Annotated in this window: 50 protein-coding genes (1 of these 50 running past the window's edge); 40 read left to right on the top strand and 10 right to left on the bottom strand. The window is 39.4% G+C overall.

The features are described from left to right. Both EKM98_RS05045 and EKM98_RS05040 read right to left on the bottom strand, forming a co-directional pair. A protein-coding gene (locus EKM98_RS05045) for a helix-turn-helix domain-containing protein (RefSeq protein ID WP_164512660.1) crosses the window boundary here: on the bottom strand, window positions 1-1306 show its 5' portion. Its footprint begins 254 nt before the window's first position; 1306 of the gene's 1560 nt are visible here — the first part of the coding sequence; its start codon is at window positions 1304-1306; the stop codon falls past the left edge of the window. A gap of 143 nt (window positions 1307-1449) precedes the next feature. Then, window positions 1450-3369, bottom strand: a complete 1920-nt coding sequence (locus tag EKM98_RS05040) for a fructose-1,6-bisphosphatase (RefSeq protein WP_100071592.1) — start codon at window positions 3367-3369, stop codon at window positions 1450-1452. A gap of 1031 nt (window positions 3370-4400) precedes the next feature. Between EKM98_RS05040 and EKM98_RS05035 the strand changes: the two genes are divergently transcribed. From EKM98_RS05035 to trpA, 7 genes are all read left to right on the top strand, one after another. Beyond that, window positions 4401-5873 (top strand): anthranilate synthase component I family protein, encoded by a 1473-nt coding sequence (locus EKM98_RS05035; RefSeq protein WP_125980995.1) that lies wholly within the window; start codon window positions 4401-4403, stop codon window positions 5871-5873. Beyond that, window positions 5857-6441, top strand: coding sequence for an anthranilate synthase component II (locus tag EKM98_RS05030; RefSeq protein ID WP_068222142.1), 585 nt, complete (start codon window positions 5857-5859; stop codon window positions 6439-6441). The genes EKM98_RS05035 and EKM98_RS05030 overlap by 17 nt, the downstream gene beginning before the upstream one ends. 1085 nt (window positions 6442-7526) lie before the next feature. Then, the gene (gene trpD / locus EKM98_RS05025) at window positions 7527-8546 is read left to right on the top strand and encodes an anthranilate phosphoribosyltransferase (protein ID WP_068222145.1); all 1020 of its coding nucleotides are present in this window, start codon (window positions 7527-7529) and stop codon (window positions 8544-8546) included. Then, on the top strand, window positions 8543-9331 hold the full coding sequence (trpC, locus tag EKM98_RS05020) for an indole-3-glycerol phosphate synthase TrpC (protein ID WP_068222148.1): 789 nt from the start codon (window positions 8543-8545) through the stop codon (window positions 9329-9331). Before trpD ends, trpC begins: the two co-directional genes overlap by 4 nt. Continuing rightward, the gene (locus EKM98_RS05015) at window positions 9328-9915 is read left to right on the top strand and encodes a phosphoribosylanthranilate isomerase (RefSeq protein WP_125980993.1); all 588 of its coding nucleotides are present in this window, start codon (window positions 9328-9330) and stop codon (window positions 9913-9915) included. The genes trpC and EKM98_RS05015 overlap by 4 nt, the downstream gene beginning before the upstream one ends. Before the next feature lie 17 nt (window positions 9916-9932). After that, a complete protein-coding gene (trpB, locus tag EKM98_RS05010; RefSeq protein ID WP_125980991.1) occupies window positions 9933-11129 on the top strand; it encodes a tryptophan synthase subunit beta in 1197 nt (398 codons plus the stop codon). Beyond that, window positions 11122-11907, top strand: a complete 786-nt coding sequence (trpA, locus tag EKM98_RS05005; RefSeq protein ID WP_125980989.1) for a tryptophan synthase subunit alpha — start codon at window positions 11122-11124, stop codon at window positions 11905-11907. Before trpB ends, trpA begins: the two co-directional genes overlap by 8 nt. Window positions 11908-12040: 133 nt before the next feature. Here the strand turns inward: trpA and EKM98_RS05000 are convergent, their stop codons facing one another. Both EKM98_RS05000 and EKM98_RS04995 read right to left on the bottom strand, forming a co-directional pair. Next, window positions 12041-12634, bottom strand: a complete 594-nt coding sequence (locus EKM98_RS05000) for a TVP38/TMEM64 family protein (protein WP_068279743.1) — start codon at window positions 12632-12634, stop codon at window positions 12041-12043. 583 nt (window positions 12635-13217) lie between these two features. Next, a complete protein-coding gene (locus EKM98_RS04995) occupies window positions 13218-13742 on the bottom strand; it encodes a hypothetical protein (protein ID WP_125980987.1) in 525 nt (174 codons plus the stop codon). A 446-nt stretch (window positions 13743-14188) separates the two neighbouring features. On the opposite strand from EKM98_RS04995, the gene EKM98_RS04990 reads away from it, so the two are divergent. Then, a complete protein-coding gene (locus EKM98_RS04990) occupies window positions 14189-15310 on the top strand; it encodes an aminotransferase class I/II-fold pyridoxal phosphate-dependent enzyme (RefSeq protein ID WP_125980985.1) in 1122 nt (373 codons plus the stop codon). A gap of 78 nt (window positions 15311-15388) precedes the next feature. Further along, window positions 15389-15715 carry a hypothetical protein gene (locus EKM98_RS04985; RefSeq protein WP_125980983.1) on the top strand — a complete coding sequence of 109 codons (327 nt, stop codon included), beginning with the start codon at window positions 15389-15391 and terminating at the stop codon, window positions 15713-15715. Window positions 15716-15935: 220 nt separating this feature from the next. On the opposite strand, the gene EKM98_RS04980 is transcribed toward EKM98_RS04985, so the two are convergent. Then, window positions 15936-16400 carry a hypothetical protein gene (locus EKM98_RS04980; protein ID WP_125980981.1) on the bottom strand — a complete coding sequence of 155 codons (465 nt, stop codon included), beginning with the start codon at window positions 16398-16400 and terminating at the stop codon, window positions 15936-15938. A gap of 491 nt (window positions 16401-16891) precedes the next feature. Here EKM98_RS04980 and EKM98_RS04975 point away from each other — a divergent pair, with 491 nt between their 5' ends. The 13 genes from EKM98_RS04975 (at window position 16892) to EKM98_RS04915 (ending at window position 28992) form a co-directional block, all read left to right on the top strand. Next, window positions 16892-17545 (top strand): histidine phosphatase family protein, encoded by a 654-nt coding sequence (locus EKM98_RS04975; RefSeq protein ID WP_164512659.1) that lies wholly within the window; start codon window positions 16892-16894, stop codon window positions 17543-17545. 16 nt (window positions 17546-17561) lie between these two features. After that, a complete protein-coding gene (locus EKM98_RS04970) occupies window positions 17562-17906 on the top strand; it encodes a thioredoxin family protein (RefSeq protein WP_125980977.1) in 345 nt (114 codons plus the stop codon). Window positions 17907-18065: 159 nt separating this feature from the next. After that, window positions 18066-18659 carry a GNAT family N-acetyltransferase gene (locus tag EKM98_RS04965; protein WP_068222189.1) on the top strand — a complete coding sequence of 198 codons (594 nt, stop codon included), beginning with the start codon at window positions 18066-18068 and terminating at the stop codon, window positions 18657-18659. A 315-nt stretch (window positions 18660-18974) separates the two neighbouring features. Further along, complete coding sequence (locus tag EKM98_RS04960; RefSeq protein WP_068222192.1) at window positions 18975-19685, top strand: response regulator transcription factor; 711 nt, start codon at window positions 18975-18977, stop codon at window positions 19683-19685. Next, the gene (locus tag EKM98_RS04955; protein WP_225359786.1) at window positions 19666-21066 is read left to right on the top strand and encodes a sensor histidine kinase; all 1401 of its coding nucleotides are present in this window, start codon (window positions 19666-19668) and stop codon (window positions 21064-21066) included. The genes EKM98_RS04960 and EKM98_RS04955 overlap by 20 nt, the downstream gene beginning before the upstream one ends. Window positions 21067-21227: 161 nt before the next feature. Next, window positions 21228-21374 carry a teichoic acid D-Ala incorporation-associated protein DltX gene (locus tag EKM98_RS04950; protein WP_068222200.1) on the top strand — a complete coding sequence of 49 codons (147 nt, stop codon included), beginning with the start codon at window positions 21228-21230 and terminating at the stop codon, window positions 21372-21374. Between the two features lie 30 nt (window positions 21375-21404). Continuing rightward, entirely contained in the window at window positions 21405-22916 is a 1512-nt protein-coding gene (dltA, locus tag EKM98_RS04945) for a D-alanine--poly(phosphoribitol) ligase subunit DltA (RefSeq protein WP_068222202.1), read from the top strand. Continuing rightward, the gene (gene dltB / locus EKM98_RS04940) at window positions 22909-24126 is read left to right on the top strand and encodes a D-alanyl-lipoteichoic acid biosynthesis protein DltB (RefSeq protein WP_068222205.1); all 1218 of its coding nucleotides are present in this window, start codon (window positions 22909-22911) and stop codon (window positions 24124-24126) included. Before dltA ends, dltB begins: the two co-directional genes overlap by 8 nt. A gap of 26 nt (window positions 24127-24152) precedes the next feature. Beyond that, complete coding sequence (dltC, locus tag EKM98_RS04935; RefSeq protein WP_125980975.1) at window positions 24153-24386, top strand: D-alanine--poly(phosphoribitol) ligase subunit DltC; 234 nt, start codon at window positions 24153-24155, stop codon at window positions 24384-24386. Continuing rightward, on the top strand, window positions 24383-25639 hold the full coding sequence (gene dltD, locus EKM98_RS04930) for a D-alanyl-lipoteichoic acid biosynthesis protein DltD (RefSeq protein ID WP_068279748.1): 1257 nt from the start codon (window positions 24383-24385) through the stop codon (window positions 25637-25639). Before dltC ends, dltD begins: the two co-directional genes overlap by 4 nt. A 15-nt stretch (window positions 25640-25654) precedes the next feature. Beyond that, window positions 25655-26836 carry a serine hydrolase domain-containing protein gene (locus EKM98_RS04925; protein ID WP_068222215.1) on the top strand — a complete coding sequence of 394 codons (1182 nt, stop codon included), beginning with the start codon at window positions 25655-25657 and terminating at the stop codon, window positions 26834-26836. A gap of 117 nt (window positions 26837-26953) precedes the next feature. Continuing rightward, the gene (locus tag EKM98_RS04920) at window positions 26954-28126 is read left to right on the top strand and encodes a PTS transporter subunit EIIC (protein ID WP_100071685.1); all 1173 of its coding nucleotides are present in this window, start codon (window positions 26954-26956) and stop codon (window positions 28124-28126) included. Window positions 28127-28128: 2 nt separating this feature from the next. Beyond that, window positions 28129-28992 carry an alpha/beta hydrolase gene (locus EKM98_RS04915; RefSeq protein ID WP_125980973.1) on the top strand — a complete coding sequence of 288 codons (864 nt, stop codon included), beginning with the start codon at window positions 28129-28131 and terminating at the stop codon, window positions 28990-28992. Window positions 28993-29341: 349 nt separating this feature from the next. Here EKM98_RS04915 and EKM98_RS04910 read toward each other — a convergent pair whose 3' ends face one another. Further along, window positions 29342-29995, bottom strand: a complete 654-nt coding sequence (locus tag EKM98_RS04910; protein WP_068222224.1) for a VTT domain-containing protein — start codon at window positions 29993-29995, stop codon at window positions 29342-29344. Between the two features lie 682 nt (window positions 29996-30677). Between EKM98_RS04910 and EKM98_RS04905 the strand changes: the two genes are divergently transcribed. The 7 genes from EKM98_RS04905 (at window position 30678) to EKM98_RS04875 (ending at window position 35856) form a co-directional block, all read left to right on the top strand. Further along, the gene (locus EKM98_RS04905) at window positions 30678-31115 is read left to right on the top strand and encodes a hypothetical protein (RefSeq protein ID WP_125980971.1); all 438 of its coding nucleotides are present in this window, start codon (window positions 30678-30680) and stop codon (window positions 31113-31115) included. Window positions 31116-31329: 214 nt separating this feature from the next. Continuing rightward, the gene (locus tag EKM98_RS04900; RefSeq protein ID WP_125980968.1) at window positions 31330-32277 is read left to right on the top strand and encodes an SAP domain-containing protein; all 948 of its coding nucleotides are present in this window, start codon (window positions 31330-31332) and stop codon (window positions 32275-32277) included. A gap of 160 nt (window positions 32278-32437) precedes the next feature. Beyond that, a complete protein-coding gene (locus EKM98_RS04895) occupies window positions 32438-32770 on the top strand; it encodes a hypothetical protein (RefSeq protein WP_068222231.1) in 333 nt (110 codons plus the stop codon). A 258-nt stretch (window positions 32771-33028) separates the two neighbouring features. Beyond that, window positions 33029-34456, top strand: a complete 1428-nt coding sequence (locus EKM98_RS04890; RefSeq protein WP_068222234.1) for a C69 family dipeptidase — start codon at window positions 33029-33031, stop codon at window positions 34454-34456. Window positions 34457-34689: 233 nt separating this feature from the next. Then, window positions 34690-34908 (top strand): hypothetical protein, encoded by a 219-nt coding sequence (locus EKM98_RS04885; RefSeq protein ID WP_068222237.1) that lies wholly within the window; start codon window positions 34690-34692, stop codon window positions 34906-34908. Then, window positions 34892-35419 carry a hypothetical protein gene (locus EKM98_RS04880; RefSeq protein WP_068222241.1) on the top strand — a complete coding sequence of 176 codons (528 nt, stop codon included), beginning with the start codon at window positions 34892-34894 and terminating at the stop codon, window positions 35417-35419. Before EKM98_RS04885 ends, EKM98_RS04880 begins: the two co-directional genes overlap by 17 nt. Window positions 35420-35622: 203 nt before the next feature. Then, entirely contained in the window at window positions 35623-35856 is a 234-nt protein-coding gene (locus EKM98_RS04875; protein ID WP_068222244.1) for a hypothetical protein, read from the top strand. An 82-nt stretch (window positions 35857-35938) separates the two neighbouring features. On the opposite strand, the gene EKM98_RS04870 is transcribed toward EKM98_RS04875, so the two are convergent. Continuing rightward, complete coding sequence (locus tag EKM98_RS04870; protein WP_068222245.1) at window positions 35939-36214, bottom strand: hypothetical protein; 276 nt, start codon at window positions 36212-36214, stop codon at window positions 35939-35941. A gap of 312 nt (window positions 36215-36526) precedes the next feature. Here EKM98_RS04870 and EKM98_RS04865 point away from each other — a divergent pair, with 312 nt between their 5' ends. From EKM98_RS04865 to addA, 5 genes are all read left to right on the top strand, one after another. Then, on the top strand, window positions 36527-37282 hold the full coding sequence (locus EKM98_RS04865; RefSeq protein WP_125980967.1) for a C40 family peptidase: 756 nt from the start codon (window positions 36527-36529) through the stop codon (window positions 37280-37282). Between the two features lie 251 nt (window positions 37283-37533). After that, window positions 37534-38028, top strand: a complete 495-nt coding sequence (locus EKM98_RS04860) for a hypothetical protein (RefSeq protein WP_068222274.1) — start codon at window positions 37534-37536, stop codon at window positions 38026-38028. A 184-nt stretch (window positions 38029-38212) separates the two neighbouring features. Next, window positions 38213-39634 carry a C69 family dipeptidase gene (locus EKM98_RS04855; RefSeq protein WP_068222277.1) on the top strand — a complete coding sequence of 474 codons (1422 nt, stop codon included), beginning with the start codon at window positions 38213-38215 and terminating at the stop codon, window positions 39632-39634. A 398-nt stretch (window positions 39635-40032) separates the two neighbouring features. Next, complete coding sequence (locus EKM98_RS04850; RefSeq protein ID WP_125980965.1) at window positions 40033-43587, top strand: PD-(D/E)XK nuclease family protein; 3555 nt, start codon at window positions 40033-40035, stop codon at window positions 43585-43587. A 1-nt stretch (window position 43588) separates the two neighbouring features. Then, a complete protein-coding gene (gene addA, locus EKM98_RS04845) occupies window positions 43589-47323 on the top strand; it encodes a helicase-exonuclease AddAB subunit AddA (RefSeq protein WP_125980963.1) in 3735 nt (1244 codons plus the stop codon). 103 nt (window positions 47324-47426) lie between these two features. On the opposite strand, the gene EKM98_RS04840 is transcribed toward addA, so the two are convergent. After that, window positions 47427-48335: a DUF5067 domain-containing protein gene (locus tag EKM98_RS04840; protein WP_158234211.1), complete on the bottom strand. Its 909-nt coding sequence runs from the start codon at window positions 48333-48335 to the stop codon at window positions 47427-47429. Window positions 48336-48459: 124 nt separating this feature from the next. Between EKM98_RS04840 and EKM98_RS04835 the strand changes: the two genes are divergently transcribed. Both EKM98_RS04835 and EKM98_RS04830 read left to right on the top strand, forming a co-directional pair. Continuing rightward, window positions 48460-48900, top strand: a complete 441-nt coding sequence (locus EKM98_RS04835) for a hypothetical protein (RefSeq protein WP_125980959.1) — start codon at window positions 48460-48462, stop codon at window positions 48898-48900. 18 nt (window positions 48901-48918) lie between these two features. Beyond that, window positions 48919-49512 (top strand): YdcF family protein, encoded by a 594-nt coding sequence (locus EKM98_RS04830; RefSeq protein ID WP_125980957.1) that lies wholly within the window; start codon window positions 48919-48921, stop codon window positions 49510-49512. 53 nt (window positions 49513-49565) lie between these two features. Here EKM98_RS04830 and EKM98_RS04825 read toward each other — a convergent pair whose 3' ends face one another. Continuing rightward, entirely contained in the window at window positions 49566-49751 is a 186-nt protein-coding gene (locus tag EKM98_RS04825; RefSeq protein ID WP_068222297.1) for a hypothetical protein, read from the bottom strand. A 354-nt stretch (window positions 49752-50105) separates the two neighbouring features. On the opposite strand from EKM98_RS04825, the gene queG reads away from it, so the two are divergent. Then, window positions 50106-51239, top strand: a complete 1134-nt coding sequence (gene queG / locus EKM98_RS04820) for a tRNA epoxyqueuosine(34) reductase QueG (protein ID WP_125981001.1) — start codon at window positions 50106-50108, stop codon at window positions 51237-51239. A 210-nt stretch (window positions 51240-51449) separates the two neighbouring features. Here the strand turns inward: queG and EKM98_RS04815 are convergent, their stop codons facing one another. After that, entirely contained in the window at window positions 51450-52457 is a 1008-nt protein-coding gene (locus EKM98_RS04815) for a PocR ligand-binding domain-containing protein (protein WP_068222300.1), read from the bottom strand. A gap of 407 nt (window positions 52458-52864) precedes the next feature. Here EKM98_RS04815 and EKM98_RS04810 point away from each other — a divergent pair, with 407 nt between their 5' ends. From EKM98_RS04810 to EKM98_RS04800, 3 genes are all read left to right on the top strand, one after another. Next, window positions 52865-53329 (top strand): hypothetical protein, encoded by a 465-nt coding sequence (locus EKM98_RS04810; RefSeq protein WP_068222305.1) that lies wholly within the window; start codon window positions 52865-52867, stop codon window positions 53327-53329. Between the two features lie 72 nt (window positions 53330-53401). Further along, complete coding sequence (locus tag EKM98_RS04805) at window positions 53402-53623, top strand: hypothetical protein (protein WP_068222307.1); 222 nt, start codon at window positions 53402-53404, stop codon at window positions 53621-53623. Window positions 53624-53947: 324 nt separating this feature from the next. Further along, window positions 53948-57577: a MucBP domain-containing protein gene (locus tag EKM98_RS04800; protein WP_125980955.1), complete on the top strand. Its 3630-nt coding sequence runs from the start codon at window positions 53948-53950 to the stop codon at window positions 57575-57577. Window positions 57578-57671 lie beyond the last annotated feature (94 nt).

Raw genomic sequence — 57671 nt, 5'->3', positions numbered from 1 at the left:
CTTTAAAGTAAGGAATACCGTTTAACAGGTCGCGATAGTCCTGGTACGTCAGATTACTTTCTTCCATGTAAAGGCCAATTTTCAGCTGGTAATTCTTATCGTAACTAACATAATTACGCATAATGAATTGGTAGAAAGCATTAATTAACTGATCTTTAACGGAAGAAAAAGCGCGAAAATTCTGCGGTAGATGATTAAAATAATAATCAATATCTAGGTACAATTTGTTTTTTCCGAAACGAAGAACTGAATCATTAATTGGCACATAAGTAAATGCAGGAAAAGGTCCCCGTAAAATGTATGAACCCAAAGTTGTATTTAATAAATTACCTAGAAGAAGTCGATCTTGAGTTAAGTCAACTTCGTCGTTAAAATCGTTATGTTGAATCACTTTAAGGCAGTCGGTAACTAGTGACCAAATAATATTTTCTGTACGCGAATAAAATCTCAAAGTTCGTTGTAAAAAGTTGCTGTTAGCATCACGGAAAATTGGCGGATAATTCAGTAAGAAGAAAGCAAAATTAAGTTCACCAGCCAGTCGATTTTCGGGAACATCTAGCATCGGAGCCAAGACATCGATATTATAATTAGGATTTTCGGCCGTTAGTGCTTGGTAGCGAGAATCATTATTAACGTAAAAGCCGTGGTGCTCACGAAGTAAAAAGATTGCGACAACAAAGTCAATATCCTCAGTGTCATGTAATTCTTCAAACACATCAATATTTTGAAAGATAAGGTTGTGGACTTGTTGAACTTCTTCGCGCAGCTCTGGTGGAAAAATGTTAATGGACTGTTCCCGTGCAGTAATACGCATAACTTGATAAAGCACCAACCGAGTATAGCGTTCGTCACCGACAATTGCTAAATTTTTATAGCGCATGTGTAGTTTAAAACGTTTTAGAAAATCATTGAATAACTTGAGTTTGCGAAAAACAGTTGATTTACTAACATCATTATCCTTACAAAAGATTTCAATGGTGGGGTTCTCCGTGGTCAGCATGTACCAAAGTAATTTGAATGGTAGGTTGGCCTGAATGATTTCAAAACGATAACGATCTAATGATACAAATAGTTTGCGTGTATCCACGCCACCATGTTCAGTCAAAAATGATTTTTGTTCTGGCAAATAGGCTTGTACTTGCTGATTGATGTCTTGCACCATGTTATAAGTCTTCTGATAAGACATCTCGGTACGTTCCGCCAATTCATTGACGGTATAGACTGCCGGCCGAATTTTATCTAATAATTCATAAAACTGATAGAATGAATAATCAGTCTTTGTCAGCATTAATTGTTCATAGTCCAAAACTAGACCTCCTGTTGTTGGAAACATGTTCATTTATTTTTAGTTTATCTTATAGTAATTGTGTAAACAATTAACGAAGACACCTAGAAAGAATACCATAAGTTCCAATAGATAAACAGAATAAACAAAATAATAATTAATTCTTATTTTGTGAGCATTAGTTCCTTTAACAGGCGAACTTGTTTAATGAGCTTTTTTCCAATATCGGTTTGGGCCACCATTTTACGGTGACTGACTTGATCTACAACTCGTTTAGTGGAAATAATATCGGTTAGATTTGCAATTGCATCTGCTCGTGAAGTGAATGGCTGGTGGGTCACCAATTGCATTCCGTAAGAATTATATAGCAGTGTGTAGCCACCAATGCCGGTTGTTTTGTGGTAAGGCTTAGAAAAGCCACCATCAATAACTAGCATTTTTCGATCCGCCATAATTGGACTCTGGCCCTTTTTGACAGGTGTGTGACCGTTAATAATGTGGCCAGTGTTTGGATCAAGTCCAAAGGCTTCTAATAGTTGGTCCACAAACCAAGTTTCGTGGCGTAATCGATAGTAAGCGTTCGGCGCTTCAAAGTGCGTTTCTTTGTCCGCAATAAAATAGCGCTCAAACGTGGTCATGTCATGTTTGCCAAATAGTGGTGATAAAGGTCCAGTCCATAAATACCAAAGGAGATCAGTTGCCTGGTCGTTTGTCGTATGTGGGTGCGCAAAGCTTTCGCGCAAATTTTTTTCGAAAACGGTTAGTAGTTCTGGACCTGCGTAATCTTTTCCGTTTAGGCGGAAAGTTTGAAACTTGCCTTTATCGTCCACGGGAATACAGCCGTGAAAAATCAAATTATCGTTGTAAGTGAGGTACATACTACCTTTTTTTACCAAGAATGCCATGTGCCGGCGTAATTTATCGGACTGCATGAACGCAGTTGTAAGCTGATCAATTAAATCTTGTTCTTCTGGGGTTAATTGATAGGGTGCTTTAGGATCAATGGTTTGAAAACAGGTATTCTCTAACTGGTAAGTTTTGCCTTTTAGCTCAATTGTTTGCTTGGCGTAGTCGATTTTATCTAACATCGCGCGGTGGGCCATGTTGAATTCAGGTCGCCGGGCAATGGCCGGGCCTTCTAGCTTAAATTGAATTACGGCAATTGCTTGGTGAATTTGTGTTATCTGCAATTTTTCGGCGGCCGATAATGGGCGCTCATTGTGCATTAGCTTTGGTTGAAATGCTGGATTATCTTGGTAATGTTTTTCGGCAAACAACGCTAAGTGGCGTAAATTGATGCCGTAAGCGTCCTCGATAATACTTAAATTATTGTAACGTGCACAGATTCGCAGTAAATTTGCTAAACAAAGCTGCGAGCCAGAGACGGCACCCAGCCAAAGAATATCATGATTACCCCACTGAATATCTAAGGAATGATGCTGCATTAGTCGTTCCATGATCTTGTCCGGGTAAGGCCCACGATCATAAATGTCACCAACAATGTGTAAATGATCAACGACCAATTGTTGAATGCTATGGCAAGTTGCGATAATAAAGGCGTCGGCCTGACCTAAAGTAATGATATTTTCGGTGATTTTGCTATAGTACTGTAATTTATCAACGCTATCTAAATCGGCGTAGAGTAGCTCCTCAGTGATGTAAACAAACTCTGGTTTTAATGCCTTTCGAACTTTAGAGCGGGTGTACTTTGTTGAGACAAAGTGGAGTAATGAGATTAGACGTGTAAAGGTGTCTAGGTACCACTGGCAAAGCTCTTCGTTACTAGCGTAGCGCTTTTTAATGGCCGTTAACCGTTCTTTCGGGTAATAGATCAAAAATGAAAAGTTGCTAATTTTATTTTTTGTCATTTTTCCAGCAAAAAGGGCCGCAACTTTTTGTTTGACGTTACCAGAGCCACTGCGTAAAACGTGTTGAAATGCATCGTATTCACCGTGGATATCACTTATAAAGGCCTCAGTACTTTTTGGTAAATTCAAAATTGCCTCGAGGTTAATGAGCTCGGTGGCAAGTGCAGTCTTAGTTGGGTACTTAGCTTTTAGTAAAGCAAGATCAGTTTCATTCATAAAGTGAAAACTCCTTAAATTTTTAAATTCATATTTATAAGGCCATTATAGCGCTTTCTTTTTAGGATACCAATTATACGATGATATCCACTCAACGGCTGTTGGTCTTGATAATGGGGTATATACCAATAATAAATGCTGAATTTGTTTTATAAAAAATAGTTGACAAAGAGTTAGTAGTCTTCTATGCTTTGAAACAATAAATAGCATCAAAAACCGATGAGGTGGAGATCAAGATTGTTGTGCACGCAAAGAGAGTTGCCGGTGCTGAGAATGGCAGTCGAACGCAGACAATTAAATGGACCACCGAGGGCAAACTCGAAAAGAGTGAAATGAAAGACGGTTAGCTTCTGAGGATTAGCCTAATAAGGCGGCTTGGTCATGTAATGACCGAGACGACTTATGTAGCTAACCGCAGGAAGCTGTCTTGCATTTCACGTTTCCACAATCCAGGTTAAGACAGTTTCACCGGAATGGAAACGTGAGAAAAAAGTTAACTTCTTCCAGCTAGCTACGAATCATAACAAATTTTCTGCGAAAATTAGTTACAATTCTAGGCTAGCTTCCAGAAGTTGAGCAGCTTTTTTCTCACTCTTACTACAGTTTGACGTCAGGCACGCGTCAGTTGCCGGAGGGATGTTTGTCCCTTGCTAAGCGTAGTGACGAGATTAGTTAGTTTATCTTTTTTTGGAATAGACTAATTTCGTGACTGAATTAAGGTGGCACCGCGGAAAAATCCGTCCTTAACAAGAAATTGTTATGGGCGGATTTTTTTCGCGGTGTTTTTTTTAATTAAGTTTTCAAGAGATTCAGCTTAAACGTGTTTGAAAAGGCAGATTCCTGCGGTTAGCTACGATCACCAAATCATCCGCTACGCGAATAATTCGGCAATCTAGGCTAATCCTCAGAATCTAACCGCCTTTTCAAACACTATCTAACTAAGGAGTGAAAACTATGCAGCAATTACCTGGAAAACGATGGCGTTTACAATTGATGGCAACTTAGAAAAATCAATTGTGAGGCGATTAAAAATGAAAAAAGAAGATTTAGCAATTTATGCTGATTATCCAGCAGTTCCAGTAACGATGCAGTTTAAAGTATTGCAGTTTAACCCACTTAATTTGGTCAGCCACTTGCGCCAACAGGGACATACTAGTTATTTACTAACGGGTGCACCAAAGCCGAAGTTAGATGGTTATACCTTTATTGGCTATCAACCTAAAATGAAAATCCATTACCGCAACGGGCAATTAACGGTAATCAAAAATGGAAAGACAACAACTAAAAAGACAGCAATTAAACCTTACCTAGAAGAATTATTGAACAGGTTTAGAACGCCTAAATTACCAGATTCACCACCTTTTCAAGGGGGACTGGTAGGTTACTTTGCCTACGATTATGCTCAGTACGCTAACCCAACGTTATCGTCCAGTGTCAGTGATCCTTATCAATTGGATGATGTTGATCTGTTATTGGCCGATCAAGTTATTGCTTATAATCAACGGACTAAAATTGTGACGTTAAGCCAGATTGTACCAACAAATGAATTAAATAATCGATTTGAACAGGTACAGGTGCAACTTGGTAAATTAAAACGAACTATTCTACAGTTACAACAGAGTTTTGTCCCGGTAACTTTACAACTAAAGTCAGCCTTACAACTGCAGTTTAATTTGCCAACCTTTACGAATTTAGTTGAACAAACCAAACAACATATTGTCGCGGGAGATATTTTTCAGTTAATTCTATCTAATCCACAGCACGCGGATATGGCCGGTAGTTTATTTGCCGCAGCACCAACCTTATTTCACCAAAGCCCATCGCCGTATCAATTTTATTTTCAGGATGGTGATTTTGAAGCATTAGGGGCCTCACCAGAAACTTTAATTAGTCGACAGGGAACACAATTAGTGACCTATCCGTTGGCTGGCACTCGGCGTCGCGGTAAAACGGAGGCCGAAGATCAGCGTCTGGCCGCGGAGCTGCAACATAATGAAAAGGAATTATCTGAGCACAATATGTTAATCGATTTAGGCCGAAACGATTTAGGCCGGGTTAGTCGTTTTGGTAGTGTTAAGGTTACTAGCTGTCGCCAATTATTACGGTTTAGCCAAGTGATGCACCTTGGTTCAACAATTGAAAGCGAGGTCAGATCAGATCAATCTAGCATTGATATTCTCGATGCCTTGATGCCAGCAGGGACCTTATCCGGAGCGCCTAAAGTTCGTGCCATGCAGTTGATCAATGAACTGGAACAAAATAAGCGTGGCTTGTACGGTGGTTGTCTTGGTTATTTGGATTTTGATGGTGACTTGGACTTATGTATTGGCATTCGTTTGGCTTATCGAAAAGGAACTAATCTAGTTGTCCATTCCGGCGCCGGTATTGTGGCTGATAGCATTGCCAAATACGAATATCAAGAATTTAACAATAAGGCACGGTCAGTTGTGACGGCTTTGCAACAAGTCGCAAAACAGGAGGTGCATTATGCTGTTAATAATTGATAATTACGATAGTTTTACTTATAACTTGTACCAACTTGTTGGTCAAATGACCCAAGAAGAAGTTCGTGTGGTAAAAAATGATCAACTGACGACAACACAGATTGCGGACCTGAACCCAAGCGGTATTATTCTTTCTCCAGGGCCTGGCCGACCAGAGGATGCTGGAGTGACCTTGGCAGTTGTTGAAAAGTTTGCTGGTAAAATACCATTATTTGGTGTTTGCCTCGGACACCAAGCCATTTGTGTCGCGTATGGTGGGCAGGTTGTCGCCGCGGCACAATTGATGCACGGTAAGCCATCAGAAATTATGGTACAACAAGCAAGTACGTTGTTTAATGCTTGTCCTACTAAATTTCAGGCTGCGCGCTATCATTCGTTAATTGCGGCGCAGGCAAATTTTCCAACCAACTTACAGATTACGGCAAAAACGGCCAAGGGTGAGATTATGGCCTTAGCCGATGAAGAACACCAAGTTTATGGTGTTCAGTTCCATCCCGAATCAATCATGACTGATGAAACGGTGGGTCGCCAAATTGTAAGAAACTTTTTAGCCGTTTGTGAAAGTTGAAAGATTAATATTAAATTAGTTTTTAAAAATATGTTGACAAATTGCACAGTTAGTTTTAATGTTAGTGTCAATCAAATATCGTTCAAAAACCGATGAGGTGGAGATCAAGATTGTTGTGCACGTAAAGAGAGTTGCCGGTGCTGAGAATGGCAGTCGAACGCAGACAATTAAATGGACCACCGAGGGCAAACTCGAAAAGAGTGGACCAAAAGACGGTTAGATTACGGAGAATAGCCTAGTTTGCCGAATTATTCGCGAAGCGGATGATTTGGTGAACGTCGCTATTCGGAGTAATCTGTCTTTTGGGCCACGTTTCCACCATCCAGGTAGAGGCAGTTTCACCGGAATGGAAAAGAGTGAAATGAAAGATGGTTAGCTTCTGAGGATTAGCCTAATAAGGCGGCTTGGTCATGTAATGACCGAGACGACTTATGTAGCTAACCGCAGGAAGCTGTCTTGCATTTCACGTTTCCATAATCCAGGTAGAAGCAGTTTCACCGGAATGGAAACGTGAGAAAAAAGCTAGCTTCCAGAAGTTGAGCAGCTTTTTTCTCACTCTTACTACAGTTTGACGTCAGGCACGCGTCAGTTGCCGGAGGGATGTTTGTCCCTTGCTAAGCGTAGTGACGAGATTAGTTAGTTTATCTTTTTTTGGAATAGACTAATTTCGTGACTGAATTAAGGTGGCACCGCGGAAAAATCCGTCCTTAACAAGAGATTGTTATGGGCGGATTTTTTTCGCGGTGTTTTTTTAATGAATTATTAGTTTGAAACTAGTTTAATGATTTTTTTAAGAGATTCGACGTAAACGTGTTTGAAAAAGCAGCTTCCTGCGGTTAGCTACAACAGCCAAATCACCTTTTTCAAAGGTAATTCGTCTGTTTAGGCTGCGATTCGGACTTCGGTTCACCTTAGTCCGATCGACATCGTTAGTAATCCTCAGAATCTAACCGCCTTTTCAAACACTATCTAACTAAGGAGTGAAAACCATGCAACAATTACCCGGAAAACGGTGGCAACGCATTATTGAATCGACTAATGAACAAGACATGACAATGACGTAAAACAAAATTGGAGGAATTAACATGATTAAAGAAGCGATTAAAACAGTAACTGACCAACAGGATTTGACCTTTGAACAGGCAGAACAAGTGATTGATGAAATTATGAGTGGTAAAGCGGTGGATAGCCAAATTGCTAGTCTCTTAACGGCTTTGGCAATGAAACACGAAACGATCGCGGAGATTGCTGGCTCGGCCAGTGCAATGCGTGCCCATGCGTTACAATTTGATGCTCAAGAACCTGTTTTAGAAATTGTCGGAACTGGCGGTGATCATTCTAATTCTTTCAATATTTCAACAACTTCTGCTTTAGTGATTGCGGCTGCTGGAACTCCGGTTGCTAAACACGGTAACCGGGCAGCTTCAAGTCGTAGCGGTGCCGCTGATGTCCTAGAAGCACTGGGTGTTAAAATCGACGTTACCCCAGAAGCGAGTGAAGCCATTTTACACAAAATTGGAATTTGTTTCTTGTTTGCTCAGGAATATCATCAGGCGATGAAATACGTTGCACCAGTACGTAAGAGTTTGGGCATTCATACTTTATTCAACATCCTTGGGCCGCTAGCAAATCCAGCAGGGGCAACAATGCAGCTTTTAGGTGTTTATGATCAATCACTCTTAGAACCAATGGCTCACGTATTACAACAGCTTGGGGTTAAGAACGCAATGGTTGTTCACGGTGCCGATGGATTGGATGAGGTTTCGTTAACTGGGCCAACACAGGTTTGTGAATTGCAACAAGGAGAATTTAGTTCTTACGCTATTACTCCTGAACAATTTGGTTTGAAACGTTGTCAACCGGCCGATTTAGTTGGGGGTACGCCAGCCGATAATGCCCAAATCACGCGGGATATTTTAGCCGGTAAAAAAGGACCACAACGGGATGTTGTTTTAATGAACGCTGGCTGTGCATTGCACATTGCGCATCCTGAGTTAACGCTTCAACAGGCCATTGATTTAGCGGCCAAAACCATTGATTCCGGTAAGGCTGCAGCTAAACTTGCTGCCTTTATTCAACTTAGCCAGGAAGCGGTGGCCGCATGATTTTAGATGATTTAGTTAAAGTCACTAAGGTGCGAGTTACAAGGGATAAACAACATTTACCATTGGCGAAATTACAACAACAGGTTGCAAAAATACCTAAAACAACTAACTTCCCTTTTGAGAAAATGTTGCACCAACCTGGTTTACATTTTATTTGCGAAATCAAAAAGGCTTCCCCTTCAAAGGGCGAAATTGCTGCCGATTTTCCTTATCTGCAAATTGCTCAAGACTATGTAGCCGCCGGAGTTGAAGCAATTTCAGTTTTAACTGAGCCCACTTATTTTAAAGGTCAGTTGAAGTATTTAAAGGAAGTTGCCGCTCAGGTGCCAGTGCCAGTTTTGCGCAAAGATTTTACGATTGATTCTTACATGATCTATCAAGCAAAGGCTAATGGTGCTCAAGTCATCTTGTTGATTTGTGCGATTTTAAGCCCAGAGCAGTTAAAAAACTATTTAGAATTGGCAACGAGTTTAGGGCTTTCAGCGATTGTTGAGGCTCATGATGAACAAGAAGTACAACAAGCCCTAACAGCCGGTGCACGGATCATCGGCGTAAATAATCGTAATTTAAAGGACTTTACGGTAGATTTACAAACGAGTTTACGTTTACGGCGTTTAGTGCCAAGTCAAATTGCCTTTATTTCGGAAAGCGGCGTTAAGACTGCCGCCGATGTTGACCGCCTGCGCCAAGACGGTATTAACGGCGTTTTAATTGGTGAGACCATGATGCGGGCAACGAATAAGGTACAAATGTTGGCCCAATTAAAAGGCCAGGTGCTGGCATGACCAAGGTTAAGTTATGTGGATTATTTCGACCGCAGGATATTAGTGCGGCAAACGCGGTCCAACCAGATTATGCCGGGTTCGTCTTTGCTAAAAGTCACCGGCAAATTAATTTAGCGACTGCGCTGAAGTTCCGGCAACAATTAGCGGCACAGATTAAAAGTGTTGGGGTGTTTGTTAACGCGCCAATTGCAACTATGTTGGCGGCCTACCAAAGTGGAGCAATTACAATTATCCAATTGCACGGGCAAGAAGATGAGACGACCGTTCAAACTTTGCAGCAAGCTGGCGCAAAGGTGATTCAGGTTGTTAATCTACAACAACAAACCTATCAATCAACTAGGGCCGATGCTGTAATGTTTGATGGTGGTAAAGGTGCTGGCAAAACGTTTGCCTGGCAGAAAATACCGGCAAACGTTAAGCAACCAATCTTTTTAGCTGGCGGCATTACACTGGCCAATGTGAAACAAGCAATCACGACAGTTGCGCCAGCTGTGATTGATGTCTCTAGTGGGATTGAAACAGCAAACGTTAAAGATCCGGTTAAAATGCGGCAAATGGTTCAATTAGTCCACGGAAACCATTAATAAAGGGGAACGAAAAAATGATTGAAAAACAAAAAAAAGGACGTTACGGCATTTATGGTGGTCAATATATTCCAGAAACGCTAATGACTGAATTAGAGCGAATTGAAACGACCTACAATGAAGCAAAGAATGATCCTGAATTTCAAAAAGAGCTAACTGACCTACTAAATAACTACGCTAATCGACCATCACTGTTGTACCACGCAAAGCGAATGAGTGATGATTTAGGGGGTGCACAAATCTACTTTAAGCGTGAGGATTTAAATCACACTGGGGCCCATAAAATTAATAATGTTATCGGCCAAGCATTGTTGGCCAAGCGTTTGGGGAAAACACGTTTAATCGCCGAAACTGGCGCCGGTCAACACGGTGTTGCTACGGCTACAATTGCAGCCTTGTTCGGTATGTCCTGTGAAATTTACATGGGTAAAATGGATACTGACCGGCAAAAATTAAACGTTTACCGAATGGAGTTATTAGGTGCTAAAGTTCATTCGGTGACGAGCGGTTCAATGGTCTTAAAGGACGCAATTAACGCGGCGATGCAGGAATGGGCTAGTCGGGTAGATGATACTTTTTACGTCATTGGCTCGGCTGTTGGACCCCATCCGTTTCCCGAGATGGTCCGTGATTTTCAAAGTGTTATCAGTCGTGAGGCACGAGCACAAATTTTAAAGGAAACCGGTAAGCTGCCAGATGCGATTGTTGCTTGTGTTGGTGGCGGTAGTAACGCCATTGGAAGCTTCGCGGAATTTATTAACGATCCTAGCGTGCAGCTCATTGGTTGTGAAGCAGCCGGCCGTGGTGTTGATACCGATCAAACGGCAGCGACGCTAGAGAGAGGTTCCACAGGTATTTTTCACGGTATGAAATCTGTATTCCTACAAGATAAGTTTGGCCAAATTGATAAAGTCTATTCCATTTCTGCTGGGCTTGATTATCCAGGTGTTGGACCAGAACATGCTGCTTTAAATGCAAGTGGTCGGGCCCAGTACGTCGGTATCACTGATGATGAGGCCGTTGATGCGTTTGAATACATTGCTAAAACGGAAGGTATCATTGCGGCGATTGAAAGTTCTCATGCAGTTGCATACGTTGAAAAAATGGCACCAAAAATGCGTAAAGACCAAGTAATCATTTGTACTTTATCTGGACGCGGGGACAAAGATGTTGCCTCAATCGCAAAATACCGGGGAGTTGATATTAATGAGTGAACTAGCGAAAGTTTTTCAAAATAAAAAAGCGTTTATCGGTTTTGTTGTTGCCGATGATCCAGACGCAGACAGCACGGTGAAAAATGTGGTTGCTTTAGCAGAGGGCGGTGCCGATTTAGTTGAATTAGGTATTCCTTTTTCTGATCCAGTAGCAGATGGCCCGGTTATCCAAGAGGCCGATTTGCGTGCTTTTAAAGTTGGCGTAACCCCGGATAAGATTTTCGAAATTGTCGCGGCAATTCGCAAGGAAACAGCTGTGCCGTTAGTCTTTTTAACGTACTTAAATATTGTCTTTAAATACGGCTACGATAAATTTTGCGCTCGTTGTCAAAAATTAGGGGTGTCTGGCCTAATCATTCCCGATATGCCTTACGAAGAAAAGGATGATCTGGCACCAATTGCGGCCAAGTATGCTGTTGACTTAATTCCGCTAGTAACACCAACTTCAGGGCACCGAATTGAAAAAATTGTGAAACACGCTACTGGTTTTATTTACGTCGTTTCATCAATGGGTGTCACTGGAACGCGAAATACAATCAAAACGGATTTACATCAACTGATTCAGCAAATTCGACAATATACTGACACACCAACCGCAATTGGTTTTGGCGTTCATACGCCAGAGCAGGCAAGCGAACTTGGCGCAATTGCCGACGGCGTGATCGTTGGCAGCGCGATCGTAAAACTTGTGGCCCAACACGGTACAAACGCGGCGCCAGCCTTAAAAAAGTACGCTCAGGAAATGAAAGCAGCCCTACCAGTTTTAAGTGCTGAATAGCGTAACCTAAAAAAGATAATTGCTCAGGCCCATTTTGAAGGGCTTAAACAATTATCTTTTTTATTTGGATTAGATTGAATAGAAAGTATTTACCTGACTAAGTTAGTGTAAACGTGTATGAAAATTACTAGTTCTAAATAAAGTGGCTCAATAAGGTGCCACCGTAAACTAACACGTAGCTATAGGCGAGAATGGTGGCCGGTTTACCTAAGATAATAATTAAGCTAAAGGTTTTAAGTGACATTTTTGTCAGGCCGGCTAGTAAACACAAAACGTCATCTGGTGCTACTGGTAAGAAAATGGCAATGGCGAATAGCTTAGTAAAGCGATTTTGATTATCAAGCCAACCAATATATTTGTTGTAAATTTTATCGCTGATTAAATGATGGACAAGTGGTTTGCCAAAACGACGTCCTAAAAGAAAGGCAATGATTGAACCGAGAACAATGCCAATGTAGTTGTAGACAAATCCTTCAACTGGCCCAAAGATCAGGACACCAGCCGCCAAACTGATTCCACCTGGAATGATAGGAATCACAACTTGGACAATTTGGAGAACAATAAAAAGCAGTGGACCAAAAAACTTAGCTTGTTCAACTAGGCCCTGTAAGGCAGAAGTATTCTTGAAAACGCCTAATTGAAAACAATAAATTGTAAACCAAATGGAAATTCCAAGACCGGCAAGTGAAATCAAATTAATTAAACGGCGTGACGTCGCTGTACTCATAGGCTTTCCCCCATCCAATGAAAGTAGCGGCCGGGACAAAAGTCCTAGCTTTTTATTTTTTTCGAATATTACTCTAGAACGTGTGCTAAAAGTCTGGGTTCACGTGCCTAACGGAAGTGTTTGAAAAAGCGGTTAGATTCTACTTCACAATTGGGGATTATTAGCCTAGACCGCTAATAATCTTGATGCTACGAACGATGGCCATTCTTGTGGCAAAGTTCGTGCCGCAAGAAACATGGCTCTGAGGGTTAGCCTAAACAGACGAATTACCTTTGAAAAAGGTGATTTGGCTGTTGTAGCTACTATTCCGCAATTGAGGATTATTAGTCAAGTACGCTAATAATCTTGATACTTCATCCGTTGTCCATTCAACTACGGCGAAAATCGCCAAGTTGAAACATGGCAACCGCAGGAATCTGCTTTTTCAAACACGACTACAGCTAATCTAATAACCACAGTGCGGTTATTAGATTAGCCTACGTTACGCAGTAAACCCAAAACCGACTTTTAGCACACTCCGTTTTAAAATTTATACCATATTTTAGCAGCCTGCGCAGCAAATATGCTCAGTCCAAAGTTGGATTTATAATTGATCTAAAGTATAGATCGGTAAACCATTTAGCCAGTCCTTGGGCCGTTGTTTTTTGAGCAATTGCTCCAGTCGCTGATTATAAGTTTCTGGTTGCATTAATTGTTGTTGGCTGATGAGACTACTCAAACGTCGCCAGTAAGCAGGTGCCAATTGGAGAATTTTGTAATCAAGTAAAATACCAGTACTTCCATCAACAAAGATAAAATCAGCGTTTAATTGATCATGATTGGCTTCGGTAGTAAACTTTTGGACATCAAAATTGGTTTCTAAAAAGCGATTATAGGGGGCCAACATCCAATTGAGCGGTGTAAATTGCAATAAATTCAAAATAATATTGTCAGCCTTCGTGACAGTATAGTTGATTTTGCCACTTTGAATGGCTGTGCGTTCATTTAATGTTGGTCGATTTAAGGCCAGAAAAATATTTAAACCATCGTTATTAATTTCGTAAGTGATTTGTTCCTGATAATGAGTAACTGAATCTGTAAGCAAATGACCAATTTTAAATTGTGGCATTTAATAAGTTCCTTTCTTAAATGAAATTAATTTAATCTGTCTCATTTACTTTTCATTTTAACAGTCCTATAATAACGCTAGAGAGTGTTTGAAAAAGCACAGGAAGCTGTTTTTTCAAACATGTTTACACTAAATTAGTTAGATAAACACTATTAAAAGTATTTTCCAAACAGAACGCTAGGAAGTTTTGCTGAAGAGATAAGTACGGTTGCCTTATGAGCTAGAGAGTCCACGTTGCTGGAAGTGGGTAGGCGGCAGCCGAAAAATGGTCTTGGAGAAACCAATTACAGAAAATTAAGTAGTTGCGGTAACCGCCGTTATCAGGTTAAGGATTGTTAGATCCGAAGAGAAAGATAATTTTCTAAAATAAAGGTGGTACCGCGCAGTTGCGCCCTTTGGCATTAATTTGCTGAGGGGCTTTTTTTATTTTAAAGGAGCGAAAAAAGATGGCAAAAGAAAGTAATAAACGATCAATTGAAACAATTTTAGCACAGGCAGGCAATCGAACGGATGATGTAAAAACAGGAGTTGTTTCAACACCACTGTATCTATCAACCGCGTTTCGTCACGCTGGCTTAGGGCAATCAACGGGTTACGACTATTCCCGCGTAACGACACCAACCCGTGATGTTTTGGAACAAACATTAGCTAAATTGGAAGATGCCACTGATGCATTTGCCCTAACTTCAGGGATGGCGGCAATTCAACTAGTGTTATCACAATTTAAAACGGGTGACCGAATTATTACGTCAGATGATCTTTACGGTGGATCTTTTCGTTTTTTTGATCTGTTAACGAAGAATTATGGCATTCAATTTGATTTATGGGATGGACAAAATTTTGATAAGCTACAAGATTTATTACAGCCGACCACAAAGGCAGTTTGGATTGAGACGCCATCGAATCCAACGATGAAGATTATTAGTATTGAAAAGACCGCCCAGCTTGCCCACGCCCAAGGCTCAGTGCAAGTAATTGTTGATAACACGTTTTACACCCCATTGCTGCAGCAGCCACTAAATGAAGGGGCCGATGTCGTCTTACATAGCGCAAGGAAATACCTTGGCGGGCATAACGATTTGTTGGCCGGAGCTGTCATGACGCGCAACAACGAGATTGCTGATAAATTACGGTTTAACTTTATAACGACTGGTGCCAATCTTGATCCCTTTGACTGTTGGCTCTTAATTCGTAGTTTGAAAACGTTGCCTTTACGTTTGGCCAAACAAGAAGAAAATGCTCAAGCAATTGTCCAAACGTTAAAGAAAAATAACGCAATTGACAAGGTTCTTTACCCGGGACATGGTGGAATGATTAGTTTTTACTTAAGTAAAAGCTATAGTGTTGATCAATTCTTACAACATTTAGAGGTTGTTTCGTTTGCTGAAAGTCTAGGTGGCGTGGAAAGCTTACTAACTGTACCTGCAGTTCAAACACACGCTGATATGACGGAGAAACGGCGTCAAGCTCTAGGAATTACGCCTAATTTATTGCGATTATCCGTTGGCATTGAAGGAACGGCCGATTTGATTGATGATTTAGTTCAAGCAATTGCTGCGGCAAAGTAGTATGGTATGATGGCTTATGGAGCGACCCAACCTGTGGTTTAGGCCAGCCGCTCAATAAAATTTTAAAGAGGTTATTTAATGAAACTTTCTGAATTTTTTCAAACGGCTTTAATTGACGGCCAGCCAGTCATGCGTACGGATTACGAACTAGTAGCTGATCGCAAGGCGGCACTGCACATTCCTTTAACAGTTCTTGCGCAGATTTACGATAATTATTTTTATACGACACGTTACGTTACCCAAAATTTTGAATTGAATAAAATGGAAATTGCTGATATTCGTGCCGAAACGGGTGCTTCAATTACCAATGAAAGTTTTCAAAAGGATTTAAAACGAATCGTGGTTGAAGTCGACACTAAGCCAAGCACTAAGCAAGTCAACTTGATGTTTCAAGATACACTCTAAATAAAAGAAATGCGGGAGTGGGATAAAAGTCGGTTTTGGGTTTACTGCGTAACGTAGGCTAATCTAATAACCGTACTATGGTTATTGGATTAGCTGTAGTTAGGCACGTGAACCCAGACTTTTGGCGCACGTTCTAGCATAATGTTCGGAAATAAAAAAGAAGGCTGGGCCAAAATTTGATTTTGGCCCAGCCTTCTTTTTTAGTGTAGATAATTTAATTTTAACGAACAACTAATGAAACTTCCGTTGGTAAATTTGGACGTAGTGCATCAATTAAAACTTCCGTTGATTGACCAAAATTTAAGCGAACGTTACGACCGCGTTTTAGGGTGAAAATGGCAATAACTAAATGGCGTTGACCAGGCATTGGCTGATTGGTTAATGTGATGGTGGCAAGATCACTGAAACGAACGATCGTTGGGTAAAAGAAGCCGTTACCGATAATCCGGTTTGTAGTCAGACCGCCAACACCAGAAATAATATTCATTAGAATAAATCCGGCAACTAAAACTAACCAGATTAAACCAGGTGACGGATACATCATTAATAGAACGCCGAAAATCATGCCGTAAATCAGTGAGCTGAAATTATATTTAGCACGGACGGTAATCTGTGATTGCCAGTAAACTGAGACGGCAATACTGATTAAGATTAAAACATCAAAAAATAGCCAAAAAAAAGTCATGTTTGTCCTCCTTGTAAATAGGTTAAAGCTAGGGAGTGTTTGGAAATGCACAGGAAGCGGCTCTTTCAAATATGTTTAGGCCAAATTGAGTAGAAAAACTAACAAAAGTAATTTTTAGTACGGCCTGGGGAGCACTTCCTAGTTTGTTATTTATCGTTTTAAATACTGAAGAATAAAGTTAGTTGTAAATGTTATATTGCGGAGCAACAAAAACTAAAAAGTGACTAAAACATATGATCTAACTCTATAAAATCATTATACCGGTTTAACGTCAATTAGAAACCTTTCTTAATGTAATCTTTTAAAGCTGATTGACGAATACCACAAAAAATGTCGCTAATTAAAGTGACATTTTTTCAAACATGATCTAATTTAGTCACAGAAGTACTTAAAAAAATAATTTCGGAACATTAGGCCCAAATTTTGTTTTGCATCTTTGCCGATAAATTACTATGATAGGCAGAGATAGTAAAAGAAATGGAGATAGTGACATGACGACTTGTTATTTTATTCGCCACGGTGTTACTCAAATGAATGCTCAAGGTCGTGTAAATGGGGCCCTAGTTGATACACCTTTAATGCCAATTGGAATTCGTGGTGCTAAGGAGGCCGGCGAGTCCTTACAGAACATTTTATTTGATCGTATTTATGCCAGTCCGCAAATGCGCGCGGTTGCAACTGCCGAAGTAGTGTTGCGGCAGAATAATGCTCAACTAGAAACACCCCAACCAATTCGTCTAGCTGAACCATTGCGTGAAATGAGTTTAGGCGATTGGGAAGGGCACCGAATTAAAGATTATACTGACCACCCCCAATATTATAATTTTGTACACGCACCAAGTGCTTTTAATCCAGCTAGTTTTAATGGCGAACCTTTTCAAACAGTTGTTCAGCGTGGTGTCGGTTTTATGCAGCAAGTTGTCTCGGCTGATAACGACCAAACACTTCTTTTTGTTGGGCACGGAACGATGTTGACAATCTTAATGCGTAGTTTATTAGGGGTGCCCTACGATCAATTATTGGCGGATGGCTACATTGATAACACCAGTATCAGTGTTTTGACGACTAGTGACGGTCGGCAATACAAAAAAATTCGGTGGAATGATACTAGTTTCTTAAGTCAACCAGTTTACAACCATTTATAGAAAGTGATACTGAAAAATGGCCAAGAATATTACTGATAAAAGCTTTGTCACGGCGACGGCGGCCGGTTTTATTTTGGTGGATTTTTGTGCGGCATGGTGTGCGCCATGTCAGAAGATGACCCCAATTCTACTAGCTTGCGAGCAAAATATTTCCGCATTAAAGGTAGTTCGCTTAAATGTGGATCAGAATCCACAAAGTACCAAGGCGTGCGGCGTTCAGGGCCTACCAACGTTAATGATTTTTTGGCAGGGAAGGCCTTACCAGCGGGTCACGGGCTATCAACCACAAGCCGTTTTATTACCCCACCTGCAGCAATTAGAGCGAGAGTGTTTTGAAAAGCGCCCTAAGTTAAATAATTAGTTTTCAAGAAAGCGCTTTAATCAAGGCTATCTTTTTGACATGAATTTCTTCCTTAGCTATACTAATAATTACATACGATAGGTCATGAACAGTAAACTGCATTTAATCCAATCATTAAATGTGTTTGTGGATGCCGAGGTATGATACGGAGGGAATTTTTTGATAATTAGAGAAGCACAGAAAGATGACGCGGGCCAGATCGCCCCACTTATCAATCTTATTTATGACGAAATGCAGTTGGAAGAGCTCGAAGACGTTCCTGACGGTGACCTGCTGAAGGTCATCAGGGCCGCTTACCAAACGGATGCTTATCTGTCTGGTAAGGCAACGACCGTGGTGGCCGAAATTAATCACCGAATTGTTGGGGTAGCATTTGGTTATCCTGATGAAAATGAGGACGCTGTTGATGCTGTTATGACGCGCCTATCCGCTAAAAACGCTGCTTTTGCTGTTGAGCCTTTAGAGCTTGAGTCAGAAACTTTTACGGATGAATGGTACTTGGATTCGATTGCTGTGGATCCAAATTATCAGGGGCACGGTATTGGCGGTAAGCTTCTAAAGGCATTGCCGAATTACGTTCAACGTGACGACATGACAACAATTGGTTTGAATGTTGATTTTGCTAATCCTAGTGCAAAAAAATTGTACCAGCGCTTTGATTACGAAACTGTGGGGACAAAGTTAATTGGCGATCATAAATATTACCATATGCAGCTGGACCTTGAACCAACGAAGGCTGTGATGGCAAGTTAGCAACTCTATTTACTTGGCGAGTGACGACTATAAATAAAATTTAATAACAGATAAAAATGGCGACTGCAGTAAAATTTTATTTTGCTAGGAGTTGCCATTTTTGGCGTTAAATATTTAGATTAGAGCTTGTTTATTCGTCAGAAAATATTAGTAGAAGTAATTTTTAAGACTTTTTAGCCGAATCGTTTATGTCGCAGTAATGTTTCTCAAAGGAGCATTGACTTTTTTTACTGTTTCACTTTATAGTCCTAGGTGAGTGTAATTGCAAAGTATGTGTAATTTGATGAAATGAGTTGGATTGAGGAGAAGTCTAAAATGAGAAGAACAATTTTATTAGTTGAAGATGAGGAAAGTCTAATTTCTTTTTTGCAGACGGAGTTGAAATTTGAGGATTATGCTGTAATTGTTGCCAGAGATGGTAAAGAGGCCTTGACCGATTACACGAGTAAATCCAGGCAAATCAATTTAATTTTATTGGACTGGATGTTGCCAAAGTTAGATGGATTAGAAGTAATGCGACGAATTCGAAGGCACGATGATGTGCCAATAATTATGATGACGGCACGTGATTATGTTGGAGATAAAGTAGCTGGACTAGACAATGGTGCGGATGATTATATTACAAAACCATTTGAAATTGAGGAACTATTAGCACGTATACGAGTGGCCTTAAGGCGAGATAAAAAACAAAATAACGCATCCCAAACAAGTTATAAAATAGCCGATTTATTGCTTGATACAAAATCTCGTCAGGTTCGTCGAGCTGGTAAAGTAATTCAATTGACCCAACGAGAATATGATTTATTATTAAGTTTGATTAAGCATAAGGAAGAAACTTTGACTCGTGATGAGCTCTTGAATCTAGTGTGGGGGGTAGATTTTCAAGGGCAGTTAAATATCGTTGATGTCTATATTCGTTATTTACGAAATAAAATTGACTTTGAAAATAAGCCGTTAATTCATACTGTTCGTGGGGTAGGTTATACACTGAGAGACGATAATGTTAATGAAAAAAAAGAAAAATAGTAATACAAATGCGGCACAGATTACTAAATCATATGCCATTATTTTAATTCTAATTACATTATTAATGAGCAGCTCAATTATTACCATCGTTGGTTATCGATTAGTCAGTAATAAACGTAAAGATGCCGAGTCTTTGATGATAGTTTTAAAACGGTCACTCGTTGATAATAAACCAGATTGGATTCTCTGGAGAAGCGAGAGCACACTTGATACGAGTAATACTTTTGTAAAAGTGAAAGTAAATATTCCTAATCAAGCGCAAAAAGAGTTTTACTCACCTCACACTAAAGCATTCTTAAACGAAAAATTTCATTCATGGCCACTGTTAAAAAATATTCAATATCGATCTGAACAAGGCGTTTATTATCACACAGTTGATTATGATCGTAGTGGTCACAATACTAACGAACAACCAAAAATTAAATATGAAATTTGGTTAAGCTTAAATAATGTTGTTCATCTTTTTGAAGAAATCTTAGAAACAATTAGTTTGATAGTAGCGTTTAGCTTTTTAATCGGATTATGGTTCATCTCTAGATTGGCACAGCGACTTAATAAGCCATTAGTAGATTTGACGACAGCAACTCACAAAATTAATAACACTGAAAACATTACCTACCATGAATCGCTACCAATTTTTGATAATCCGCAAGAGGTACATGATTTAAGTATTGAATTTAATCGATTGCTGGGGACACTTAATAAACAGGTGCTACATGAACATCAATTTGTTTCAGATGCCTCACATGAATTAAGAACACCATTGGCGGGGATTCGGGGACATATTAGTTTGATTCACCGACATGGCGAAAAGCATCCTGATATAGTACCTACATCACTGGCCTATATTGATTCAGAATCCTTGCGAATGCAGCGATTGATTGAAAATCTATTACAATTATCGCGAATGGATCATGCTAAATTGGAATTGAAACATTTCAATTTAAGCAGTTTATTGAGCAAGATTTGCAAGAATTATCGGCAACAAATTACGCAGCATTTGATTTTGAAGGACACGAATAATATTATTGTTTATGCTAATCAGGATAGTGTCGAGCAGATTATAACTGCATTATTAGATAATGCGCATAAATATTCACCTGCTAAGTCGACCATTAGTATTGAAGTAACCGATCGATTTAATGATATTCAAGTTAAAGTTAATGATGAAGGAGCTGGAATCAAGGGTCAAGATAAGTGGCACATTTTTGATCGCTTTTATCGTGCAGATCAATCTCGTTCTCAAAAAATTAATGGTTCAGGACTTGGGTTAGCAATCACGGCACAGTTGGTTGAGCTGAACCATGGCGAGATTAAAGTACAAGACAATGTACCCCATGGCAGTTGTTTTGTTGTAACTTTAAAAAAGAACAAGAGCTAATTCTGAGAATCCTTAAGAATTTGTTCAGAAATTATGAGTAGAAGCCTTTCGCGTACTGATTACAATAAGAATTGTAATTAATACTTGAAGGGCTATTTTTATTGGTAAGGCAATTTGATTTAAAGGTTAATATTTTAAAGATAAAAAGGGATGAAGTTTAAATGGCACGTTTGAAAATAATAGTGACTAAGCCGTGGGTTAAATTTATTTTACAAACCATTTTTTATTTTTTGATATTGTTAGTTTTAGTTTATTTATATGGTTATAGCGGTATTAACAATAGCAAGTTTATCTACAATGAATTTTAAATAACATGTTTTTTGGGAGATGAGAGAGCTATGACAATGGATATTATTAAGGCAATTGATGAGATTGCTCAAAAAACGCCAACCGCAATTGCATATGATTATTTAGGCAAAACTAATACTTATCGTGAACTAAAAAACTATTCGGATGCATTGGCTGGTTATATTGATGGGTTGAATTTGACCAGTGGATCACCAATTATGGTTTATGGTGATCAAACATTTTCAATGATTGTGGCATTTTTAGGGTGTGTCAAATCCGGGCATGCCTATATTCCAGTTGATCAACATTCACCTAAGGATCGGCTTACAATGATTCAGAATATTGCCCAACCAGAGTTAGTGATCGCTATCCAACCCTTGCCGGTGAAATTGCAGGCAGTTAAGACGATTGAGATAGCAAAGTTAGAAGCGATTTTCCGACAATCTAACCAGTATCCGTTGACCCATTCAGTAAAAAATAATGAAAATTTCTATATTATTTTCACTTCTGGAACCACAGGTAAACCAAAAGGTGTTCAAATTAGCCATCGGAATTTATTGAGTTTTGTTAATTGGTTAGTCAGTGATTTTAATGTTCCTGAAAGGCCAGTGATCTTATCTCAAGCACCATATTCATTTGATCTATCAGTGATGGATTTGTATCCCACGTTGGTCATGGGGGGAACGTTGCAGGTACTACCCAAGGAGGTAACTGACAACTTTAAATCGTTATTCGAGACGTTGCCTAAGCTTGCATTAAATGTCTGGGTGTCTACACCATCGTTAATTGATATTTGTTTGCTCGAACCAAGTTTCAAACAAAGTAAATACCCCGAATTATCTCATTTTCTATTTTGTGGTGAAGAATTAACCCATCAAACTGCAGTTAGGTTAAAGCAGCGCTTTCCAGATGCTCTAATTTTTAACACTTACGGGCCGACGGAGACAACCGTTGCCGTCACTGCAATTGAAATTACTAATGCAATACTTGATAAATACCAACGGTTGCCAATTGGATATGCCAAACAAGATACTACTATCAAACTTGATAACCTGAATGCGCAAAATCAGGCTGGTGAGATTATTATTAGTGGTCCAAGTGTTTCAAAAGGTTATCTGAATTCTCCTCAAAAAACTAAACAAGTCTTTTTGGGGGAAAGTCAACAATTCTATCATACTGGTGATTTGGGAACGGTTGACGCAACTGGTTTAGTATTTTACAAAGGCAGAATCGACTTTCAAATTAAATTAAACGGTTATCGAATTGAGCTAGAGGAAGTTAATCATTATTTAAATCAACAAGAATTGATAAAATCAGCAGTGGCAGTGCCTAAATATAATCGACAGCATAAAGTTACGGCGCTGAACGCCTATGTCGTTTTACAAAATAATACTAGCAGACCTGCATTTGAAGTGACAAAGGCCTTAAAACAGCAACTGCGGCAAGAAATGATGGCGTACATGATTCCACAGCGATTTGAGTACCGTTCCTCTTTGCCATTAACGATCAATGGTAAAGTCGATATCAAGGCCATGATTAAAGAGGCTAACTCAAATGATTAATTTACAACCGTATGGCAATCCGATGTATTTTGTTTATTTATTAGTGGGATTATTACCACTAATGATTGGTTTATATTTTGGTAAGCGATTCGTTGTTTACCAAACAATCATTTCCGCGATTTTCTTACTTCTAATTTTTGGTGGTTCAAAGTGGCAACAGGGATTGGCGCTAATCGGATATATTGTTTATCAGTTTATAGTTGTTGGCGGTTATGCTGTGTATAAAAGACGTGCCAATCAAACGTGGGTATTTGTTTGCACAGTGATACTAAGTATTATTCCTCTTGTAATTGTTAAAATCACACCAGCAATTCAGGTGGGTCGCCAGTCTTTAATTGGCTTTTTAGGGATTAGCTATTTGACGTTTAAATCAGTGCAGATGGTTATGGAAATGCGGGACGGAACGATTAAAAAGTTTGATCCAATTATGTTTGCGCGATTTTTACTATTTTTTCCAACTATCTCCTCTGGGCCAATCGATCGGTATCGGCGTTTCCAGCATGATTATATACAGATACCAGATCGTAAACATTACCTCCAAATGTTGGACAAAGCAGTTCACTATATTTTCTTAGGTTTTCTATATAAATTTATATTGAGTTACTTATTTGGGACAATGATGCTTCCTAAGATTGCACATATTGCAATTATGCATCGAGAAGCGTTTTTTCACACTGGGATTTCTCTAGCACTAGTTGGTTATATGTACACTTACAGCATGTATCTATTTTTTGATTTTGCTGGTTACAGTCTATTCGCAGTTGCTGCGAGCTATTTAATGGGAATTGAGACACCAATGAATTTTAATCAACCATTTAAAGCACATAATATTAAAGATTTTTGGAATCGTTGGCACATGACTTTGTCCTTTTGGTTCCGTGATTTTATTTTCATGCGTTTGACATTTTTTATTATGAAACATCGTTTGATTAAAAATCGTAAGCGAATTCCACAAGTAGCCTATTTAGCCAATTTCTTGATTATGGGCTTCTGGCACGGCGTGACTTGGTATTATATCGTTTATGGACTCTTTCACGCTGGGGCCATCATTATTAATGATTATTGGTTAGGATTTAAGAAGAAGCACCGGCAGTTACCACATAATCGATTAACAGAGGGAATTGCAATTTTTATAACGTTTAACGTTGTTTGTTTTAGCTTTTTAATTTTTTCCGGTTTTTTAAATACACTTTGGTTTTCAGCACGCTAAATTCTATAAAATAAGGGGTAATTAATATGGGTACAAAACAAACAGTAGTAGATATTTTAAAAGATTTAACAGGATCAGATGTTAGCGGTAATTTAGACGAAAATTTATTTGATTCAGGAATGATCGATTCTATGGCAACAGTAGAACTATTATTAGAATTACAAGAAAGGTTTGGCATTGATGTACCGGTATCTGAATTTGATCGCAGTGAGTGGGATACACCTAATAAAATCATTGCGAAGGTGGAATCAATGAAATGAAGACAAAAGGTAAATTATGGTTGATATTTGGGCCTGTGATAATTGCCGCTGGGTTACTGATTCTACTATTATCTTTACCAATTGGATTTGGACATTTTAATTCACAGACAGAAAAAAAGGCGGCAGTTTCATTATCTCCGAAAGTTTTTCGGGGACGCAAAATTAAACAGCAGGCGTTAGAAAATGGTTACGTTCCCTTTTTTGGTTCCTCAGAGTTGTCTAGGCTAGACGAATTTCATCCATCAGTATTGGCCGCAAAATACCATCGTTCTTATCGACCGTTTTTGTTAGGTAACGCTGGATCGCAATCATTAACGCATTATTTTACAATGCAAAATTTAGGAACGCAATTAAAAGGTAAAAAAGTAATTTTTATTATTTCACCACAGTGGTTTACAAAGGAAGGGCAGCGTCCCGATGCTTTTGGTTTTTACTATTCACCATTGCAAACAATTGATTGGATTATCAATGCTAAAAATGATACTGCTGATCGATATGCGGCCAAACGATTACTTGAAATGCCATCAGGTCGTTCTAGCGAAATTGGTGAGGCGGCACTTGAAAATGTTGAACATGGCAAACCTGTTTCTGAATTTCAAAAAATGTTTTTAAAATTTAAAGAGACAATTTTATTAAATGAAGATTCTTTATTTTCGCGTTTCCAATTGAATAATAATTTAGCTAAGGTTCAAAAAGGTGAAAAAAGTTTGCCCGCACATTATTCGATTAGCAAACTAAATCATTTAGCGGTAAAAGTTGGACGTCGTGAAACAACCAACAACAAACTAGGCATTAAAAATACATTTTATAAAACACGATTGAGTGGTAATCGAATCAAAGACCTAAAAGATTCGCAAACTAAGTTGGATTATCGTCGGTCACCAGAATATAGCGATTTTGAACTTGTGCTAAATCAGTTTGCTAAATGGCACGTTAACGTACAATTCATTATTCCGCCTATCAATGCTCGTTGGGCTGATTACACTGGTTTATCTATACCTATGATTCGGCAAACAGATCAGAAAATCGAATATCAATTAAGGCAACAAGGATTTAATAACGTGTTGGACCTATCTGATTATGGTAACGAAAAGTACTTTATGGAAGACACAATTCACTTAGGCTGGCGTGGTTGGTTAAAGGTTGATCAAACAGTTAATCCATTTTTGACGAATAAACAACCACAGCCGAATTATATAATTCAAAATAGATTTTTTTCTAAAAACTGGCAAAATACTGTAAAAAATGAATAAAAGGGGCTGTTGGCCTTGTTAAATCGATCTCGGCTAGCCAAAATATTCTTCACTGTCGTGGCTGTTTTGATTGGCACACTTTTATTTAGGGGTACTGTTAATGCGCATTGGCAAAATGTGAAGGCAAGAAAAGTAGGTTTGGTCAGTAGTGAAGTTGATTCAAAGGCTCAGAATAAATTAGTGCAAACATTAACCCACGAAAATTATATTGGTTCTGCCGAAATGTATAAGAATGGGAAAAAAGTAGCCAGTTATTACTCCGGTTATTCTGACGCTAAGAATGGCATTAAAAATTATAAAAACACCATGTACGAAATTGATTCTATCCAAAAATCTATTACTGCTGTTCTGATAATGCAGCAAGTGGAGAAACATAGGCTAACATTATCAGATCGATTAAGTATGTTTTATCCAGGTATTCCTGGTAGTCGAAATATTACAATTCGTCAGATGTTAAATATGACTTCTGGACTGTCTATGCAAGGTTCTGTTGGACCGAATGCTGTTAAATCTGATTCAGAGATTATTCAGAGTGATATTTCGCGAGTGCGCTATCACAATGAGATGAATGGCAGATGGGATTACCAGGCGGTTAATTTTAATTTTCTATCTGGTATTTTAGAAAAGATTACACACCAAAGTTACCAACAACTATTTTATGGACAGATCATTAAAAAATTACGCTTGAAACATACGGCGTTTGCCTATGATTTACCAAATTGTATTTCATTAGCAAGTGGTTATTATGGAAAAAACGATATTCCGGAAGTGTTAATTTATACTAAGCCTAGTGGTAATGATGCGGCCCTAGAACATGATGAACTGGGGACTGGTCAGGTTTATATGAGTGTTGGTGATCTTTATCGTGTTGAAAGTGCAATTTTGGCAGGAAAAATAGTTTCGGCACAATCTTTACATCAGCTCTACCAAGGCGGATCAAATACTAAATATGAGGCGGGTTTTTATACACAAGGGCGCGTCAAATTAACTAACGGTGCCGGATATGGTTTTGAATCTTCAATTCACATTAGTCCAAATGGAAAAAATGCAATTATCTTACTAAGTAATTATCAAGAACCACTGTTTAAGGTAAGAAGTTTAGCAAAAAGCTTTGATCAATTGTTAATTAATACGCGTTTTATGGCTAAATACAAGGAGTCTGATTTCTTTTCAAATACAGTTGAAAAACAGGTTTGAAATTTATTTCAGGAGGTTAATTTGGTATATTTTAAACAGAAATTAGAAAATAATTTGGTTAATTTTAGCAATAATCTTAGTAAACGTAGATTGTACCAAGTAACTATAAGGTCATTAATGACCGCCTTTCCAGTTGTTACATTAGGGGCATTCATTGCTTTAGTTGACAAAACAATTTTTATTCCAAACGGCTTTTTTAATCAGCTTTATCATGTTAGTAGGTGGTTGCCAAATTATGTTTCATTTAGTAATTTCTTTTCTAGCTTGGATATTTTAATTAATAATTTGGTAGTGATTTGGATTGCCTTTTTAGTGGCCGCTAATGCCGCCAAATTAAAACATCAAAATGAATGGTTAGCCGGAATGATCAGTGGGACATTTTTATGGGTGTGCAATAATCAATCGCTATTCACGGGTGAAACTAAGCATGGTACGTTGAATTTAACGTTAAATTATAGTGGTGTAACACTTCACGGTATCTTTGAAGCAATTATAATCGGTCTTTTTGTGAGTTGGTTGTTAGGACGCTTTGTTAGGCATCAACTGTTAGCAATACTTGTTTTTACGTTAATTGTTGCCAGCATAGCAGCGGTATTTTATGCAAATGTAGCCAACGGTTTTACGGAAATGCCAAGTACGATATTTACACAGTTAACTGCCAATTGGGGTACAAATATTTTTCTGTTACTAGTTATTGTTTTAATTAGTAATTTATTAATGATTATTGGGATTTCCGGGCCGCTCAATTTGGCTGATGGACACAATGATGCAATATTCTCGGTACAAAATTTGAATTATGCATTGCAGCACCATCATTTAGAAAATATTCCGTATCCAGTTAATTTACATGCCATATACGACACTTATGCTTTTGTCGGTGGCGGCGGAATGATGTTGGCCTTGTTAATTGCGCTATTATTGCGATCGCATAATCACCGCTTACAGTACATGGCTAAAGTAAGCTTCTTACCCACTTTCTTTAATTTGAATTCACCCTTATTGATTGGTATGCCGGTTTTATTTAATCCGTTACTAGTAATTCCGTTGGTCATTACACCAATCGTAGCGTGTCTAGTTGCTTGGCTATTTTTTAGCCTACATTTGATGCCAGCAGCTGTTTATCCAGTCCCACTGACAACACCTGGATTCTTGAAGGGATTTTTAGCAACTGGCGGTAATTGGGTAGCATTATTGGTTGGAATACTCAATTTGGGCATTGCAACGGGTATTTATTTACCTTTTGTGAGGCTAAATGATAAATATAACCTAACTAGTAAAGTTGGCGATTGAGTATGAAAGAAAAAAATTTTTGGTACGGATTATTGCTTGTATTATTTACAATGATTATTGGCGTATCAGGATATCAATGGCAGAAGAAATCAATTGATTTACAGCAAACTCATTTTCAATCACCGATGGATCCCATTTTCCTAGTGCCAGGGAGTTCAGCAAATCAAAATCGATTTGATTCTCTTGTAATATTGTTAAATAAACGTAGCTTAAAACGCAGTCTTTTAAAGGTTACCGTACAAACTAATGGTCAATTAAAATTCAGCGGTCATTTAAAGCCTAGAGATAAACGGCCATTTATTGTGGTAGGCTTTCAGGATAATCACGATGGCTATGCTAATATCAAACGACAGGCCAAGTGGTTTAGCATTGCTTACCAAAAATTAGCCAGGATGTATCATTTTAATCATTTTTCTGGAATGGGGCACTCCAATGGTGGATTAGTTTTGACGTTCTTTTTGGAAAAATATTTACCGAAAAATAATAAAATTGATCGATTAATGACAATTGCAACACCATTTAATTTAGAAAAAAAGACGTCCAAAAAAACGCCAATGTTGAAAGACTTGATTGCACATAGGAATAGACTGTCAAAAAAAATGAGAGTCTATTCAATTGCAGGAACTGAAAATTATAAAGGAGATGGAATTGTTCCCTTTATAAGTGTTGATAGTGGCAAGTATATTTTTCAAAATCAAGTAGCAAATTATACCGAAATTATCGTGACGGGTGCGAATACTAATCATTCTGACTTGCCAGAAAATAAACAAATTGTTAATGTAATGGGCCAATATCTGTTACGGGAAAATATACCCAAGGCTGATCAACAGCAAAATCGGCCGCAACTACAGGTGCCAAATTATTAGGAGAATTGTTTTAACTGCTTAGATTGTAAATAATTAGAGATTAGGTTATATCTGTGGCTGATATAATTCCCCTATAGTTGACAAATGAAATAATGTGAGTTTGTCAACTATAGGGGAATCCTTTATATCTATTGCAAAGATGTGAGATAAATTTTTAACCATATCACTTTATCAATAAATTTGATGTTATTTGCGCAGATCATGAATTGACCCATTATAAGGTAAAATAAAGGAACGATTTCATCCTGATATTAACAAGATGAAATCGTTCCTTTAGAAGGTAAAACTAATCCAAGTTTTCAATTTAGTTAGTATTAATTAAACTTTTTTAACGCCAAGTATATTATTTTTAATCAATTTTTTCTTTCGGAGATGTTTTACCCTTAATGAAGCCAACAACTGCTGGAATTAAGGAAACCACAATGATGCCAATAATAACGGCCGAGAAGTGTTCTTTGACAACTGGAATGTTACCAAAGAAGTAGCCGGCGCCGGTACAAAGTGCAACCCAGGCAATGCATGCAATCCAATTATAACGAATAAATTTACGGTAAGGGAAGCCCGCACCAGCAGCAACAAACGGAACAAAGGTCCGAATGATGGGCATAAAACGAGCCAAGATAATTGAAACGGCCCCGTGCTTTTCAAAAAATTCTTGGCCCTTAGCTAGACTGTCCTCATTAATAAAACGGCGGAACCACTTGTAACGAGAAAGGAGTCGCTCTGCATTATGGCCAATCCAGTAATTTGAAGAATCACCTGCCATACAGGCAATGAGAAATAGCAAGATAAATACCCAGATATTTAAATGATAAATGGGGTTGGCGGCAAGGGCGGCCGCGGCAAATAGCAGTGAATCACCAGGGAGGAAGGGAAGAATGACAACGCCAGTTTCAACAAAAATAATGGCAAAAAGAATAAAATAACTAGAATTGCCAAATGTGTTAACGATTGTAATCAGGTGGCTGTCAATGTGTAAAACAAAATCAATCAAAGCGCTCATAAAAGCGATCCCTCCAGTTCGGACTTTCGTAATATTATTAATTAACTAGCATCGAGTGTACCAGAGATTAAGTTATTTGTCGTTAGCCGTTTTAGTTATTTATAAAAATATAACGTTTAAATGAAAAAAAGTGTGGCCATGAAGTGGACCCCCGTATTGGACTAAAATCTAATACCGGGGGGAGTTGCTTCAAGAATACATTTTTTAATACACGCCAACTTTAAAAATATTCAGCAAAATAAAAAAGCGATCACATAGTGACCGCTTAACACAGACCAAGCCTCTACAGTTGTATGACTTATTGACTCCACAATCAAAAAGTCGCTGCTCGTTATAACGAAAAGAGGTGGCCTGTATCGAATGACCACTAATAACTACAAGTAGTTATCGTCCCCTCGGACTGCCGCTTGTGCGGAACACTAGACATCACTATCCAATGTTTGGTTTACTCGACTCATCGCATAAAATTAGTTTAGCACAACTAAATAAAAAAGCAAAATTTAGTTGTTTATGGATGACTAGAGTCTTTAATGAACCGGCTCTTATCATTTTTTAATCATTCTATCATAATTATTTGCTAGGATATTCTTTGAAAGCACGAATAGGCGGTTATTTTTTTGTACATTAATGTATGCGCTTTATTTGTAGTACTGAATTAAAGAGAAAATGTGGGGTTAGGCTGATGAATGTTAGGCATAATTTGGTTTTTATTTACTTGCTATTTTTGGCGTTTCAATTTGTTGCAATTGATACTTTTTGTCCGAACACGGCAGTACCGGCTAATTCAATGATTGAACTTAGCGAGCCATCCGATGGCAATAGTGGAAACTCTGGAAATACTGGGCGTGTTGGTCAAACCGGCAATGTTGGGAACGTTGGACGTCCTAGTAATATAGCTCAGCAGACGAAGAGCTTTTGGTCAACTTTAAAAGAGCAAATTGTTGCTTTAGACCAACAACACTTATCGATGAAAGGTTTGGCCTTTATGGTTTTTGGCCTAGAAGCATTTTTAACGGCACCAATGGTAATTTTCTCGGCATTATCCTTGCGGGTAGAGGAAAAGACTGCTGCGCGGCTGGCCCGAGAACGTCAAGCACGTTTGGTTTCGATTACTAACTAAAAAGTGAATTATTATAAAATTGGATGGGAGTGGGACAAAATTCGGTTTTGGCGCACGTTCTAGAGTAATGGTCGAAAATAGTGAGCGGTCAGGATAAAAGTCCTGGCCGCTTACTATTTGTATCTCTGAAAATTTTTAGCAGACTTCTATTTTATTTAGTTGACAGTTAGGTTATCACTGAGTAGTTTAGAAACAGTTAAAGAAGGGAACTGTGATGTTAACAAAAATGGAGATACTAGCCTTGAGTTTAGCAAATAATCAAAACAGTCATTATCAGCTTAATCAGCCGTTTTGGTGGCTACATTATCGTGTAGATCCAAAGACCTACTTAGCGGATTTGGTAACACAAGGCTATCTAACTATAACAAAGGATCCACTGATTGTTTTGCCACACTATACAGTTGCACAGTTAAAAACATTTTTGCGTTTTGAAGGGTTAAAAATTAGTGGTCGCAAGGCAGATTTGGTCAGGCGAATTAATCAACAGTGTGAACCTAGGTTAATTGGCCAAACTTTTTCATTACAATTTTATCAGGTGACTGAGCTTGGTGCGCAAATATTAAGGCAAAACAGTTATTTGCGAATTATTCATAATCATTACGCACCAGGGATTATTGATTATAAGCAGGCTGGGCTAATAAAGTTACCGCATTCAGGCCTATCTGAGAGAGAAACGATTATGCAGCTGCTGGTGGCGGCCGATGAACAAGCGGCAGATACTGGTTACTGGAGTCGCCGTTATTTAGTTGCTCACTTAACCTTTCAAAATAATTATGAGTGGCGGCGTTACGGAAGCGCACTCAGTGGCCTGCTGCAAAGTATTGCCATTGAATTGGCAGGTTTGTCGATGGCACAGCCAAATTTCAACTTGGAACAGTTGTTACGGCAGCATGATGTTTTAGATTATCGACTAACCTATTATAAAATTGAGGATTATTATGTTGTTGTTTTAAAACAATTAATGACAGAGTTTAATTTGACGTTACCGGATATTTTGGCCAATTTTAGTCAATTACGAAAGCAACTCAGGTTACCTTTTCAATTATTTAGTGATCAAGAAATGGATCAGATTATAGGCTATTCGTTGGCCGGAGATGAATTACAATTACAGCACCTCTATGGCCAGGCTCAACAAAATTGGAACAAAAAAATGGGTCAGTAGGTGGGTTTCAAAGATTGAATGATTAATCTTTGGTACCCGTTACTGATCCTTTTTTTATCCTCTTTTTTTAGTGATTCGTTTTGTAAGCTTTCAATACTTATAAACAGTAAAAAGGTCTACAATGAAAGAAGATTCATTATTTAATTAAGGGGATAATAAAATGCTGACTTTATTTCAATTATTAAAAACGTTAACTGCTGATGGTAAGCCGTTAACAAATGAGTTTAAAATTCAGATGACAGGTGATTCCAATTTTGATGAAGCACCAGATGGCTTGATTGAATTTTTTGCGGCCTACGTTAACCGCCACTATGCGGCTGTTGATCAATTAGATACAAATAATAATTTTAACGCTGACATTATTCAAAAAATGAAAACAACTTATCATTTAAAAAATCCAAGCATGGCAAGTTTACACGCCGAGTTAAGTCGCTTTGTTGAAAACGTAGATGTTCAGCCGAAAGCAAAAAAGATTTTAATTGACTTAAACTAGAGCGTGTTTGAAAAAGCATTCAGACACAAACTAATACGTTTCGCAAAAACTACTTTTTTGTAAGTTAAGCGCACTATGCTGTTCTTCAGATTTGTTAATGGCAGGCCAATCGGGTTTACTTAGAAATAAATTTGCGCAGTGATGGAGTGTGGCTCTTTTTGGAGTCAAAGGCTTATCGCTGTAAATGCTACTCTTTTTATCCGAAAAATATCGCATAATTAGAGTGGTAAATAAAATATAGTGACAGGAGATTGAATGATGACAGATAGAATTGAGCTTTCCGCCTGCACCTCAATAATGGTGGGCAAAAAGGCGTCACTTGATGGCGCAACCTATATTTCGCGTAACGAGGATCGTTTAATCGCGATTCACCCCAAAAAATTTTTGGTTCAGCCAGCTGTTTCTGGTCGTCAGGAAATTTACACTTCACCCTATAATGGTTTAACAGTGCCGCTACCTGAGCGTGGTTATCGTTATACTTCGACACCGAATGGCGATCAAAGTGATGGGCCAAACGAAGAAGATGGATTTAACGAAAAAAACGTTGGTGAAAGTGCAACGGAAAGTGTTTATGCAAACGAGCGCGTTTTAGCGTATGATCCGTTTGTGGAAAATGGTTTGGCCGAAGACTCAATGACAACGTTGGTCCTACCGTTTATTGATTCGGCTCGTGCGGGTGTTCGCTATCTAGGCGAGTTAGTAAAAAAATACGGTTCAGCAGAGGGTAACGGTGTGCAATTCAGTGATAGTGATGAGGTTTGGTATATGGAAATTGTTACCGGTCATCAGTGGGTTGCTGTTCGAATTCCTGATGATTGTTACGCTGTGGCGGCAAATCAAATTGCGATTGAAGCGATTGATTTTTCTGATTCAAATAATTATATGTGGGCTGATGGAATTCAACAATTTGTTGAGCAAAATCAACTGAATCCAGATACTGATCAGTGGAATTTCCGACATATTTTTGGTACGGATACGGAAAAGGATCATCACTACAACACACCACGAGTTTGGTTTGCGCAGCGCTATTTGAATCCCGAAATTGAGCAAGAACCAGAATCACCCAATCTACCATTTATTCGGCGAGCAAACCGAAAGATTACGGTGGAAGATGTTCAGTATATTCTGAAATCACATTACAATGAAACCAAATACGATCCGCTAGGTCATGGTAGTGAACATGATAAAAAAACTTACCGGGCAATTTCATTATCGCGAACTGCTAATTCTCATATCTTGCAGATGCGTGACAACAGTAAAAATGGGGCGGCCGGTGTGCAATGGCTTGGGTTTGGCGTTCCTAGTTTCTGTCCGCACGTTCCTTTTTTTAGCAACGCAACTGACACGGATGAATCTTACCGTAAGCTGCCCCAGGAGATGTCACTGGACAGCGCTTATTGGCTGTATGAGGCATTGGCAATGATCGTTGAATCGCATTATGCCGAATTTATTCAGGCCGATCTAGACTATCAAAAAGAGTTATCACAATGGGCTCGTACAAAAATAGCAAGTGTTGATGCGAAGGCAGAAAATTTAGCCGGTGATGAATTGACGGTTTATTTAACCCAACAAAATCATGAAATTGCTGCCCATTATAATCAGGCCACTAAAAAGTTATTGGCCGATTTAACAACGCAAGGCGCTGAATTATCTAGGCTTGTTTTTAAAATGGATCCTAATTTGTAGCAACGTTTTATACGACTGTTTGTCTATGAACGTGTTAAACTAAAATTGATCCATTAATCACTGCTCTAAGTAGATATTAATTTTAGCGCTTGCGCAAAAATAAACATTAAAGCTCTTAGGAGGGCCATGTTTCCAGGATGCGAAGTACGTGTTAGGAGAATGGACATCCTCCGTGAATAAGTATTTTAGCGCTTGCGCAAAATTAACATTAAAGCTCTTAGGAGGTAAATTTTATGTTAAAACACAAACAGTTTCATTCCAAACATGCTGATATGGCCAGAGGGTTAAAACCGTTGGTCACAAAGCCACAATTGTTAATTCCAATGGCATTAATCCACGTAATACCGCTCGCACTAACCATTCATGGCGTCTTTAAATTGGCCATCTACCATGAACAACATGAAATTGAGCGTGAAAGAACGAAGCAAGCACGTTATGCTACAAGATCATAATGTGGTAGAGGTTAAGCAACGCAACAAATTTAATCGATTGGTTGTGTTTAGTTTTATTTATTGTTTACCAATTATCTTTTTTGATTTCTTTTGGGTTGTTATGTTATCCAAGTCGATTCGCTTAGGCAACCGCCATAATTTTTGGTCCGTAGATACAACGGTTTGGTGGCTGCCAATAGTTTTTGTGCTTGGTGCACTTGTTATAAACTTGGCCTGGCAGTGGCCGGCTGGGCTTGTTGCTCGGCAAAATAACGATCAAACGTTATCGCGTCACGGGCTCTTACTTGATTTTGTTGGTGTTGGTGGTTGGATAAACGGGCTACTCAACTTAATTGTTGCTTTAGGTATTGGCTGGCTTTTACCTACGTTAATGCCAATTGTAGATGTTCGCAGTTGGTTTGCCATTTTGTGTGCTTTTTTAGGCATAGCGTCATTTTATAATGGTCAGGATGATTGGCTTTACAACCTGAATAAACATGAACGGTGGCCCACTAACGTCAATCATACGTAGTTTAACTAAGCCTACGAGTTACTTTTTTGCCGGATTTCAAATTCTTAAAGAATAGTTTGCAGGGTTGCTCTTAGAATTTACAAAGTAGAATCTGAATGTTTTTTAGACCACGCTCTGATGTTACGCGCTTCATTTAATGATTGGCGGAGATTATCTAGTAGTGTATGCTATAAAGAAATGCCCGTTATGGAGGAAGATAAGTCATGAACAGATATTATAAAGTTAGTTTTTATTTCAATGGTGGTTTGCGTGCTACTTATCATGCACAATTTGATTCGTTGGACGCAGCAACTGACGCCGTTACTAAAGACTTCTCAAACAAGAAACAATTGGCTGTTGCTGGCGGTTCGCTAGATACTGGTAAAGCAGTGGGATTTGATGTTGCACCAGCAAATACAGTTTCGCCAGATGTTGCTTTGATTTGGGATATGCTTTAATCAATAACAAAATAAAATGTGGAGTACGAAAACTTTCATAGCTATCCGAAAGTTTCGTACTCCACATTTTTTAGCACCAAAATTAAGATAATTTAAGGTGTTTACGTAAATAAGCAAGTAGCTGTGTTTCATTTTTAAAAATTCGTGGTCGTTTTTGACCATGTAAACGCAAATTGATCGAACTAATTTTCATTCGTCCAGTCCAAGTGTAACTATACTGAACAACATAACGGTTATTTAGATGATTTCTGCCGAAACGTAGGACGTAATAATTCTCAGGTGCGATCAATGGCGATACATAATTTTTTTTGTAATGAAAGCCATTTGCCTTTAAAAAGTTTTTAGTTTTTCTCAGCATTTCATCGCCACCTTTATTGTTCAATTAGGTTTTGTTTCTAATATGTTAATAATACAAGAAGTTGCGCCTAAAAGCCAGACCTTCGCTTGGATTCAAATTGTTATTCGCAAAGTTAAGTAATGATGTTAGAAAAGTGCTGGCCATAGTAAACTGCTAGAGCCATTCTTATTAACAACGCTATTAATAAAAATATTTGTCTAATATTTTTCATTTGTAATGGGGCTGTCATATGCAAGTCATAGGCCTGTAATTTCGGTCAGTTATAGTGGTGGTTGGAGTTAGAAAGTTCATTCTTAGTGAGGGGTACATATTATGACAGCAAAAAAGAATTTAACGAAGGTTATAACGGCTGGTGTGGTTGGAATTGCCGGTGTAACGTTATTGAGCATCCAGACAACAAGTGCTGATGCTGCAACCAAGGGGACCGTTACATATCATGGTGGTGCGACGACTGTTTGGGATAACAACTCAAATGCACCACGGCCCTTACGCTATTTAGTTGAAGGACAATCCGTTAATATTGAAGGCACAAAACAGGCCTTAGGTGAAAAATGGTATAACATCGGTAACGATCAATGGGTACCGGCGAAGTACTTAAAGGCAACTGATGATCAGCCTACTGTAACGACAGCGCAGACAGCGGCACAACCAACTGCAGCAACAACGACTAATCAAAAGCAAACAACGACGACAACTGAACAAACAACAACTGCGGCCCAAAAAGTGGTGGCTGCTGCTAAGTCACAGATTGGTGTTCCTTATGTCTGGGGCGGTGTAACACCCGGTCAGGGACTAGATTGCTCAGGGTTAACTGCCTACGCCTATAGTCAGGCTGGGGTTCAACTGAATCATTACACGGTTTCTCAGGAAAGCGCCGGCCAGCAAGTTGCGCTTAATCAAATGCAACCTGGTGACCTTGTATTTTGGGGTGGCGTTGGTGCAACCTACCATGTAGGCATTTATATTGGAAATAATCAATATGTTGCTGCACCACAACCAGGACAAAGCGTTGAAATCGAGACAATTTCAAATTACTTTATGCCATCATTTGGTGTCCATGTTTTATAAACTAGGGAGTGTTTGGAAACAATAAGAGGCTAGAATTTTTGTCCCAGTTTCTTAATTTTGTGTACGATGGCCGTTCTTGTGGCAAAGTAGCTGCCCAGTTACTTTTTTAATTTAAATAATCATTTTTCATAAATAGCAAGTTAAACCGGGTTTAATTCTGGGTTTAGCCTGCTATTTTTTGACTTTGTCGTAATACTATTGTAATATAAATGTAATAAATATAATTTTTCTTTTGATTGTAGGTGATATTGTTGGAAACAGAACGACAATTGTTGAAGGAAAAACAACGAAAAATGTTGATTTATTTAGCGGACCTTTATACACAACATGTTGCTGACCACGAAGCAGGAAGCCGGCCGGCCAATTGTGCAATTTGTCATGAAATAAAAGTGGTTCATGAAATTACGACGGATTTGGCTCAAGAATTAAAAAATTCTGAAAAAATCGGCTCAATTAGGCGTAGTCGCCGACCGCGGCAACAACAAAACGTTGGTGTACCAATTTACCGTTTGACGGTCCGTGTGGGGGAAGTTTATTTGGTGCGGGCGGTTAGTTTGGCCGCGGCCATTCAGGTTGTTTTGACGAACAATCAAAAAGTGTTAGCCTACGCGACAATTGATCCAACGCTATACAAGACTATTCCGCTAACGGATTTGCCTGAACGAAATCTGGCTGTTTTTGTGCAAAAGCACCCTGATTTTACCGGAATGATAGGTCGGGTAAGAACGTCGTTAGTGGCATCATAAAAATAATAAATTTATTGGGTGCTGTTACGCCACGATTAGGTAGGGGTAACTGTGCTTTTTTAGTAGGTTAAAAGAAGTATTTCTGAACGTGCTTTGGACTAATGTTCAAAATCTAAACGCTCCCACCACTATTGCGTTGTTTTTGGCAAACGACTAAACTTAAAGTATGAAAGGGAGTGGCAAAATGTCAACTAAACACTCATCGTGTACTGCCATTTTGGTCGGAAAAAAGGCAAGTCTCGATGGTTCAACTATGATTGCCAGAAACGAGGATGGATACGGACCAATCAATCCAAAAAAATTCGTTGTACATGCCGCAAGAGCTTCAAAGGGTGAAGTGTTTACTTCTCCAGAAACTGGGATGGTTGTGCCGTTACCGGCGCACGCTTACCGTTACACAGCAGAGCCTAATTATCGGCCCAACGATGGCTTTTATGAAGAAGCCGGGATTAACGAAAAGAACGTTGCTATGTCCGCAACGGAGACAACTTTTACAAACCCCCGGGTATTAGGTTTTGATCCACTGGTTCTGAATGGGCTTAATGAAGAGGCAATGACGACGCTTGTTTTACCATACATTGACTCGGCCCGCGCTGGTGTTCAACGATTAGGCGATTTAATTGAAAAATACGGAACAGGTGAAAGTAACGGAATTGCTTTTTCTGATCATGATGAGGTTTGGTACATGGAAACAGCAGGTGGGCACCATTGGATTGCCCAACGAATTCCTGATGACGCTTACGCCATTGCCCCTAATCAGATTAATATTCAGGAAATTGATTTTGACCAACCAGAACAGTTTATGTGGTCAACTGATTTGGCTAAATTTGTTGCCGATCATCATTTAAATGCTCATCCAGGGCACTTTAATTATCGGCAAATTTTTGGAACACACACTGAAAGTGATGCCCATTATAATACGCCTCGAGCTTGGTATGGTCAGCGCTTATTTACACCGAGTGTTGAACAAGAGCCAACGAGTCAAGAAATTCCGTTTATCCAACACGCTGACCGTAAATTAGCAGTGGAGGATTTACAGTACTTTTTGAGTTCGCATTATCAAGAAACACCGTATGATCCTTTTGGAAAAGGAACAAAAGAACAGAAAACAACTTTCCGTTCAATTGCGTTAGATCGTAATCAAGTGTCACATATTTTACAGATTCGTAACCATGTGGCGCCGGAGTACGCCGGTATTCAGTGGATAGCGATGGGCTTTTTTGCATACAGCCCGTACGTGCCGTTCTTCACTAACATTAATGATACGCCAGAAAATTATCGCAATACGACTAAAGCGGTTGATTTAGACAATGCTTACTGGCTTTATAAGTCATTGGGCGTCCTAGTTGAACCTCACTATCATGATTTTGTTGAGCAAATTAATGAGTATCGCGATGCTTGCCAAGCGCAAGTACGGAATGCCGTTGAGTTAACTGACCAACAGGCAGCTGAGCTAAGTGGGGCCAAATTAACCGATTATTTAACGCAACAAAATGAGTTAGCGGCAGCTAAAATTACTAAAAACACTAAATTATTAATGGACTCATTAGTCAAGCAATCGTTAAACTTATCACCGATTACTTTTGAGCCAGGCGATAATTTATAGTGCAAGGTAATATTCTGGAGATTTGTTTGTGTAGTTTAATTAAATGAATGAGTTATCTTTAAAAATAGTGGTAGTAAATTTGCGTTACGCTTGCAAATTTACTACCATTATTTTAAAAATCAAAAGCAAACATACGTTCAAAGCAAACGAGGATTATACTAAGTTTTATGGTAAAATTAAAGTAAGCAGGAAGGTAGTTTAATCGTATTTTCCAAACCGATTTAAACGTGTGTGAAAAAGTAGATTACTGTACCCGCCATATTTTGTTTGGCTAATTTTTGCAATGACTGGCGCGCTTAGACAAATTAGCTTGGAAAGCATAATTGTGGGTCCTGTAATTGTATTTGTGGCGTAGAACCCGGGCGCTTTTTCAAACACTTTATGAAAGGAAGTTGACGATGAGCTTACAGTTTGTAATTGGAAAGGCCAGCCAAGACCACCGAAGAGTGATGTTAGCACAGTTGGGTCGGCAGTTAGATGCTGATCCAGAGGGCCATTTTTTTTATTTGATTCCTAACCACATCAAGTTTAGTTCAGAAGTTGCCATTTTAAATGCGTTACAGCAGCGGCAAGCTAAGACTTCAATGGTTTACGCTGAACAAAACGTACAGGTCTTTTCGTTTTCACGGTTGGCTTGGTATTTCATGAAGAACACACCTTATTATCAATTGCCAAGGTTAGATAAGGCTGGATTGAATATGCTGATGTATCAAACTGTTACGCAGCATGCGGCCGAACTAACAATTTTTCGGGGCGAGTTAACGCAGCCAGGTTTCATTGCCCAATTGGTTGATCAGTTAATGAACTTAAAAACTGGCTGTGTTACTAGCGAAGATCTACAAGCAATCGGCGAAAAATTAGATCCTAAGGCAGATATTGCGGCTAAAGTGGCCGATTTAGCGGTAATCTATCAGGCGTTTGATGCAGCGATGGCTGGCCGGTACGTTGCAAATACAGATTTACTCAACGCTTTAAGTGACTATTTGGCCCAGGAAGATTTAAGTCACAGTTATTTTTACATTGAAGGCTTTGCACAATTATCGGCTCAAGAATATCGTTTACTAACAACCTTGTTGACACACGCGGCTAAAGTAACGGTTAGTTTAACCCTTGATCAAGCCTATACTAATGAATTGCCCACTTTAGAAAATCTCTTTTTTCAATCAGGTAAGGTTTACCACCAACTCTATCAAACTGCACGCCGTTTTCATATTCCAATTGCGACGGATTTGCGGGCTCAACAGCCGCGGGTGAGTGCGGGCTTACAACAATTAGAAAATTATTGGATTCAGTCAACCAACGGCGGGAATATTCAAAGTGAAACCCTAACGCAAGCGACCACGCTCCAATTAATGTGTACTGACACTCGGTATGCAGAAGTTATGCGTGTTGCGACTAAAATTCGGCAAATGGTTGCGCTAGAGGGTTACCACTACCGGGATTTTTTGGTGTTAACACGGCATTTAGATGCTTACGAAACAATTTTGGCACCAATTTTTCAAAAGCAGCAAATTCCTTACTTTGATGATTTACAACACAGCATGGTTGATCATCCTTTAGTTGAATTAATTAATGCGCTGTTTGCAGTTAAAGATCATTTTTATCGTTATCAGGATATGATGCGTTTATTAAAAACAGAGCTTTTTTTACCTAAGGTTCAGGGTAAAACAATGGCACTCGAAGATTTTCGGCAGGCCGTTGATTTAACCGAAAATATGGTGTTGAAGTTTGGCTTTACCGGAAAACAATGGTTACGTAAAGACGACTGGCAGTACTACCGCTTTGATGAGCAAGATTTTGGAACCGTCTCGGACCGTGATCAAGTGATAACTAAGCAAGTTAACATTATTCGGAATTTTATTAAGCAAAGTTTACCACCGCTTTTTAAAAAGTTAGATTACGTTAAAACTGGGAGCCAGGCCGTTGTGGCAATTTATCAGTTTTTAGTCAAATGGGGCGTACCTGATCAACTATTAAATTGGCGTGATCAGGCGGTTGAACGTGGTAATTTAACGGCCGCAGCACAACCAGAACAAACTTGGCAGACTTTCTGCAGTATGTTGGATGAATACGTCACAATTTTAGGCGATAGTGACTTTGATAGTACCAATTTTTTGGCGCTCTTTCAGGCTGGATTTCAGGGCGCCAGTTATTCACAAATTCCATCAACTTTGGATCAGGTGCTAGTTTCGGAAACGGGGATTGTTCAAACTGATGAGCGTAAAGTAATTTTTATGATTGGCGCCACTAATTTGGTCATGCCTGACCGAATAGGTGAAAACCAATTGCTTTCAGACAGTGATCAAGAAAAGCTAACCGCGACACTACCGGCGGAACATTATTTACCAGATGGCGCGTTGGCCCAGATGGCCTTTGAACCGTACCTTAATTATTTAGCGTTTTTGAGCGGGAAAGAGCGGCTTATTTTTACTTACCCTATGACGGCGGATGATGGTGCTTCATTACAGCCGTCGCCATACGTTGAACGAATTCGGCGCTATTTTCATTTAACTTGGCAGTATTGCCCGACGTGCCCGCAGTTGACGGCAAATAAAATTGCAACGTATGTAGGCTCGAAGCGAAGTGCTTTGACTAATTTAATTCAAATCAGTCGAGATGCAATTGCGCAGAAGAAAGAGCTGCCAGTGGCTTGGCTTTACGTTTACCGCCTATTACGTCAAGATCCTAATTATCAACAGCTGACGGCAAAACTAATGGCCAGTTTGAATTATCGGAATATTCCAGTGCAATTAAAGCCTGACATTGTTACCAGTTTGTATGGTAAATCGATTAATACATCCATTTCAAAGCTCGAGGAATTTTATCAAAATGAATACGCTTATTTTCTAAAGTACGGTTTAAAATTACGTGAGCGTGATGTTTTCGAACTGTCACCGGCTAGTACGGGAGAATTTTACCATATGGCGTTGGATCATTTATTACGTCAAGTACAGGCCGATGGGCGAACGATCGCCGAATTAAAACTAACGGAAATCGATCACTTAGTAGATCATATTTTAAACGAAATGCGCGAGTTGCCCCAATTTCAGATTTTAAATAGTTCTAACCGGATGGCCTATATTGCTCGGCAACTGGCCGGAACGGTTAAACAAATGAGTCATGCGCTGCAACATCAGGGCCAAAAATCACGGATGGCGCCACTACGAACGGAAGTTTTATTTGGCCATGTCGGTAGCAAAGAAGGACTGAAATCATTAGACTTTAATCTGCCACAGGGACGTGCGGTTCACGTTCGAGGGAAGATTGATCGCATTGATCAATTGGTTGTTGGCCAAGAACGTTATTTAGGAATTGTGGATTATAAATCTAGTGAGCATAAGTTTAGTTTCAGCGATGCTTACTATGGACTGGCCTTGCAGATGTTAACCTATTTAGACGCAATGAAAAAGAATGTGGGTCAATTGGCCGGTGGTAACGCGGTAAAGCTGGCTGGGGCACTATACATGCATTTACAGAATCCTAAGTTAAAGCTAAAGGACGTACTTAGCAAAGGGTTTGATGATGCATTACTAGCAACCAATAAATATGATGGGATTTTATTAAATGATTTAACGTTGCTTGATAATTTGGATCAAGATTTAGCTGATGAAAAGAGTGGCTACTCACAGGTTTACCCGCTTTATAAAAAGGCAAGTGGCGGCTATAGTCCTCACCAAAGTAACCTGGTTACTGAAAGTGAGTTAGAGTTGCTACTTCAGCATAACGAGACGTTAATTAGACAGGCGGCACAGGGTATTTTTAATGGGGATTTAAAATTAAATCCGGTTAAGTGGCCAGATAATCATACTGCCTTACAGTACTCACCGTATAAGTCAATTTTCCAATTTGACGCTATGCTACCGGAAAATAATTACCACCAATTAAATACACTCCAGCCAGAGGATGTTGTGGCTATGTTGGCGGCTGAAAAACGGCAGAGGAAGGAAGACTAAAATGGCAAAAGCAACTTTTACGGCAAGCCAGCAAAGAGCAGTTGTGGCGCAAGGAACTAATATTTTGGTGTCGGCCTCGGCTGGCTCAGGTAAGACAACTGTTTTAGTTGAGCGAGTCATTCAAAAAATATTACACGGTACGAGTATTGATGAGCTATTAGTTGTGACGTTTACTGACGCTGCTGCTACTGAGATGCGCCAGCGAATTCAGACTGCGCTTGAGCAGGCCATTCAGGCAGCCACACCAGGAAAACAGCAACAGGAGTTACGGCATCAATTAACGCTATTATCAGTAGCTAATATTAGTACGTTACACGCCTTTTGTTTACAATTGATTCAGCGCTATTATTACGTTATCGACTTAGATCCTGAATTTCGTTTATTAACCGATGATACAGAGAATTTACTGCTACGCGAAGAAGTTTGGGATGAATTACGGGAAAAGCTTTATGGTGATGGGGCCAATGATTTTACGATGTTAGTTCAAAATTTTTCTAATGATCGCAACGACGATGGTCTAAATGATTTAGTGTTCAGGCTGTTTGATTTTGCTAACGCCAATCCCGATCCAGTTGCCTGGTTAACTCAGTTAGTGACGTCTTACCAAGTATCTGGTTCAAGCTTAACGGCAAGTGAGTTCTTTCAAAAGCAGTTACGTCCATTATTAGAAGCACAATTAACCCAGGCTCAAAATGATTTGGCCAGTGCGCGACAATTAGCGGTGGATGAGTTGGAAAAATTTTCCCCAGTTTTGGCTAGTGATGGTGAAAAAATTCAGCAACTACAAACGACATTAGAAGCAGATAATTGGAACACAATTCGGCAAAATCTAACCAACTTTAAATTTGAGCGGGCGCCAGGGTTGCGTAAGTTGTCCGATGAGGCCAAAGCAACAAAAGAGCAAATATTGGAGTATCGAAAGCAAGTAAAAAAACAAATTAGTCAGTTAGCGGTGGATTATTTTGCTCTTGATGAACAACAGGCTTTGAATGTTATGCAGGCTGCGGCCAAGTTAATTCAAAGCTTAGTCGATGTCGTTCGTCAATTTAGTGACGCCTTTACTAAGGAAAAACGGCGACGCCACGTTTTGGATTTTAGTGATTTCGAACACCTTACGTTACAGATTCTTACTGCCAATTCCGAAAGCGGTCAACAAACACGCCAAACATTACAGCAGAAATTTAGTGAAGTGTTAGTTGATGAGTATCAGGATATTAATCGACTTCAAGAAACTATTCTGACGACAGTTGCGAAAAATAACCCAGGAAATTTATTTATGGTGGGCGATGTTAAGCAATCTATTTATGCTTTTCGCTTGGCTGATCCAGGCCTATTTTTGGCCAAATATAAGGAATTTACCGATTCGGCGGTGGGCGAACGCATTGTTTTAGCAGATAATTTTCGCTCAGTTACTAATGTCACTAATTTTATCAATCTTCTTTTTAGCCAACTAATGGATGAACAGGTTGGAGAAATGGCTTACGATGACAGTGCCAAATTAGTTGCCAGTGCAAAGTACCCGCCGATGACACCCCACGCCGAGGTTATGATTTACGAAGCAAAGGCCCAAGCGACTCAGGAAGAAAATGCCGAGCCAGTGGATGAAAGCTTTTCAATCGATGATAAAGCACAAGGGCAGATTATGATGGCTGGTCAGCGGATTAAAAAATTAATTGCCGATCATAGTCAAATATACGATCGTCATCTTCATCCAGGTAAACAGCGTGACTTAAAATACCAGGACATTGTGTTACTAACACCTACGCGTAAAAATAACCTTGTAATTACGGAATTATTCAAACAGCTGGGAATTCCAGTTGTGGTTAATGATGCACAGAATTATTTTCAAACGACAGAAATTCAAATTATGATGGCCTTACTAAGTGTGATTGATAATCCGTATCAGGATATTCCGCTGGTAAGTGTATTACGTTCGCCAATTGTTGGTCTGGATGAAAACGAATTGGCCTTCTTACGGATAACTAAGCGAACAGGTGATTATTATGCGGCAGTGGTTAGATTTCACCAGAATTTTACTACTGGTAATGAGTTTCAACAAAAATTGGCCCAGAAAATTGATCGTTTTTTAGGCCAGCTTGATGAATTTAGAACTTTAGCGCGCCAAAATCAATTAGTGACGTTGATTTGGACTATTTATCAGGAAACTGGTTTTCTTGATTACGTCGGTGGTATGCCTGCAGGAGCTCAGCGGCAGGCCAATCTTCACGCTCTTTATGAACGGGCGCACGCCTATGAGGCAAGTAGCTTTAAGGGCCTTTTTCAGTTTGTACGTTTTATCGAAAAGATGCAGGAAAAGAATAAGGATCTGGCTGAGGCGCCAACCCAAACAACGGAGAACGCTGTGTCTGTAATGACAATTCATGGTAGTAAAGGGCTTGAATTTCCCGTTGTTTTCTTGATGGATGCCAACCATGAATTTAATCAGACTAGTTTAAGGCAGGACTATATACTAGATGATCGTGCGGGGATCGGAATCACTTACTTAGAACCTGAACGGCGAGTTAAAATTCCAACCCCGCAGCAGGTGGTTATCAAGGCACAGGTTAAAAAACGACAAGCGGCCGAGGAAATGCGGCTATTATACGTTGCTTTGACACGCGCTGAGCAGCAACTCTATATTGTAGGCTCTTACCCCGATCAAAAAACGGCTGTAAAAAAATGGCAGGCGGCGCTACAAAGTGAACACCTAGTTTTGAATGAAACCACTAGAAGTAACGTGACTAATTTTATGGATTGGATTGGGATGTGCTTAATCCGGCACCCGCAATTTGATCAGGAATTGTTAACACAGAATAGTGATTTTTCCGGCCTGACACTTGATAAAACGGAGTTCAAAATAACTTTTGCCAATAAGCAGCAAGTGTTGCCAACTGATCCGCTACAGGCAACGACTGAAGCGGCGACGACTTGGTTAGATGAAACAACGGCAAAAACAACACAGCCAGAAGGTTCCGTTGAGCGGCAGGCCCAGATTGAGCAAGTTCTAAATCTAAACTATCCCGATGTAACGGCCACCCAAACAACGGCCTATCAATCGGTATCCGAAGTGAAGCGGTTATTTGATGACCCTGATAATAGTGAAATGAATCCTTTGCAACTGAATGGTGCGCCAAAAGGACAGCATCGTTTCGTTAATCATGATTTTATGGTGCCCAAATTTATGCAGACAGTTACGGCACCAACACCAGCAGAAATTGGGAGTGCAACTCATTTAGTGTTACAAGAACTAGATTTACACGTACCACCCACGGATGAAATAATTGGAGAAACGTTGACGCGTTTAGTCGAAGCGGGTATTTTGACGGATGCCGTGGCAAAAAAGGTTAATGTTTCCAATTTAATTAATTTTTTTGCTAGTTCGTTAGGAAAATTACTATTGGCGAACCCTGATCAAGTGACGCGTGAAGCACCGTTTTCCATGTTATTACCGGCCAAACAATTATTTGCGGACTTTAACCAGCAAAATGATGCTCCGGTATTGATTCATGGGATTATGGATGGTTATCTAGTTCTTTCTGACCAAGTGATTCTGTTTGATTACAAAACCGATCGGGTTGCTAAAAACAAACCAGATGCCGGAATTCAAGCAATTAAGCAACGATATTCGGGGCAATTAAACCTTTATGCTGCGGCACTTGGTCAAATTTTGAAGCGTCCAGTAACTGCTAAGTACCTTTATTTATTGGCGGTTGGCAAGCTTGTGGCAGTTAATTAGCTTTTAAAAGGTTAGTGGTTGGAATTTTATTCATTAAAAGCTGTTTAAAACAGCAAAAAGGGATGGGGTAAAATTTATTTTTACCCCATCCCTTTTTTTCTGTTTACTGTAATTTGATGGTTATTGTACCAATTGATTTATGAGTGCTAGGATTATTTCCTTCATAGTTAACCGCTGCCTTATCGTCTTTTAGCTCGATACTAGCAACAGCCGTTACCGTTTTCCCGGGCTCAACTGCTGTCGTGGCTTGTTGTGCCGCGGTGCTATAATTTGAGTTACTTGAAATATACGAACTAGCCGGTGTGCCAGTGCTTAAGTCAACACCATTTTGCTGAAAAACACCATATTTATTTAGATCAGTTTGTGGTGTAGTAGCCGTTTTATGTTTGTTATGGTAAGTGTAGTTGAAGAGGACAACCTTACCATTACTATCGTCAGAGACAATTTGAATTTTAGTAAAGGTAATTCGGAAACCCTTAGTGTTAATAATATTGCCCGAGGCGTAGGTGTTATTTTCGGCCTGATAGTTTAAAGAATTTTGTAAAGAATCAGGAATTTCGTTATTAAAATCAGTTTTAGCGATATCATGAGCCTCGGTGTTAAGCTTTGTGAAGCTAGTTGAGTAACTATTATTATTACTTGAGCCAACGGAACTGACAAGCGTCAAAATTGTTTTGGCATAGTGCTGCAAGCTTTTTGTCAGTTTAGGGTTATTTTGATTGGCACGAAGTTCTTTTTGGATCTTTTGTACTTTTTGCTTAGTTGACGTCAAACTAGCAGATAATTTTTGGTTAGAACTATCAGTTTGTTGGTTAATCAAATTAACTGGTTTCATAGCCGCATCAGTCAGGGCAACGTATTTTTGCTGGAGCTGAAAATTAGATAAATGCTGCTTGGACGCAAGGCTTGTTGACTCGGCCTTTGTCTGGTTCTTTTGACTTTGTTTGCCACAACCACCTAAAAGTAATCCCATACTTAGAACGGCTGTCAGTAATGTTAATGATTTCCGCATATTCTTCTTACCCCAATTCATTCTAATGTTTCTTCTAGTATAACATCTCTGGGGTTGGTCTTGAAATAGTGACAAAAATTTAATGACTGGCATGTTATGATTAACTCAAAAGGTAGTGATTATATTGGAAAATGACGAAGAAACAGTACAACGATTTCAACGTGTTCTAATCGTAAATAACGCCGTCCAACAATTACGAGCAGGGGAGTACGCCCAACTTGATACAAATTCATCAGCGGCGGAATATTCACAAATTATTACTGATTTTTACCATAACGAAAACGTTGTGCCAATCTATTTATTGAAACGTGCCGACACAAAACAAAGTGGTGAAGAAGTGGTAGATGACCGTTATTTTCAGGCGTTGGTTCAATTTTTTCTACACGGCATCCGCTTAACTGGCATTGATGATTCGGAATTGGCCGGCCGAACCGCTTCTGAATTAGATCGAGCAACATTGACCAAAATTCTGGCGTTTCCAATACCAGTGACCCAATTTACTGGTATAAAAAGTGACCATATGGTGCAAGTACTACGAATCTTAATTAAACAAGGTAAAATTTAGTGAAGGGGTGACCTGAGGATGAGGAGAAAAACTTTTTGGGGTAGTTTTTTGGCAGGTATTTTAATTGTTACCAGCATACCAGTGTTTGCTTACCCTAAAGCACGAAAAAATCGGCACCAGCGTAGTGATGTTATTCTGATTCCAGGTCATCCGGCTACTGCTCACGGGAGGGAAACACCAACTTTACGGGTTGTTTTAGATCAGGCAGTCCAGCTGTACCGTCAGGGGCTTGCTTCATACGTCTTGGTGTCTGGTGGGGCAATCCACAATCAATTCGTTGAGGCCGACGTCATGGCTCAGGGATTGATCGCACGTGGTATACCGCAAGCAGCAATTATTCGCGAGCGGCAAGCCAGCAACACTGCTGAGAATTTTTCTTTTTCGTTGAAATTATTGCGCCAGTTTCAACTGCAACGTTGTCTGATCGTGACCGTACCTTGGCATAATCGGAAGGCGAGTTTTTATGCTAATAAATACGGTATTAAGCATACGCTAAGTCCGGCTCCTTACCCGAAGGAAATGACGTACCAAGATCGATTACGATATTTTGGTCAAACTTATGCTAAAATGCTTTGGCAAATACCGTTAGCATACGCAAAGACAACAAAATAGGCTCAAGACAAAAGTGTGCTTTTGTCCTGAACCCTTATGGTTGTGTGCTGAAGTTAAGTTAGTTTAATTTTTAAATGCTCGTGTCCACGTTTAGTTAATTGGTTGTCCTTTACGAAGCCAAGGTTTTGAGCACTACGGTGAATGCAGGAACGGAAAGTGTTGTGCTGAATACTTTTCGGATCAAATTCGTTATTTTGAATGGTCTGGAGATGCTTTTGTAAGTCAGTTTGTTGTGACATTATCGTGGCTCCCTTCCTGATGTGTGTAAACTCAGCATAACAAGGACGATTTGCAAAAGCAATTTATAAGCAATGGGACAATAATTGTAGGGCTAAACAAGGAGGGGCTAAAAAGTCGATTTTAGGTTTACTGCATAACGTAGGCTAATCCAATCGCTTTTTCAAATACTTCCGTTAGGCACGTGAACCCAGACCTTTGGCGCATGTTCTAAAGTAGCACCTGAAAATAGTAAGGCCAGGACTTTTTTCCAGCCGCAAATAAGCGGCCTTAGCATCCAGAATTAAACGTAATTCAGGAACCTAATTTAAAAATACAGTCTAAAAATGGCAGGCATAAAAAGGGAGGTGACTACCCTGTATAATGATCTAAAACGTAAAATTATTGCCGCAAGTAATGAAATTGGAATTGATCAAATTGGTTTCACGGATGCAGCGCCGTTTGCAGAGATGAAGGAAAGTCTCTTGGCCCAAAAGGCTGCTGGGCATACAAGTGGTTTTGAGCACCAAGTCATGGCAGAACGCTTGTATCCGGAGAAAATATTTGATCAGCCTAAATCAATTATCGCAATCGCATTGGCCTATCCAAGTCGGATGCAAGAAAAGGCCCCGCGTGATCGAACAAAACGGCGGGGTAGTTTTGCCCGGGCATCCTGGGGAGAAGACTACCATTTTATTTTACGAGACCGCATGACAAAATTGGTGGATTTTATTAATGTTACCGTTCCAGAAGAAGATTTCACTTTCAAACCGATGGTGGATACTGGCGAACTAAGTGATGTTGCAGTGGCCCAACGTGCTGGTCTAGGATTTATTGGCCGCAACGGACTTCTAATAACGGAAAAGTTTGGGTCTTTTGTCTATTTAGGTGAAATTATAACTAATATTCCCTTTGAACCAGATACACCAGTAGAAAATCAGTGTGGGACTTGCACACGCTGCGTTGATTATTGCCCACCACAGGCCTTGATGGGGGATGGACGGTTAAATGCTCAACGGTGTCTTTCTTACCAAACGCAGACGAAAGGTGTCATGCCAGAGGAATTCCGTTCCGAAATACGCAGTGTTATTTATGGTTGTGACATTTGCCAGTTAGTTTGCCCATTTAATAGGGGAAAGGATTTTCATTTACACGAAGAAATGGAGCCACGAGTAGATGAAGTAACACCAATCTTGCAACCAATGTTAACGATAAGCAACCGTGAATTCAAAGAACAATTTGGCCGTTTAGCCGGCTCGTGGCGGGGGAAGAAGCCGCTTCAACGCAACGCAATTATTGCTTTAGCCAACATGAAGGATCGTAGTGCACTGCCATTATTATTACAGTTGATTGAAGAAGACCCACGACCAGTAATTCGTTTAACTGCGGTCTGGGCAGTGGGGCAGTTAAGCCGTGGTCTAAATGACGAATTACACCGCTTTTTTAAGGAACGTCTGCTTAATGAGACCGACGTTGATGTTAGGGCGGAGATTAATAAATTGTTGGAATAGTTGCCCTAATGAAAATTGATTAAGTTCTACTATAGCGCTAGAAGAAAGCAGTGGCAGGCCATAATATACTTGACCTGCCACTGTTTTTGTATTTTTTGAAATTTTAAGAAAATGGCCGGAAGTGGGACAAACGTCGGTCGTGCGCACGTTAGAATAATGATCGGAAACAATAAGAGGCAAGGGCTTTTGTCCCAGCGCAAACAACTATCATTACTCGTTATTTTTTTGAATTTGCTTCCGATATTGGCTGGGGGATAATTCCGTTGTTTTTTTAAAAGTTTTACTGAAATAACTAGTTTGTGAAAAGCCTAAATTATGGGCAATACTATCAATTGACCACGTCGCGTCCTGAAGTAAAATTATGGCACGATCGATTTTCTTCCGGTTAACGTAGTCTACAAAATTAATATTCATTTCTTTTTTAAATAACTTACTTAAATAATAGCTAGATAAAAAGACGTGCTTAGCAACGGCATTGAGTGTAATGGTTTCATTTAAATGGCTGTTAATGTAAATAATGGCCTTTTTGATTTCGGCTTTTTGGGGATGATCAATTACCGTTTGTGCCGCAGCTGGTTGGATCTTAAAATCAATGTTTGCGGTCTGCGTCGCTTGATTATTGGTTGCCCAAGCCTCGTCGTTTGCTGATGTGACTCCTTGTTGCACTGATTTTGGTACTGAACTAAAGGGGCCAACAGTTAAAGTTTGATCGACAATATCAGTTAGGTAATTATTGATAATCATCTGGAGCAATTTTGCCGCTGCCTTAACTTTATCTAAGTTTACGAATGGAAGGGCTGTGTAGGCTGACTTTAAAGCAGCATTCGTAGATAAAGTAGTTTTTTGTTCCGTGATTGGTTGGAGTTCGGCACCATCTTTAACCTTGGCCTGTCCGCAAATAATGTAAGCAATGACTTGGTCATCAAGCATGATGGGATAGGAAAAATCCACTAGGCCGGCGTGACAAAGATAGGGTGTTGGTCGCTTATTATTCAAGGCAAGGTGGCCGCCTGCAACGTCGCAATTTTGGCAAAGCTTTTGAGTTGCCTCATTTTGCCGCATAAGTCGACAAAAAGGAGTGAAGCCATGACTAGAAGTAAGTGCGTTACCCTGTGTATCAACAAGTATTGTAGGCAAATCAGTCGCTGCAGTAAATTCCTGTAGAATTTTATCAAGTACTTTTTGATTTGACACTAGGTAAGTTTGCCGATTTAACATGCCATCACCTCCGTTTATAAAAATATTGCACACCACATCGTAATAAATCATATAAACCATTTTTAGTATAACGAGAATTAAGTGATCCGTAAAGCTAATCTATCGGCGTTTTATAAAGAGTAGGACTGGATCTGAGAAATAAAAATGATGAATTATTTGATTTCATGATTTTTTATTCACTTAAAACATGCCAAGATTATCTTAATTTTAAATCAAAAATGGCTTATTTAAGGGAGGTTGATTTAGATAAGCGCCTTACTTTTAAAAAATTTTACAATAATAACAGAATTCAGCCTATATATTACGGTAATGTTACCGTTTTACAACAGTTTAATGAGATTTCCAAATATCCCACTTTTTCTTTGTATAATTAAGCAAGAAATATTGGACAAAAGGAGATCTGCCTAATGTTGTGGTTGATGGGAGTACTTTTAATAGCGGCGATTGCCCTATTAGTTTATTTATATGGTATTCAAAAACAGTTAGAATATCATGCATTAATGAGTTGGATGTACACAATTTTATTTGGTGCCTTGGCAGTTGTTTTTTTAATTGAGACCTTGGAAAAAGTAACAATTGGTGGGAAAATAATTAATTTAATTCTAGCGGTTGCTTGTGTTGCGGGGGCCTTTCTACGTGCAGGTTTGACGCAAACAGGAATCTTAACTGATAGTGTTCTCTTTAGTTACACGGCTTACGCACACATTAAAAAAGTTACTTTGCGTGCAACTAAACAGGGAATTCAGGCTATTTTTCAAACGGATAAGGAACGTGTGATTGCTTTAGATTTTCAGCAAAACATGACTGACTTAAACCAATTTTTGGAAGATAAGTTACCCGCCGAAACAGCAATTGTTGTTCAAAAAGGGTAGTTAAATAGTAGCAAGTTGACCGAAACATGCTACAATACAAGTATAAAATGTGTAAAGAAGGAATGATGAAGGATGAAATCTGACCGGCCCAGGTCGCCGCGTATATTGTGGCTAACAACGATCTTGCAAGTTATCATTATTTTAGGTTGTTTATACACAGTTCTAACAACCAATTCATCGATTATGTTGGTATTAACTGGTTTAGTGATGGCAACCTTGATTTTAGTAGTAATGAATAAATTTGGTCTTTATTTACATCCACGGCACCGACATGAATTGCGTAGTGATCGGTAGCTGAATCACTTTCCAAATCAAAAAGCCTTCAAGCTAAATGTCTTGCGGGCTTTTTGTTTTGGAAAATAGTAAATGATTTAAGGCATTATCTATTCGTAAACGAGTTATTTGATTAGAGGTTCATAAATTTTGGTAAGGGGTACATAAAATGAAGGTTGGAATAATTTATCTAATTACTCTTATCAAATTACATAAGAATTTAATTTGAATTTGGGTGAAAATATTGCCTATTTATGTTTCGAACGGTCTTAATAAAGTAGTACCATATACTTGTTGGTATCACAATTTTAGCTCTTTAAGGGTTAGGTTAAGGGATGATTTATTGTGCGTAATGTTAAAGAAAATAAATTACGGGCGTTTGAAACACAAACTAAACTACATTATAAAATGTATAAATCTGGTAAACGATGGTTATTTGCTGGTTTACTAAGTATTGCTTTTTTTGGTGGTGGATTTTTAAATCAAGGAAATGTTCATGCAGCCGTGAACAATGAGTCTAATAATGTAAACAAATCAGATCAAGTGACAATTGCGCCAACAAACTCAAATCAAGGACAAGTGGTCACTTTAGTTAATAGCGCGGCTACCGCTGAATCGGCAGTACCGGTGGCTACTTCTGTGGCCAATACCTCAGTGATGAGCTCTGATCAAGGTTCGTCCGCGAGCACACAGGCCAATTCAGCGGCTCCTAAGCAAAGCACTGCTAATTCACAAATTGGTTCAAAAAGTTCAAGCGAGGCCACAGCCGCAAGCTCTGTAGCAAACTCAAATTCATCAGCAGTAAGTGCCAGTCAAAGCTCGTCTGCGGACGCGCAAGTTGATTCTGCAACGACTGGTTCAGTGGCTGATGCGCAAATAAATTCAAAGGCTACGAGTGCGGCTCCGGCAGCAAGTTCTGGGGCCAATACTTCAGCAGCGAGCACAGATCAAAGTTCGTCTGGAAAGACACAAACTCAAGAATCAACAGCCACTTCAGACGTGGCATCTGTAGGTGGGAAGATCCAAAGTGCGGGAAAATCAATGGACACTGCGAAATATGCAGGTCGACAGGCTAAAATTGTTAGCCCAGAACGAACAGCTGCTACTAATGAATCCCAATTGAGTGAGTTGGCAGTAACAGAAGGACTTCAGGCCGACAATGTCACAATTGATACAAATGCAACTGGAGATGTTTCACCTTATGAAAACGTTACTTTAAGTGTTGCAATTAACAATCTCAGTACAAATACTATTCCGGTGGGCACTGAATTGGATTTAACGGTTGATTCATCAGTGCTGAGTTATGCTAGTTTACAGTCGAGTGAGTTGAATTTACCCGATTATTTAGCAATGACGGTTGATACGGCAAATAATCAAATTAAATTTAAATTTCTTAAAACAATCTCTACGCTTGGGGAGGTTACAATTAAGATTCCAGTTTTTGCCGTTAATAATTCTACCTCTGTAACGCAAGGTGCACCGATTTTGGCCAATATTTTAAATACTAATGGGACAATTATTGCTGTTCCAGTAGCCAATCCAATAATCACAGTCACAGGCAATACCGATAATTCTGATAGCTCACTCATTTCACCATATTGGCAAAATACTGCTAGCTATACGGGGACAAACGTTACTAACTTTGTGGGTACCGCGACACAAGATGGTACCAAATATGGTTTATTTAAGCTCAGTTCAGGAGAAATGGATTTTCAAAATGCATACAATCAAAGTATGAAATTAGGACCATATAGTGACGTAACATTAGGTTTTACCTATGATACAAATCAGACACTAATTCCTGATTCAATTAGAATTGTGCATTTGGGTGTTGACGTGACGGATCAGTTTGCCAATGAAATTACGTATGGTGATCATAATTTTCAAATTAATTTAGGTAATACAACTTCAGATGCCATTTATTTGATTACTTATGCAGTTAAGGGTGCTGACCCTAATGCTCAATATTTGAATGGTTTTTCAATTGATTATACAAAACCAGGTGCGAGTGAACCCTCTCATTATGTGGTTAATTTAAATTCGGCTTTTGCTAAGGTGGGGACAAATGGTTTCTATCCTTCACTTGAAGTTAGCAACCAAGTTGTTGATTATGATGTTGATTACAACCTAAAAAATACGGCAACCGCTAACGATATTGAAGATGGCGATATTACAAGTAATATCGTTGTCAAAGATGATGGTGGCTTTGATACAAAACAGTCAGGCTCGTATAATGTTACTTACGCGGTAACGGATAAGGACGGTAATGAAACCGATCAGACTGTTACTGTTACCGTAAAGGCTGTTGCTAACGTTCAGTATGAGGATGAGGCCGGTAACAGTCTTGGAACCGGCAGTGCAGTTTATCCAGATGGAGCCTTTGTTGGTAAGAGTTATACCACGAGTCCGGGAACGATTGCAGGTTATACGTACGAGCGTTTGGCCAATGGTAGTGCTGCAGCTAGTGGCAAATTAACAACAACGCCGCAAACAGTGATTTATGTTTACCAACAAAATGGTGCGGCGGTAACTGTTCAGTATGAGGACGAGCAAGGTAATAGTCTTGGAATTGGCAGTGCGGCCTACCCAGATGGAACCTTTGTTGGCAAAAGTTATACTACGAGTCCGGGAACGATTTCAGGATATACGTATGATCGTTTGGCTACTGGTAGTGCCGCGGCAACAGGGACATTAACGACAACGCCGCAAACAGTGACCTATGTCTACCAACAAAATGGTGCGGCGGTAACTGTTCAGTATGAAGACGAACAAGGTAACAGTCTTGGGACTGGCAGCGCGGCTTATCCAGATGGGACCTTTGTTGGGAAGAGCTATACCACAAGTCCGGGAACGGTTTCAGGTTATACGTATGATCGTTTGGCTACCGGTAGTGCCGCCGCAACTGGGACATTAACAACAACACCACAAACGGTGACGTATGTTTACCAGCAAAATCCAGTTAAGGCGGCAACCGTGACTGTTCAGTATGAAGATGAACAAGGAAACAGTCTTGGAACTGGCAGCGCAGCTTATCCGGATGGGGCCTTTGTTGGTAAGGGTTATACTACGAGTCCGGGAACGGTTTCAGGCTATACGTACGAGCGTTTGGGTAATGGTAGTGCTGCAGCTAGTGGCAAATTAACAACAACACCACAAACGGTGACCTATGTCTACCAGCAAAATCCAGTTAAGGCGGCGACAGTGACCGTTCAGTATGAAGATGAACAAGGTAATAGTCTCGGGACTGGCAGCGCAAGTTATCCGGATGGAGCCTTTGTTGGTAAGGGTTATACCACGGACTCGAAGACGATCACAGGTTATACGTATGATCGTTTGGCTACCGGTAGCGCAGCCGCAACTGGGACATTAACAACAACACCACAAACAGTGACTTATGTCTACCAGCAAAATCCAGTTAAGGCGGCAACTGTGACCGTGCAGTATGAAGATGAACAAGGAAACAGTCTTGGAACTGGCAGCACAGTTTATCCAGATGGGGCCTTTGTTGGTAAGGGTTATACCACAAGTCCGGGAACAATTGCAGGTTATACGTACGAGCGTTTAGCCGCCGGTAGCGCAGCCGCAACTGGGACATTAACAACAACACCACAAACGGTGACCTATGTTTATCAGCGAGTAACGGCTGTCCAGCCGACAGTACCAACACAATCCCAGCCGACTACTAAGGCTACTAAAAAAGTAGTTGCTTCAAAGATAAGCACCAAGAAAATACCCGTCACTGGGAAAACAAGTACAAAATTAGTTAAAACTAAGCAACTAGTAACAGGCTTTACTAACAAAAAAGTAAAACAGGCTGCCACAACGACAAAGGCTGTACCAGTTGTTGAAAAAAATAAAATGACTAAATTACCACAAACTGGCGAGACACAAGCACAAAGTAGTAGTGCGTTAGGTGTACTTTTATTGGAATTAAGTGGTTTGTTAATGTTTGGTTTCAAAAAACGTAAAAATTAAATAGAAGGAAAATAAACGGCTCTCTGTCAAATCCTGTTGATAGCCAATTTTACAGCGTTAGAAGTTAGGCAACTTCTAATGCTGTTTTTTTATT

It is taken from the genome of Loigolactobacillus iwatensis, from assembly GCF_003950295.1.
Taxonomy (GTDB): Bacteria; Bacillota; Bacilli; order Lactobacillales; family Lactobacillaceae; genus Loigolactobacillus; species Loigolactobacillus iwatensis.
This window is presented reverse-complemented; position numbering and strand designations above follow the sequence as displayed.

Coding starts and splice junctions, on each gene's coding strand:
- EKM98_RS04895 (WP_068222231.1), top strand. CDS start 32,438: ATGCTGACTTTATTTCAATTATTAAAAACGTTAACTGCTGATGGTAAG.
- EKM98_RS05040 (WP_100071592.1), bottom strand. CDS start 3,369: ATGAATGAAACTGATCTTGCTTTACTAAAAGCTAAGTACCCAACTAAG.
- EKM98_RS04980 (WP_125980981.1), bottom strand. CDS start 16,400: ATGACTTTTTTTTGGCTATTTTTTGATGTTTTAATCTTAATCAGTATT.
- EKM98_RS04915 (WP_125980973.1), top strand. CDS start 28,129: ATGAAAGAAAAAAATTTTTGGTACGGATTATTGCTTGTATTATTTACA.
- EKM98_RS05000 (WP_068279743.1), bottom strand. CDS start 12,634: ATGAGTACAGCGACGTCACGCCGTTTAATTAATTTGATTTCACTTGCC.
- EKM98_RS04855 (WP_068222277.1), top strand. CDS start 38,213: ATGTCAACTAAACACTCATCGTGTACTGCCATTTTGGTCGGAAAAAAG.
- dltB (WP_068222205.1), top strand. CDS start 22,909: ATGATTAATTTACAACCGTATGGCAATCCGATGTATTTTGTTTATTTA.
- EKM98_RS04815 (WP_068222300.1), bottom strand. CDS start 52,457: ATGTTAAATCGGCAAACTTACCTAGTGTCAAATCAAAAAGTACTTGAT.
- EKM98_RS04905 (WP_125980971.1), top strand. CDS start 30,678: ATGAATGTTAGGCATAATTTGGTTTTTATTTACTTGCTATTTTTGGCG.
- EKM98_RS04865 (WP_125980967.1), top strand. CDS start 36,527: ATGACAGCAAAAAAGAATTTAACGAAGGTTATAACGGCTGGTGTGGTT.
- EKM98_RS04840 (WP_158234211.1), bottom strand. CDS start 48,335: ATGCGGAAATCATTAACATTACTGACAGCCGTTCTAAGTATGGGATTA.
- EKM98_RS05015 (WP_125980993.1), top strand. CDS start 9,328: ATGACCAAGGTTAAGTTATGTGGATTATTTCGACCGCAGGATATTAGT.
- EKM98_RS04810 (WP_068222305.1), top strand. CDS start 52,865: ATGTTGTGGTTGATGGGAGTACTTTTAATAGCGGCGATTGCCCTATTA.
- EKM98_RS04985 (WP_125980983.1), top strand. CDS start 15,389: ATGAAACTTTCTGAATTTTTTCAAACGGCTTTAATTGACGGCCAGCCA.
- EKM98_RS04975 (WP_164512659.1), top strand. CDS start 16,892: ATGACGACTTGTTATTTTATTCGCCACGGTGTTACTCAAATGAATGCT.
- EKM98_RS04950 (WP_068222200.1), top strand. CDS start 21,228: ATGGCACGTTTGAAAATAATAGTGACTAAGCCGTGGGTTAAATTTATT.
- EKM98_RS04875 (WP_068222244.1), top strand. CDS start 35,623: ATGAACAGATATTATAAAGTTAGTTTTTATTTCAATGGTGGTTTGCGT.
- dltD (WP_068279748.1), top strand. CDS start 24,383: ATGAAGACAAAAGGTAAATTATGGTTGATATTTGGGCCTGTGATAATT.
- EKM98_RS04825 (WP_068222297.1), bottom strand. CDS start 49,751: ATGTCACAACAAACTGACTTACAAAAGCATCTCCAGACCATTCAAAAT.
- EKM98_RS05035 (WP_125980995.1), top strand. CDS start 4,401: ATGAAAAAAGAAGATTTAGCAATTTATGCTGATTATCCAGCAGTTCCA.
- trpD (WP_068222145.1), top strand. CDS start 7,527: ATGATTAAAGAAGCGATTAAAACAGTAACTGACCAACAGGATTTGACC.
- EKM98_RS04830 (WP_125980957.1), top strand. CDS start 48,919: ATGAGGAGAAAAACTTTTTGGGGTAGTTTTTTGGCAGGTATTTTAATT.
- EKM98_RS04880 (WP_068222241.1), top strand. CDS start 34,892: ATGCTACAAGATCATAATGTGGTAGAGGTTAAGCAACGCAACAAATTT.
- EKM98_RS04910 (WP_068222224.1), bottom strand. CDS start 29,995: ATGAGCGCTTTGATTGATTTTGTTTTACACATTGACAGCCACCTGATT.
- EKM98_RS04970 (WP_125980977.1), top strand. CDS start 17,562: ATGGCCAAGAATATTACTGATAAAAGCTTTGTCACGGCGACGGCGGCC.
- EKM98_RS04955 (WP_225359786.1), top strand. CDS start 19,666: ATGAAAAAAAAGAAAAATAGTAATACAAATGCGGCACAGATTACTAAA.
- EKM98_RS04920 (WP_100071685.1), top strand. CDS start 26,954: ATGACCGCCTTTCCAGTTGTTACATTAGGGGCATTCATTGCTTTAGTT.
- EKM98_RS04850 (WP_125980965.1), top strand. CDS start 40,033: ATGAGCTTACAGTTTGTAATTGGAAAGGCCAGCCAAGACCACCGAAGA.
- trpC (WP_068222148.1), top strand. CDS start 8,543: ATGATTTTAGATGATTTAGTTAAAGTCACTAAGGTGCGAGTTACAAGG.
- EKM98_RS04995 (WP_125980987.1), bottom strand. CDS start 13,742: ATGCCACAATTTAAAATTGGTCATTTGCTTACAGATTCAGTTACTCAT.
- EKM98_RS04890 (WP_068222234.1), top strand. CDS start 33,029: ATGACAGATAGAATTGAGCTTTCCGCCTGCACCTCAATAATGGTGGGC.
- EKM98_RS05030 (WP_068222142.1), top strand. CDS start 5,857: ATGCTGTTAATAATTGATAATTACGATAGTTTTACTTATAACTTGTAC.
- EKM98_RS04990 (WP_125980985.1), top strand. CDS start 14,189: ATGGCAAAAGAAAGTAATAAACGATCAATTGAAACAATTTTAGCACAG.
- dltA (WP_068222202.1), top strand. CDS start 21,405: ATGACAATGGATATTATTAAGGCAATTGATGAGATTGCTCAAAAAACG.
- trpB (WP_125980991.1), top strand. CDS start 9,933: ATGATTGAAAAACAAAAAAAAGGACGTTACGGCATTTATGGTGGTCAA.
- EKM98_RS04900 (WP_125980968.1), top strand. CDS start 31,330: ATGTTAACAAAAATGGAGATACTAGCCTTGAGTTTAGCAAATAATCAA.
- EKM98_RS04960 (WP_068222192.1), top strand. CDS start 18,975: ATGAGAAGAACAATTTTATTAGTTGAAGATGAGGAAAGTCTAATTTCT.
- EKM98_RS04885 (WP_068222237.1), top strand. CDS start 34,690: ATGTTAAAACACAAACAGTTTCATTCCAAACATGCTGATATGGCCAGA.
- EKM98_RS04805 (WP_068222307.1), top strand. CDS start 53,402: ATGAAATCTGACCGGCCCAGGTCGCCGCGTATATTGTGGCTAACAACG.
- EKM98_RS04870 (WP_068222245.1), bottom strand. CDS start 36,214: ATGCTGAGAAAAACTAAAAACTTTTTAAAGGCAAATGGCTTTCATTAC.
- dltC (WP_125980975.1), top strand. CDS start 24,153: ATGGGTACAAAACAAACAGTAGTAGATATTTTAAAAGATTTAACAGGA.
- trpA (WP_125980989.1), top strand. CDS start 11,122: ATGAGTGAACTAGCGAAAGTTTTTCAAAATAAAAAAGCGTTTATCGGT.
- addA (WP_125980963.1), top strand. CDS start 43,589: ATGGCAAAAGCAACTTTTACGGCAAGCCAGCAAAGAGCAGTTGTGGCG.